Here is a 57,671-nt window from a genome sequence, read left to right on the forward strand (position 1 = left end):
AAATTTTCTTAAAATTTACTTGTATTAAATGTTAAAAATAGTTTTATTTGGCTTTATATTTTACAGAATCAAATTTGAATCAATGAAAAAAATTTTACTAGCTAATCTCTTTTTTCTTAGTATTTACAGCGTAAGCTTTTGTCAGAATATGGGAAATGAAATTCCTGAGATTTTAGATATGAGGCCTCCTTCTCCCAATGCTTATGAGTTGACAAAATACGGGGATATTCCTATAAATGAACATTTAGGAAAAGTTTCTACATCTGTAGAAGTTCATAATTATAAAGCTGGAATGCTCAACATTCCTATAACTTTAAATTATATTGGAAATGGTGTAAAGGTTGATCAAACCGGTAATGTAGTAAACAGGTTCTTTGCTAAAACATTTTGTATTAGTTCTTGAAAATCAACAAATTAATAAAATGTAACTTCTTATAAAACCCCTTACTTTTGGTGTTTTGAAACAATAAAAATTCCTTAGAAGTTATAAAATATGATTTCTATATCCCTACGTGTAGTAAACGGGTGCTTGAAAATATTTGCAGTTATGGATTGTAAAAATTGTAATAGCAGCAACTGTATAAAAAAGGAAAGCGAAATGGTAAATAACGCTATTTTTGTAAAAACTGTAATCTAAGTTTTCAGCTAGATTATAAGTATAATGCATATAAGTCAGAAACTAATATACTGGAATATTAGAAACACATAGAGATCTAGGGGTTAATTAAAATTTTAACAAAATATGAGTTTCCGTATTCATATTTTACTTACAAAACTATTAAGTTGAATAATAGAAAAACTTCAATAAGTAACATTTCCAGCAGATTGAAATAAAATTATTTCTTTAAATGTAAAAATTTTCTTAAAATTCACTTGTGATAAGTGTTAAAATTAGTTTTATTTGAAGAATATTATCTAACATAATCCAAATGAAAAATTTTTTATTTTCACTTCTTTTCTATAGTATCATTAATATATGTTTTAGTCAAACGAATTCTACTGATTATTTAGAAGAAAATACAGAACCTTCTCCACAAGCCGCACAATTTACTAAATACGGTAATATAGAAGCCAACGCCGCCTATGGAAGAGTAAATCATTCAATCCCACTCTACACTTATAAAATGGGGAAAATCCAAGTTCCTATTTCTATGGATTATGATGGAATTGGGGTAAAAGTAAACCAAACCAATACTTGGACAGGGGTTAATTGGAAGTTAAATGTGGGTGGAGCCATCACAAGAACCGTTTATGATAGACCAGATGAGGATGTTTCTCAGCGAATATTTAAAAATGATATTGATAATTTGGTAGATACTTATGAAAGTGACCCTACGATTAACCCTGGAGCTATCAATGCTAGCCAATTAGGGAATTATTTATTTTTGGATAATTATGATACGCAACCAGATATTTTTAATTTTTCATTTTTAGGTATTTCGGGTAGTTTTTATTTAGATCAAGGTTATAACCCAATTTTGATAAATGCCGAAAATGATCTGAAAATTGAAATTGAGGGTGCGGGTGACAATAAATCCAATTTAAACCAATTTAAAACATTTAAAATAACAGATGCCAACGGAGTAGAATATTTTTTTGGAGGCGCTGAAACAGAAACAAGTAAGAAAGAAGTGGGTTGGCATAACAATGTTTCTCCTTTAGCAACAACAGCCTATCATCTATATATGATAAAACATCCTATGGACGGATTGGTTTTATTTGAGTATGATAAAAGTTTAAATTACTTAGCCCATATCGACTTTTCATCTCAATATGCTCAAGCACTTAATAGCCAAGTAGGAGTAGGTACTTATGATATAGTTCTATCACCCACAGGGCATGTCGGAGGAAATAGACCAGATAGAATTATTTCAAATATTTCAGGAGGTAAATACTTAACTAAAATATTTTCCTCAAGCGGAGAAGAGGTTGTTTTCCATTCAGATAACCAAGGATATTCTAATAATAAAAATATATCCAATGTTTTAAACTCTATTGAAGTAATTAATACAGGGAACAATCAGAAACTGATGGATATAGATTTTGAATATATTTTCGATATCGCTGAGGGCGTTCAACAGCGTTTTTTCTTAGAACATATAAAAATAAACGAATGGCTTGATAACAATAGCCCAAATATGGGTAAGGATTATAAGCAGTATGAATTTGTCTACAATAATCCAGTGGGACTACCAAAGAGATTTTCTTACTCTCAAGATCTATTTGGCTATTATAATGGGGTTGATAATAGTGATAAAGGAATGTTACCTATTAATGACGATAATACGGTAGGTGTTTATGGTGAAGCCGATAGGAGTTCTGATTTCGGTAAAATGATTTTAGGAAGTTTAAAAAAAATCATTTATCCAACTGGTGGATATACTTTATTGGAATATGAACAGCCTCTTAATAAAAAAGTGGAAACTGAACATTATCAACGTACAATCCACAGGAATATGGCAGCATTTAATCCACCCAATAAACTAACAACAAACTGTAATTTGGGAGGATTTGAAGATGATGGAACTGGAAATTTAATTTTTAAAACTATACCTATCAGTCAAACTATTTCGGTAAATGTAAATGTTGAGTTTTCACAAATGCCCCCTGATAAAGATTGGGTTTATGTTGAGCTGTTTGAAATTTTTCCTAATCAAAGTCCTGTATCTTTAGAACTTCGAAATTTTAAAAATACTCCAAATGATTGGAATGGCTCTCCCTATGAAATCAACAAGCAATTTGATTTTCAATTACAAGCTGGTCATGCCTATAGTTTGAGGTTTTACAAAGGGTTTGAAAGTTTAAACACTCCAATGCAAGGCCAACTATTCTTTGATTATAAGGTTGGTGATATTTTAACCCCTGGTGAAGGCTTAAGGATCAAGCGAATTTCAGATTTTACTTCCAATGCTACCAATGCTCAAAACATCAAGAGGTATTATTATACAGGAAAAGAAAATGTACGAAAGGATCCTTTGGAGTATGTACCGTACTATCAAGATGCTAGTTTTATAGAAACTACGGATATTTCTGTAGAAAACAACTGTAAACCTCCTGAGATAATCGGAGCAGCTCTGTGCTGTTATGTGGATCAGAAACAAGGAACGCGTCTAAATATTCACCCTACGAATTACAACGAAAATATTTTAAACTCTTATGAGAAAGTCACCATAAGTTATGGAGGAGATGATTTTGAAAATGGCGGTATTGAAAAATGCTTTTATAAAGAAGGGGGAGATATTGTTAATATGTTTAAGGCTCAAACCGCAGGTGGAGCTGGTAGTCCTGAGAAAATAGAAAAGACTCATTCTAGTGCTACATGGTCAGCAGTTAGTGTACGAAATGGTAAATTACAACGAGAAAATTTTATAAGTAATGAAAATAATACACTGCGCTTGGAAAGTCAAAAAATTTATGGCTATCATGTAGTAAATTTAGAAAGTTTAACTGCAGTAGTAGGTTCATTTGGTCCTTATTGTGGTCCTGGTTATGCAGGTTACCGATATAGTAACTTTAGATTAGGAAGCTATGATATTTTTTCAAAAAAACTATTATTGGTTTCTAAAAAGATGCAAAAATTTTACCCTGCTATATTATTTAATGAAGATATTGAGGAAAGTAATAAATTAGTAACCAAAACGGAATACGATTACGATTCTCACGTAGGTCAACCCACAAAGATCACCACCACCACGAGCGATAGTGATGTTGAGAATATCGTGAAAAATCGTTATCCATACGGAGGTCCGACTCAATTAGATCCTTGTTTGAGTATCCCAGATCAGCAGCACTATCAAGCGCTTTATGATCAGCACCGGATATCGAGCCCCTACCAGACGGAGACCTATGTTAAGGAAGGTGGTGTTGAGCGTTTAACTTCTGTCAAACGGGTAATATATGATCTTTACAACTCCACTGGAGGTCCAACCACCTTACCTACCAATGGTATTTTAATGCCATCGAAAGTACAGACGAGCAAGGTTGGGGAATGTGATTTGGAGGATCGCTTTGAATACTTGGCATACAATGAAGATGGCTACCCAACGCTGTTGAAGAATACCAATGGTACACAGACAAAACTTGTCTACAACAACAGGAACCAGATCGAAACATTGGTGGAGAACTTTACATTCGACAATGGTGATCCCGTATATAATTTAGGGGATCCTGTTTTGGTACGCTGTGAAAAGCGCAACGCCCAATATCCAGGAGCTCTAATTACAAGCTATAGGTATGATTCCGTTACCCATCAGTTAACTTGGGAACAAGACCCCCGTTGCCAGGTAACGGAGTATGAATATGATGATTACCATAGGTTGGAGTATATCAAGGATATGGAAGGGAACATATTGCAGGAATATGACTATAATTATAAAAACTAACCAGAAAAAACCAAAGATGAAAAAACTATTTACACTAGCCATAATCTCTTTTCTGGGGTATAGTATTTACGGTCAGAGCACAGATGAAAATTACTTTAAAACTACCGCTTATAAAGCAGAGAGCACTCTAGGTCCTGTAAGTGATGATGATAAACTAGAGTCGGTGACCTATTACGACGGATTAGGGAGACCTAAACAGAGCGTAGTAAGAGGAGGGGAAAACGGAGATAAAGAGATCGTGACTCCATTTGTATATGATGATATGGGTAGGCATGCAAAAGAATACCTTCCCTATGCTAAAAATGTTACTCCAGGAGCAGAACTAGAATATACCTCTAATTCCAACGTTATCAATAATCTAACGACCTATTACACCAATACCTATCCAGCGGATATAGATCCAAATAACCGTAATCCTTATAGTGAAAAAGTTTTTGAACCTTCGCCTTTAAACCGAGTATTGGAACAAGGAGCACCAGGGGAGAGCTGGGCAGTAGACCCCTCGACAGATAATGATCACACCATTAAATTTGATCAGTTGACAAATGATGCTTTAGAGGTAAGGTATCACCGAGTTGTATTTCAAGACGCTTCCGATACTGAAAAACCCACTTTGGTAACCCAAGGATATTATGCAGAAGGGCAATTATACAAGCAAGTGACCAAAGATGAAAACTGGAAACCTGTCCAAGCTAACCCTAAAGCTCATACTACAGAAGAATTTACCAATAAACAAGGACAGGTAATTTTAAAAAGAACCTATGATAAAAGAACAAAACTTGATACTTACTATATATATGATCAATATGGTAACTTAACCTATGTTCTCCCTCCAGGAACGATAACAGAGTCATTTAGTGAGCCGATTGGTTTTGGGTTTACCCAAAATTATCCTTGGACACAATTGGTCATGGTGGATAATGAATTTGCAGATTCCTATAACGAAAGGCTTAGCGAATATGACAATGAGGCTATACTCAATGCAGACGTTGAAAACGAATATGGAGGACAAGGGGGGTTTAACATAAGTACTTCTGCCAACGGGGAAGAGTTAAGTCTTGGGATTAGTTTTACTGCCAATACTGCTTTTGAACTTAGAAATGGTAGTTTATATTCTTTAGAGGAGATAGGTTTTTTTGAAGATACAGAACTAGGAAGGGTTTCGGGCCAAGAGTATGAATATGTTTTTTTTATAGCTGACAATCAAATAATTATAGAAGGTTACGGAGAAGTGGCAAGTATTAATAAAACTTTGCAAAGCGATGAAATATTAACCTATAACAGAAACTACCCTTGGACGGATTACTTAGAAGTTTCTCTTGAAATAATAGACCAGTATGAATCAGGACTTGAGGGTTATTCCAATGCGGATATTTTAACTGCAAATATAGAGAATGATTATGATGGTTACGGCGGTTTGAATATATCTGTGGATGAGAACGACAATGTTACCGTTAACATCAATCATAGTTTGAATACTACGCTCAATTTGAAAGAAGGTGTGGTCATTTCTCTAGAAATGGAACGAAGACTAGCTGACAGACTTTTGGGGGTTTTATCAGGCAATGGCTATGAATATCAGATGTCTATTCAAAACAACAATTTATATATAGAAGGCGGAGGGGAGCTCTCTAATGCCAACGGCTTTTATACGGGTTTTGCCCCTGCACAAACCAATTTTAGTACCCCTGTTTTAGAAGGGCTTTGTTATATCTATCATTATGACGATAGAAACCGATTAGTTGAAAAAAAGATACCGGGCAAGGGCTGGGAGTATATTATTTATGACGATCAGAATATGCCGGTACTCACCCAAGATGCAAAATTGAGGGAAGACAATAATTGGCTGTTTACCAAATATGATAAACTGGGCAGGGTAGCCTATACAGGACTCCACCATTATGAGCCTAATTCTACGGCAAATGATAACGATGCCCGGGTAGAACTTCAGTCCATTATAGATAGCTATCCTTCGTCTAGTAGGGAAGAAAGGGTTGATGTGGTTAGTAATGACCCTGGCAAACATTATGGGGGAATGGGATACTGCTCTGATCCTCAGAATAGAGTAAAGACTTACTATACGAATCAGTACTATCCAAATTCGGGTCAAGATATAGTAGGGGAATCCAATATGACACTGTACAGGGTCAATTACTATGAGTATAACCCTGATGATTTAATACAGAAGTTCAGTTATCCTATTCCCTCTCAGGTATTTAATCAAAGTGTGACCGAAAGGACCCAAGGGCTTTTAATGGGTAACATTACCAGAGTGCTGAGTGAAGATTGTGCCCAAAAATTGATTTATACCATTTATGGATATGACGAAAAGGGAAGAATGATCTATCAGGCAATCAAAAATGAATATTTGAATACTGAAGATGTAACAAAGTATCAGCTTGATTTTATGGGGAATATAACCTTTACCACAAGTACTCATATGAAAACAGGCAAAGAACCTTTGGTTGTATCGGAAGAGTTTGAGTATGATTATGAAGGCAAGTTGATAAGGCAAAACGAGAATATACGAATAACACCGCCAGGCTCACAACTTCCCACCTATAACCATACCGAGGGCATTGTCAAGAATTTTTATAGCGACCTTGGGCAACTGGAAACCAAAATGTTGGATGTAGAGCCATATAATTCTGTAAGCTTATTATCCCCTGCATTACAGAAGGTAGGCTACGGTTATAACATTCGTGGATGGCTAAAAACAATTAACAACATAAGTGACCTGAACCATAACACTGCTCTGTTTGCATTTAACATTAACTATGACCAGCCAGAGCTTACTGGTGGTGTTCCATTGTATAACGGGAACATAAGCGAGACCCACTGGAAGACCAAGCAAGGGTTGCAGAACAAACGTTCCTATGTTTACACTTACGATGCGCTGAATAGGTTAAAGTCCGCAGGATATACCGGAGGCTCTTTCCAAAACAGTTTTTACAGTTGGGCAGAGAATTACAGTGTGGACAATATCACTTATGACCCCCGAGGAAATATCAAATCGCTAGATAGGTTCGGATATATAAGTTCACAAGCTGGTTATGCCAGTGTAGATTATATCGATAAACTTTCTTACTTTTATAAGCCTTTGAGTAATGAACTGGATAAAGTAATAGATACTGCTACCGATGAAGAAGGCTTTATGGATGGGGAAAATACTGATAAGGATTATCTCTACGATATCAACGGGAACATGGTAATGGATCAAAACAAGAAAATAGTGTCCATAGATTACAATCATCTCAACCTACCTACCCTTATCCAAATAGAAAGTGCAACTAGCACTAATATTAATTCTATACTCTATATTTATGATGCAACGGGTGTAAAATTGGAAAAGAGGGTGACCGACCATGATAATGAAATTAACGGGGAGCCAACCAATACAATTACCCAATATGCAGGGAACTATATTTATAAACAAGAGAACCAGTTGCAGGCTATGAATTTAAAGTTCTTCAGCCACCCAGAGGGTTATGTGGAACCAAAGGATCCTAGTAATTATGCGCAGGGGTTTGATTATGTTTATCAATATAAGGACCACTTAGGGAACGTACGACTGTCCTACTCGGACCTTGATCTGAACGGGGCCATCGACCCACAGACCGAGATCCTTGACGAGAAAAACTACTATCCTTTTGGACTTGAACACAAAGGTTACAACAATGTCGTGAACGGCACGAAAAACAACTACCATACATATTTAGGCAAAGAACATACTGAGAGCCTTGGTTTAGATATTTATGAAATGGATTGGAGGCAATATGACCCTGCGTTAGGGAGATTTAATGTTATAGATAAAATGGCATCTAGTTTTGCTAATCAAACACCATATCATTATGGGAATAATAATCCAATATTTTTTAAAGACCCAACTGGATTGTTTTCAACTGTGGTAAATGATGATGGTGAAGTTATAGACCACAAAGATGATGAAGATACTAATATTTACCTTAATAGTCGTAGCGGACCAATAGTTGGACAAGAAGAAGAGGGAAAAGAATATAACGTAGGAGACAAAATTTTTAATGTAGACAATAGTAATCCTGACTATTCTTTATTTTCTCTAATTGTTAATACAGCTTCAGCAACGACTTCTACAGCAGCAGTAGGTGTATATAAGATTCCTAAAGAAATTCTTGTATATGACGAATCTGGTAAAGTCATAGGAAAGTGGTTGACTGATATTAAAGTTCCCTTTAAAGCTCTTAAATTAGTAGATGGTGTCTTGCAAGTTGCTGGACCTGTTGCTGATGCAATAAGTGTTGGAGCTAACACAATAGATTTAGCTAATAGTAATATGTCAGTTGGTAGATATTCATTTAATACGATAGGTACAGGAGCAAGTCTTTATGCTACTTATGCTTATGGTGGACCTGCGGGAATAGCAGTAGGGTCATTAGTTTATGTAGGAGATTTAATAATAACTGCAGGTGAAGAAATATCAGAAGCTAAAAAAAATCATCCTAATCCAAAGATAAGGAATAGTAAATGGTACGATTTTGGAACAATGTTGAATGAAGTTAAAAATATTATGACGAATAGTATTTGGAAGTGGTAAGTTTTATTTATGGAAGAAAGATATAAGATTACTAAATTATCTGTATGGCGTTATTTTTATAAGATTGTAGTGATAACTTTTTTTGCTCATATCTTGACGGCTTTTGCTATAATATTCTTTAGAAAAATTATAGAATTAAATAGCATTATTTTAATATTACTAGCTGTTACATCAGCTTGGTTATTGTTTTTTATGTTGCCACTATGCATTCTATATTTTAATCACAGGAAGTTCAGTAAATCAGTTGTTTTTGAAATCAATGATAAAGATTACAGTTATAAAACAAAAACAGATGTAATTAACTTTAATGAAGAAGATATAATAAATATAAAGCTATGGTTGTCGCCGCCATCTTACGATAAGAGAATAGATTTTTTATATTTTGGTAAATATCATTTTGCTACGATAAATACAAAACAGAATAAATCATTTAATCTTTCTTGTCTTGTTTTTGATAAAATAGAGAGTGTTTTTGCAGAAAAACTAATTGAAAGAAAAAAGAAGCTATTCCCTATTATGAAATCACAATAATGCATTGAATTTTAGAAAACCACCTTTAACGAGGTGGTTTTTTTATGCGTAAGTATTAGGTAATGTAGTAAACTGGTTCTTTGTTAAAATATTTCGTGTTAGTTTCTGAAAGTCAATAAATTAATTAAATGTGAGTTCTTATAAAATCCCTTACTTTTGGTGTTTTGAAACAATATAAACTCCTTAGAAGTTATAAAATAAGACTTCTATATACCTACGTGTAGTAAATGTGTGCTTGATTATATTTGCAGTTATGGATTGTAAAAATTGTAATAGCAGCAACTGTATAAAAAAAGGGAAACGAAATGATAAACAACGCTATTTCTGTAAAGACTGTAATCTAAGTTTTCAGTTAGATTATGAGTATAATGCATATAAGCCACAAACAAATATGTTAATAAAAAGCTTGTTAAAAGAAGGCTGTGGGGTGAGGAGTATTTCTCGAATAATGAATATTTCCAGTAAAACCGTCCTCTCAAGAATACTGAAAATAAGCAAACAGGCTAAAGTTCCCAATTTTAATACATTGGGATGTAAGTTTGAAATTGATGAGATGTGGACATATGTAAAACAAAAAAAAGATTTCACTTGGATTACTTATGTAATAGAGAGAGAATCAAAAACAGTAATTGATTTTTTTATCGGTCGTAAATCCATAAATAATATAAAGCCATTGATTAATAAAGTGCTTTTGCTTCAGCCAAATAAGATTTATACCGATAGGCTAAATATTTATCCAAGCATGATCCCAAAAGAAATTCACAGACGATTTCAATATGCTACCAATAAAATCGAAAGAATGAATCTAACCCTCAGAACCCACATTAAGAGGTTAGGCAGAAAGACGATATGTTTTTCAAAAAAAACGCTTTACTTAGAAGCACATTTAAAGATATACTTTTGGGGGCATTAATTTTCCACTTCTTGAAACGACAATTATAGAATCACTTACGAATCTTGGCAAAGTAAATATTAAATCTTAAGAATTTTTGATTACTTAAAATTTAACTAACTTTACCGAAAGCTACAGGATGACCTCACGTTTTATTTTTTTATTCATTTTTTTTTCAGTTTTTTCAGCCTGCAAAACTGTTTCCATTGACCAGGACACCTATAGGATAACCAGTGATCCTGTGTTGTTAGGAAGTATAGGTACTGGTAAAGAATATATTCTAGAAGAAGATTATACTAACACCGCTTTCGTAGAATACCAACAGCCAATAAAGCTGAGCAGCTCTATTCTCCCTTTTACAAAAAGAACTTATAAGTTGTTTAATGAAGCCTCAAAAAAGCAACCTAGCGATCTAAAGATTAATTATACCGATTCTCTGGTCGAAAAACCTAAGTTTGTTCAATTGCATATTTCTGATAAAGTAACTGTCTTAGAACAGTTAAACAATAAAAATAACGAGGAATTGATAGACTATTTAAAAGTACAGCCCGAAGCTAAAATGGTGACATCGATTTCTTTGGCTTTAAACCAAGAAAAGTTAAATCAACTTCAAACGGCAGAAGGTGCTTTTTTAACTCAATCTGGTTATAAACATTATGTGATTAGCTTATATAAGGAAGGAGAACCAATAGATCAAATACAATTGAACGATGGGGCGGTTTTTGCTTACGAAACCAGTTCTTTCTGTTGGAAAGAAAACAAGAGACGCCAATTACAAATCGTGGATATTACCAATGGGGATCCCTGTCCTAAAAAAACATATTCCAACTCAAGAAAAGTAATTAAGGAAGAAAATTATTTTAAACTTTAAATTTCCTCAAATGAAAGCCCAGTTTCTTATAATTATTTTGATAGCCTCTACAATGCTAACTGGATGTGAAGATATTATTGAGGTAGATAATATTTCGGAAGAAAGGGTTAAATTATTGGCGCCAGCAGATGATGTGATTTCAAATAGCACTACCATATCTTTTAGTTGGGAAATGATAGAAGAAGCGGATGCTTATCAACTTCAGGTTGCTAAACCTTCTTTTGAAGAAGCCATTGAAATTGTTACCGATACCACATCCAGTTCCACCAGATATTCGGAAACCTATAGCGAGGGTAATTTTGAGTGGCGGGTAAAAGCTTTGAATAGTGCATATGAGACTGAATATACAACCCACAGCTTCTCGATCGTACAAGAAGAATAACCAAAGATGAAAAAGCGTACCAAAACATATGTTTTGCTAAGTATAGTGATTGTGGTATGGGCTATTATTGGCTACAAGGTTATTTCAGCTTTAAATCCAGATGAGCCCAATAACCAACATATCAAAAATTTTAAAACGGTTTTCAACCCGACAACTCAAGAGGAAAGGGACACTTTTTCAGTACAGCCCGTTAGAAAAGATCCATTCCTTGGTACATTATTGATAAAACCCGAGCCAAAGAAAATAACAAAATCTACCGTAAACGCAAAGAAAGTTCAGTGGCCAACGGTCAACTATCAAGGAATTGTCAGTAAAATGAGTTCCAAAAGGGATCAAGTATATATTGTAACGATCAATCAAGTTCAGTACTTGGCGAAGAAAGGTCAAATCATTGATAGTATCAAGGTAGTTAATGGAAATGAAAACCAAGTCGTTCTAAGGTATAAAAATGAACTAAAAACAATTTCTCTATAAAATTAAAATATGTTCTTTAAAGTAAAGGCAGGAGCATTGCAATTGACCATTTATATTGTTGTGGTTATAGCTATCCTTCTGTCCGTTTTTTTGATCTTGGTACATACCCAAAACTATTTTAAGCTTACACACGAGCAATTATTAAATGCCACTAAATTAAACGACAAAGCAATTTACCATTCTTTGCTCTATCATCCAATTCCTTTAGGAGACTCTATAAACCTTCAAATTTTCGAGAAGGAAAATATAGAAGTAAGCGTTAAAAGAACTTATTGGGGTATTTTTAGTAAAATCGAAGCGACAAGCACATTCAAAAGCAGTTCCATCAAAAAGATTTCCTTAACTGGTGCAAAGCAAGAACTGAATTCGAGACCCGCACTATATTTAGCAGATTTTAATAGACCATTGGTGGTGGTCGGCAATACGTATATTAAAGGAGCGGCTTATGTTCCCACACAGGGTGTTAGAGCAGGTAACATTAATGGTAAAAGCTTTTACAGTTCGCAATTAATAGAGGGACCAGTTTATAGTTATCCACGGAAATTACCCCAAGTCAGTAATGAGTTACAGCAGCAAATCAAATTCATTCCAGAAAAATTTAAAGAATTATCGGACTCTCATTTTTTGCCAAATACTATTGTTGATTCTATTAGTAATTCATTCCACTCTCCTGTCCAAATCTTATATGAAAAAAAAGCAATCAACCTTGAGCACTGTAGATTAACTGGAAACCTTATCATCCAATCGGATAACAAAATAACGGTTACCCTAACAGCTAAATTAACAGATGTCATTTTAATAGCACCGGAGATAGAAATAAAAGATAATGTAAAAGGAACGTTTCAAGCTTTCGCCACAGAAAAAATCAGTGTTGGAAAAAATGTAACTTTACAGTATCCATCCGCTTTGGTAATGAACAAAAAAGAAGAAAAAAAGGCATTGGATAGTACTAAAAACATAATTCACAATAATTCAAAAAGTCGTTTTAAAATCGATAAGGGTTCTGCAATTGAAGGAATTGTATTGGATCTGGGAGAATATAATCCGCAAAGCTATAATTCAGACATTTTAATCGAAGAGAACACAGAGATCCTTGGCGAACTTTATGCCACGGGAAATATTGAACTAAAGGGGAGGGTTAAAGGAACGGTGTATGCCAATAATTTCCTGACTAGGGAAAAAGGCTCTATTTACCAGAATCATTTGTTCAACGTAACCATAGATGTCAGTAAGCTACCAGAGGAGTATGTGGGTTTGGATATCGAGAATAAAGATAAAGGAATTGTGAAATGGTTGTACTAAAAAAAATAAAATCCTCGACACTAATGGAGACTTTGGTGGCTACCATAATCCTTATAATCATATTTGTGATATCAAGTTTAATTCTGAACAATATTTTTGGAGCCAGTATTCAGGGCGATAAAGAAAAGATAAATAATAGGCTAAAGGAACTGGAATATTTTTACAGATATGATAAAATAGAATTGCCATATGAAGAGGATTTCAATGGATGGGGAGTCTATATCATTTCTTATAAAGAAAGTAATCAACAGCTGGTGCGTTTCGAAATAACGAATAAAGACACTAATAAATCCTTGAGTTATAGCATATATGCAGAAGATTAAAAAAATACCTTCCTATACCTTAAGTGAGTTAATTGTAGTGATAATTATTACGAGTATTGTTGTGGGATTGGCATTCTCTATACTACGTTTGGTTCAGAATCAAATATTTTCTATAAGACAGAATTTTGAGAATACCACAGAAGTAAGAAAATTAGAGCAATCGCTAACTCTAGATTTTAATAGATATAAAACCATAAATTATGATCCTTTAAAAGACATCTTGTATTTTTCAACCCCGATCAATTCCACAAATTACCAATTTGAAGATGATTTTGTGGTAAAAGAGTTAGATACCTTTAGAGTTTCAATTAATAGGAAAATCTTTTATAAAATGGGAGAAACGGTTACCGATGGAAAAATAGATGGGACAAAGTTATTCTGCTCTAAAAGATATCAATCCAGAGAATTGTTTATATTCAAACAGAATGCTGCAATAGATTATATAGAAGAATGAGCTTTCGAATTAATGAGATAAAAGTAGAAGGTAAGGGAGGTGAAAATAAGACTCCAACTACCTCTATTTTAAAAAAGGAGATCGTACTCTTTGGAAATTCCTTCTCCAATAAAGTAAAAGAGGATTTTTATACAGAGTTGGGAGTACTCTTAAAAGCAGGTGTTTCTCTGAAAGAATCTTTAACACTATTAAAAAATACTCAAAAAAAGAAGATAAATAAAGAAACCCTTGAAAATGTAATTCACCAAATTATAGAAGGAAAAGGTTTTTCGGAGGCTATTCGTGAAGCAAAGTATTTTTCAGAATATGAATATTACTCCTTAAAAATTGGAGAAGAAACAGGAACTCTGGCAAAAGTGTCGGAGCAGTTAAGTGAATATTACTCTCGTAAAAATGAACAAAGAAGGAATATAATCAATGCGTTGACCTATCCGATAATTATTTTAAGCACTGCAATTTTGGTGGTGATTTTTATGCTTCAGTTTGTGGTTCCAATGTTTCAGGATATTTTTGAACAGCAAAACGTAGAATTACCATTTATTACGCAATTTATTGTTGATGTATCTGAAAAACTTCAAAAATTTGGGTGGTTATTTTTACTTGGTACTATCTTATTTTTTATCGGTTGCATTTTTTTGAACAAAAAAGTATGGTTTAGAAAAGCGAAAGATAAAGCACTTGTAAAAATTCCATTTCTCGGAGATTTTTATAAAACGGTTTACCTATCCCAATTTACTCAAGCCGTATCCTTGTTAATGTCATCAAAGGTTCCAATGGTTCACAGTATCCAATTGGTAAAGAAAATGATTAATTTTTATCCGTTACAAAAAGCTTTATCACAAGTTGAGAAAGATTTGCTACGAGGAGAGTCGTTAAGCAAAAGTTTAAAGGGACACCATATATTTGATGAGAAGATGATTGCTCTTGTAAAAGTAGCAGAGGAAACCAATCAAAATGAGTTTATTTTTGAAAGGCTGAATCATCAGTACAATACCCAGATGCAGCAAAAATCAAAGTTGCTTTCAACGGTTATGGAACCGTTCATAATTCTTTTTGTGGGAATCTTAGTTGGGGTAATCCTGATTGCGATGTACTTACCGATGTTTAAGTTGAGCAGTGTTTTAGGATAATTGCGAGCATATTCAAGAGCTAAAACTAAATCAGTAATTAAATTTTAAGTTATACCTGAGGTATGTGAAAATTTAATGTGGTACTATGAGAAGCTTATTTAGAGTTTAATATCTATAATATTATACTTTCTTAATAAAAATCTATTAATAGCAGATTTCCTAGTTAAGTTCATAAAATATGTTTTTTCCCCAATGGTAAAGTTAGGAATACTAAAATTTTTCACATAGTTTTTTGCTAATGCAAAATATCCACTTGAATATGGTTTGCTAGTGTTTTTGATATAGTACCAAAATATATCAGATTCTAACACTTTCTTTATAAACATAAGTTCCTCTTCATTTTCAGAAATCAAGGCGTAGCCATTATAGAATAATAAATCTTCATCGTTGGTAAATACGAAGTAGGGAGCATTGGAAATATATGGAAAAAGCAATTTAAGTCCTCGAATATTCAGTGCTTGGCTTCGACCATATGCAAACCAAGTTTCATATTTTTTATTTCCTTTATCTCTTTTTGATAATTCCTCTCGATAATGATTTAAGTAGTTATAAGCTTGGGGGAAATTTTCTCGGAAATTATCTTCTGAAATAACTTTTACTTTACGATTTTGATTATTGTAAAATAGATCATTATTATTTTCTTCAACAAAAATATAAGGAAAAATTATTTTTTCATTAAAGGTTTCTAAATCTACCTCATTTTTCAAGATATTAGGTTTTACAGCATTTCTACAAATCTCTTTCTCAATGCTATAATCTTTAGAATCTTTCTTAAAATAAAAATATTCATCATCTTCTCTAAGAGGAGTAAATAAATAAATATTATTACGAAGGGTAGCAAAACCATTTCTAATATTAAACAAATCTCCTAGTTTTTCTCCGGAATTCTCTAACCTTTTTAAATTTAATCTTGTTCTTGCATCATCAAGCTGCCACCCATGAAAATCATTCAAATCACCATAATCAAAATAAAGAAAATCATTCTCAGTTAAACTTCGTATATTTTTGGGTTTTGAGCTTGTGTAAATTAAATCTCCTGTTCTCTTGGATATTGAGCAAATGCAAGTATAGGTTAATCGAGATTTAAAAACTTGTTCACCGCCAAAATCTACTAATCTGAATTTTAAAGAATTTTCAGAAAAATACTTTCTTAAGGCTCGACCATTTAAACTTCTATAAAAATTGTTTACAGTTATATAACCTAATGTTCCGTTTTCAGCAAGCCATTTGAGACCAATTTCAAAAAAAGGAATATATAAATCTAGTTTCCCAGTAGAGGCAACTGACCAATTTTTCATAAGAGCTCTGGTGCGCTCTTCTAAGTTTGAAGAACCTACATAAGGCGGGTTGCTCAAAATAAAATTGAATCCTCCGTTTTCACTAATTGCTTTCGAATTTTCGAACCAATCAAATTCAAGAGAATCTCCATTGAATAAATTGAAATTTATGTTTTCTTTATCCTCTCCATTAGATATAGCTAATAAAGTCAATAAAATCTTGGTACGTTCAATACTATACTCAGTTATATCAATTCCGTAAAGATTATCTTCAATAATTTGAAGATAACTTTTACCTGTTTCTTTATTAATCTTCAGAGCATATTCAAATAAAAAACCTCCGCAACCACAAGCAATATCACAGGCAGTTAAATTTTCTAGGTTATTATAATTTTCAATAGCTTCAGACACTATATAATCTCTAATATATTTTGGAGTATAAACAGCACCATTAACAATTTTATCACTTGGAGAAATTACAAACTCAAAAAACTCTATCAACTCTTCTAGAGTAAAACTTCTATCTTTAAAAAAGTCTAAAAACTTATTCAACACATTTATTTCTTCATCTTCTGTAATTATATAACTATTAATTAGTTTGTTATCAATATTTTGAAAATTATTGACTTTCAAATAAGCAGAAACTAGAAGCCTGTTTATTTCTCTAATATTACTAGAATAGTGACTTAGATATTTTAAAATATATTGATTCATTCTAACTTAAATACAGAGGAAAAACTTTTTCTAATGTAAAATCTTCGTGCACATAGGTTGAGTCAAATGCTTTAAAATAAGGTGTCCATAATCTTTCTTGTGCTCTTTTTATGATGCTCTGATAATCAAAATCTTTTAATAATGATTTTACGAAAGGGTATTGCTTATTATTAAAATAGTTTGCTATGATAAAATGGAAACCTAAAAAAATATCCATAGGAGGATGAGGTATTCTTGGACAAGACAGAACTGACATTTCTTCATCAATTAGTTCCATTTTTTTTCCGCCAAATTGAAAATGATATACAGGATGAGTAAATTTTACATTAGCAATATTGGAATGCCTGTCGTGATGCCAACTACTAGTATATGATTTAGCTGTATCTTTTGTACTCTTATATACAGAAATATTAATATCAAAATAATAGCCGTGGAGGGGATCACAGTCGCCATTTACTTCATCTTTTACCATTAACATATGATCAAGAAATACTTGACAGTAATTTAGATCATCAGGTCTTGTTCCTGGTATTCTACCTGTAATATAAAATGCTAAATTCTCAATTTTATACTCAATTTGTTCCTTTCCATCTATTTTATCAAGCAAAGTATCTAATTCTGAAAAATCACCAGTAACTTTTTCTCTCTTTAATAATTTTATAAATACTGATAAGTCATTCCTGAAAATTCTTAAATCCCAATTACTCATCTGCATTCAATTTTTTAGCTAACTCACGAATCATTTTTTTATCAATTTTACTCATTTGATTTTTAAATTTTTCATTACTTATTAGAGCTGAATCAATAGATAAATATTCTTTTTCTTGCCAAGAAAGGTAATCTTTTATTAATTCCACACCATCAAATGGATCTATTGGTTTTTTAGAATGCTTGCATATAGTCCAAAAATTAGAACTATTGGAAAACTTAGTTTTACGGGATGCTTTTAGCTCAGTTATATTTAATTTCTCAATTATTAATTGAACCCTTTCTTCCGCGTTTAATCTTCTTATAGGAGTATCTGAAGAAATATTTTTTTCCCACCAAACATTTATCTTTTCCATCCACCAGCGATCTTTTATATCAGAAAATACACCAGTATATTTACTCTCTTTAAGACTGTATAACACTTTATGCCAATCTGGTGAATTCAAGGAAATACCTAACCTTGCAGCCAAAACATCTTCGCCAATGGTTAAACCAATTGAAGAAATAATATCTTCATAAATTAATGAGCTGACTTTGTATATATTTTTTTGGATCCTCCCTAAATTCAAAGTTATTCTAGAATTTATTTTATCTTCTTTATCTAAACCTAGGGAAATTAATAAGCTTTTGTCGGATTTAATTTTAGAGTAAGCTTTTATGAAGGATTTTAGTTTACTACCAAATTCCTTCTTATGAGAAGTAAACTCTTGCTTTGTTATTGTAAAATCAAACAAATCTTGACTTGTAAAGTCTTTTTTATAGTTGTTTATATAAATTGTCTGATTGGACATTAAAATTATAGGGATATCTAGAGTGTCTTTTACGTGAATAGTTCGTACGAATTGGGCTATGGTTGGAGCATCAAAACAGGCAGAATCACCATCCCCGGCTGTAAGTTTATAATCTAGTATCAAAGCATTTATACCGTCCTTAACCTTTATTTCAATCTCCTTAAAATCATTAGTAGGTTTGTGGGTGATTACCTCAAAACCGATACTTTCAAAATCTTTTTTTCTACTTTCTGGATTTTGATCGTCGATATACAATATTTTATAAGCCATAACTATCTAGTTCTTTTTCAGTTGCCGCTGGGACTTCAACTCTAATTGTCGTACTGAATCCTTGTTTAGGTGAAGCAACCTTTATATTTCCTCTGTAATTTGAAATAATATCTTTCACAATTTTTAATCCTAAACCTGTACCTGTTATTTCATTACTTTCGTCAATCTCATCAAGATTAATTTGTGAGGTAGTTGTGAAAAACTCTTCAAAAATCTTTTCTTCATTCTCTTCAGAAATTCCATCTCCAGTATCAGAAAATTCCAAGTATACAAATTTTCCTTCAAGTCCACACTCTATTTTTATTTCACCTGTTTTTTTTGTTCTTTTTATTGCTTTTTTTGAATTGGTATAAAAATTAAATAAAATGGAAGACCATTCTGATGGATGCATTGGTAAAGTATATAAATAGTAACCGTTTCGGATAGGCTTATCAAATTTTATGTTACTTTTTGAGGAATCGTTACAAATAGATTTCCAAAATTTCTCTGCGCTGTTCTGAATTTCAATAGGTTTCAACTCTCTTACAACATTCTGAGAAATAACATTATCAAAATATGATGTATAACTTCTAAAAGTTGCTACATTTTGTTCTAATATTAAAACTCTTTCTAATATCACAGAATCAGAGCGGAGCTTCTCTAAAAGGAAATTAATATCAGACTCCATATTAATTAAATAATCTCTAACTTCATGAATAAATTGCCCTATAGTAATTCCAACACTACTTAAAACTCGAAGCATAGACTTTTCTTTCAGCATTTTGCTAGTTTCTACTTTCTGTAACTCAGCTACCTCTCTAATATCCTCTTTAAGTTTTTTTAATCTTTTCTTTCTTCTGCTCTTAACTTGAATATTTCCCTCTTCTTTTTCTAATTCGATATCTAAAGATTCTAAAGTATGTGCTATATCCTTGATACGAACCTCAATTTTTTCATACAGCTTCCCTTCTTTTTTCTGACCAGAGACGATTTTAATATTTCTTACTTCAGCAACTTTTAAAATACAGGTCATTAAAGTTCTATAAACAAAATTTTGTAATTGAATTAACGCCTCATTTTCTAAAAGTCCTTCCCTACTTGAAGTTTCATTAAAAATTTTTTCCGTATCAGTCAATTCAACAAATCCAAAAAAATTCAAATTACCATGAACTGGTAGAATAGATCTTTTTTTAACAGACTCATCTAGATATAGCCAATCATTGCCTGGCTCACCATAAGGTAAAACTCTAAATCCATTTCTGTACAATCTAATTCCACCTGAAGTCCTTGCAGCTTTTTTTATACTAGATTCTTGCATTTTAGGAATTAAACCTGCGTTGTATACAAAATAATAAGCCTTAAAACGGACTTTTTTGAGTTGAGAAAAAGGTGTAGTCATGTTATCTGGATCACTACCTATCTCACCATATTCTTCAATATTCAGTTTTTTACTAATAACCGAATAAATACCCAATCCCTTTTTGTCTATCCACCCTTCGATTTCTGCCAATGCATGATCATAAATCATTTTATTTTCATCGGCAATTATTATTGCTTTATCTCCTTCAATTTTTTTAAAAACTGTTTTAAATCCAGGGTCTACAATCTCATTTTGGGTTTCGTCAATCCCCTTTTCATCAGATAGGGGGAAAGGTTGTATTATAGCACTTACATATCTATAAATACGCTTTATTGCTGCCTGTGTCCATCTGTCTTTTAAGCCTTCTATTTTTAAAGTAGTACCCTCTTCTTTTCTTTTAGGAACTGAAATTATTTTATTAGTGATGCTAGCTAAATCTATATCTCCTTTATAATCTGACCAATTGATTGTTAATACTAGAGCATTGTTATTACTTACAGTCTGAGTAGTGATGGTAAGTTTTTCTCCTAATCTTTGAACGGCAAATCTTCCAATACCCTTTTGACCAGCTCTTTTCCTATTATACCTTTCAGATAACGGATAGCGTAACTTATCAGTAGAAGAAATCCTCATAAAACCATTAATAAGCTGACTTTTGGTCATTCCTAACCCATCATCTTCAATAAACAATATTCCTCCGATTGAATCAGAGTTTTTAAATTTCAATGTTACTTTTTTTGCATCAGCATCATAAGAGTTTTTTACTAATTCCGATACAGCAGTCTCTTGCCTGGCGACCAATTCAGTTCCTAATCTATCTATTACACCTGCATCTACAGAAAAACGAATGTTATCTTCATCAAAACTAGCTAATTTTGAAGAAAGCTCTAAAATTTTAGAATAATTAGAAGGCTCTTCAGCTAATGTTTTAGCTAAATCACTTCGTACTTTTTTTTCATCCATACGTGGAATTTTATCAAAATTAAAAAAGGTATCGTTTTTACATTAGTGCAATTAACGAAATCTTTTTTTAAAATTATCCCATTCTTCGTAGCTTAAACTATTGGGGTGTTTATTTTCTGTAAAGAAATACAGGATATTTAAACTCAATCTAAAAACTTCAAATTTGGAAAACCAGAAGTTCTCACTACTTTTTGATTACGATAATACCCCCTATTATGGTAATAACAGTCCAAACAACCTTCCTGATACAGCTGTTTTGTCCAATTGGTTATGCTCTCTACACTCACATTTAACTTATCTGCGCTATATTGTCTTGAAGCAAAGTAATTTCTTTGCGACCTACTGATCGAATTGTATTCACCATAAAGAAGCTTTGCTCCCGTAGACAGTTGCTCATTTTGGTAAACCCAGGGGTAAATATATGCCATCATATCGTTTTGATCAAGATAGTTCTGTGCTAAATCAGATAAATAATATTTTCTTCCTTCTCTGTGTAGAAATCCTTTATTTACGAGCTGTTTTCGTGCCTTAGAGACGAGATTAGGATGAAGCTGGAGCGTTTGCCCAATTGCTTTGTTGGTATAGCAATTATAACCTTCTTTTTCGAGCAAGTTAAAATCGATGCCCAATAGGTATTTTTCATTGAGACTGAGTTCTGCTTCCGCTAAAATTTCTACAGGAATTCTTAAGGTAAGTTGCTTCTTACCTTCTTTCTTGGGATGGTTGGCTTTCATTAGTTTATCATTTTAAAGGGAGGCTTATTTACGTGCAGGTAAAGCTTCCCTTTTCCTTTTATAACCTAACCATACCCCCTAAATTTTATACAACACCTATTTTGCACCTCTATTTATTTAATGTAATAAATTTGAATACTAGAATATCTAAAGAACACCGATTTTGCACTTCCATAAACACCAATCTTGCATCTCCATAACACCTATTAGCCACTTATAAGAAAAGATTGAAGGAAGAATAAGAAGAAAAGAAGTAATATGTATTTGAACAAGTCAAATACATATTAAGTATATAGTATTACAGAAAAGCAGGTAATCCATTTTCTTCGAAAATGTACCACCCGTTTTCCGTAGTTTCAAATTTAGTATTCACTTGACAAGATCAAAGTAGAATAATTATCACTGGCTTTATAGTTACCGCTTTTGATCATTTCATCGTTCAAATTATCTATAAAGAATAACCTGCAATTTTGATCGATCGAATAGAAACTTTGCAAGTAGTCCAGTCCATCGTGTTGTTTTACCAAGTTCTGAACGAAAATAAACAGTTCTGCCACCTGTTTCTTATCAATGTGGTCTAAGACTCCTCTGCTGAGGTAGAAACTTCCGTTAAAGCGGTAATTTCCTTCTTCTTCCTGAATCTTATACTCCAAACCTGTTTTAAAGGTGTAATGGCTAATGATATTTCCCAACTGCTCTGTGGTGATTTGAAGTTGCTCTGCAATCTGGCGATTGGTAATTCGTTTTTGTTGCAGTTGCTGGTATTGTTTGAATTTCTCCAAGTCTTTGTCTACTAATTCCATCGGTTATAAATTTTATACAACCTTCAGGACTTTTTACCAAAGATACCCCTTGCATATCTTTTTTGTTCAGCGGAGCTTTATGCCGCCAAGCACCTAAGCACATCTAAGTATGCGTTTAGCAGAGGGGTTATGTCGAATTTCTTTAGTAAGAAGGAAGCGTTTTAAGCGCTCCCTCCCTAAGTTTCTTTGAGTGCCTTCCCCTTGATCAAAAAGACACTGAAAGCAAACTTTTTTTATTGTTTTTGGTACTCCTTAAAATCTTCTTTATCCGCGATCGGGAAAACCTTTCCCAGTATACCAAAACCAAGTTGTAGGTCTTTGTCCCTGGAGTTGGAATGGATGTGGGAAAACGAAAAAAGATAATAATCCTCGATTTTGAGGTTGGCTTTTATCATCTTTTCCGATAAGCTGGATAATAGGGCATCGGTAAAGCTCTTCTTTTCACCTTCTTCCGACAGCACGTGTTCCAAAAACAGTTCATTGGCATTGTCGGTGTGTTTGTCCCTTGTCGGATTGGTCAGAAAGGTTATAAGGATCAATGCAAATATTGAAATGGTTACAGTGAGTTGTGTTTTCATAAGTTTGGTTTATATTAAAGTTCATTTACGATGATAAAATTGGCATCCATACCGCTGATGGTACCAAATTGATAGCCTATTTTATAATTGCCTTTCTCATAGGAAGCCAATTGGGATTCAATGTATTTCTCTTGCTCTTCGGATAGCTGATGGTCCGAAGTAAATTTGATCTCTCCTTTTTTCTTTTTTAGTTCAATTTCACCTCGATCCAATTGTAGGTCAAACAGCAGGTTGACCTCAATACTCAGTGCCCGCTCCCTGCCGTGATATTCCGTGGTAACCTTGGGAAGCTGGAATTCAAATCTTAGGTCTGAAAAATGACGAAGTTGAAAATCTTCTGTGTTACTATGGATTTTTTTCGTGCTTCCAGTATATGCCCAAGAACCTTCCCTTTGGGATAGTTTTACTTTATACAGTGCCTTTAGATCGGAAAACAATCCATCCTTTTTAAAATACTCCTTTTGAACCTTTAGGTAGGCTTTTACAATTTCGGGGAATGCTTTTTGGGTATAACCCGCTTTAAACTCTTCGATATCGTGGTATTGGTTGATGTAATGGAAGTCAATGGCTGCCTTCTCTTGTTGTTTCTGGTTGCTTTCCATTTCATCCTTCCTTTTGTCAAGTTCTTTGGTTACCGCTGTGGGAAGTTGTTCCAAAGCGGTTTTACGGAAGTAGACCACAGCGTGATTGCCTTCTGATCGAATATGGTTGAAATATTGATAATTCTCCACAAAATAATAATCGCCTATTTTAGTATTTCCATAGAATTCATCGAATTTGCCCTTTACAAATTCAGCGGAAAGATGAGGGAACTCGGTGGTACGGTAACTGTAGGTTCCTTCTTCAAAGATAAAATGCAGTATGGCGTCCGTGCGGAGTTTCAGATCGTAATACATAGCATTGTACTTTTTGACCTCTATTTCGTTCAAACCGTATTTTCCGTATTTTTCATTGAATAACCATCTAGGGTTGTTCTGTTCCAAGACTTGTAGGAATATGACAGCCTTATTTTTGGACTGTCCCATTTCCAACTGACAGAACGATTTGAAGGTGGACAGCAGCAGAAAAGCAAATAAAAGACTTGTTTTCATTCTTAAAGTTATTTGTAGGTTAATCATAGCTTCTAAAATTTGGCACCTCCTTACTCTGTTGTGTATACACACCCTCTAAGGTCAAGCCTGATCCAAGCCCACAGTTATTTTGGTAATTATTTACGGTGATTTTTTGTGTTTCAATGGTCAATTTCACGATACAGCCTCCAAATTCATCATCTTCATATAGTGCGGTGTTCCCATTTAAGACAACAAGTCCTTCCAGTTCACTAAAACTTCTAGAATTGCCCACGTTAAATAGGAACATCAGTTTACCATCGGTAAGCTCAGCTATCCTAAGCTGATTGTCATACTCATCTGCGTAAGTACCATTTATGGGACTGTCCTTTTGAAGCCTTTGGAGTAAAATAGGTTTATTGAGTATTCGGTAATCCCTTTTCTGGACATAATCTCCCTGAGGGCGGATGCTTTCCATTGTCTTACGAACACTGTCAGGTAGCTCCGTAAATTCCGTTATGCTGGTAACGATCGAAGGAAGGTTACCAATCATTTTGAGCTGTGTCACCTTCTGATAATCTTCTCGGTGGTTATCTGTAAAGTAATACTCCCCGATCTTGTGTTCTTTATTATTTTGCTCAAAAGCTGACAACACATTTTTTGATTTTGGGAACTGTTGTATTCTTTTCGTACAAATACCCTTTTCAAATTTATAGATCTCGATGATCTCGGTATCGCTGGAAGTAAGGGAGGAGAACTCGTTTACTTTGCGAACCCTATACTCTTGGATTTCATTCTCTTCGTTGAAGGACTTGTTAAACTCCCAATCAGGATAGTTTTGTTGGTAATAGGCATAGGAGTTTTCAATACTTTCCAGACCTTCTCCCAAACCTGCATATTGAGCATGGGAGGGAATGAAAATAATTAAGAAAAGACAAAAAAATGTCTGCTTCATCTGATAGATTTTTAGGTATCCATCAGTTCCGAATGGAGGTTTTTAAAAACAAAAAAGCGTGGAACTGTAGCTTACCGTTATCGAGGTACCGCCAAGCACCTACGCACAAATAAACACAGCCCACGCCGAAGCGTGAGCGTTGGTCTATTAAACTTGTGCGTATCTTAAAATTGGCGGTTTTCGATAACAAGTGAAATAGCTAACGCTATTGATTCAATATTTTTGTCAGGGTAAAAATACTAAACAATTACCGATAAAGGAAAACAAAAAAGCCTGAACATAATTATTCAGGCTTTTAAACGGTGGTAAAGTTTTATCAAGCTGTTAGATCATTTTTCAATTTAAACTGCTTTAAAAACGTTCTACCGTGGTCATACTTGGAGAATTTTTGCACACAATTGTCCAATATATCCTCTCCCTTTATCAAATCAACAGCTTCAGGGTGATGTATGATGATGGCTTCCAATGTTTTCTCACAAAGGTTCTTTCCCACCAAACGTTCAAAGCCTGTAGAGACCTTTTTACTGTTGATTATCTTCTCAAAATAAGCAAGCTTGTCTTTATCATTGGTCAAAGAATCCCACTTGGGTAAGATCCTTCTGGGATAGTATACCCCTTTGACAGCCATATTTCGGATACATTTATCGATCAATTTAATTAATTGTTTGAGTGTCATACTATTTGATTTATAAGGTTATGCGGATTGCTTGGATTGTTCCAGAAAACGCTTGGCATTTTCCTCATTGGAGATTTTTATATAATCCATAAAGACTTTTTCACTGCTATGCCCTGTGATTTTCATGATCATGGTTTTGTCAAAACCTCTCTTGTACATATTGGTAGCGAACGATCTTCTAGCGGTGTGGGTAGATATTAACTCCCATCTTTTAAATTTTGTTGTAATGGTCTTTCCTCCCCTACGGTTATAGGTCTTAACGTCAGAGTCCATTTCCGCTAATTGACCAAGCTTTTTCAAATGGCGGTTCATCGTCTGATTTTGGAGGGGTTTGGGTAAATTATAATTGTATTTCTCCAAAACCAACTTAACTTCATTTAATATAGGGATGATAATATCGGTACCGGTTTTCTGTGTACGGATGCTAATAAGATCCGCATTAATATTCTCTTTGGTGATTTTACCAAGATCACTAAAGCGCAGCCCGGTATAACAAGCGACATAGAATAAGTCTCTGACCTTTTCTAATTTTCTATCTTCATTTAAATCTAACTCTATCCATTTGCTTAGTTCTTGCTCATCAAGGTAGATATTGCTGACTTCTTCTTTGGTGACCTTAAAACTTTTTGATTTATAAGCGGTGTTGTCGTTATACCCCTCTTGGGTAGCCTCATTAAGTACGGTTTTGAGAAGTTTAATGATCTTGCCGAAGCCATTTATCTTCAGTCCTAAAGTATTGACGTAATATTCGTAATAGTTGTTATAAAAATCCATATTGATATTATGCCAATCGATAATCGATCCCCAGTTGCGCTCAAATTTCTTTAAATTCTTGAAACTTGTTTTGTAGGAGCGTAAAGTGTTGGGGGATAATCTGTTTTCGGATTTATGGATAAATTTCTCTACATATTGCCAAAAGGATAGTTTTTCGATTTTCTTATCATCCTTCTGTCTCCCTAACCATACATCCTTTACATACGAAACTGTAGGCTCAATTTCGTCGAAAAGGCAATCATTAATAATATCTTCTACCCTTTGTTTAAGTTTGGTCAAATAACGATTCATTTTTAAATATCCCGGATAGGTGCGTTTCACTCTCTGATTGCGTTTATCCCAGTCTTTAATATGGATTATTTTTTTGGTATAGAAGAGTGTGCATTTACTTTGATGGCAATAGCGAATAAAAAGCTGTGCTTTTTTCGATCGCTTTTTTCTTTGGGTTTGCGTTTGCCGCAATTCATAATTTACAGTCATTTTTCAACAATTTTGATTAAACTTGAATGGGAAGGTCCCTATTAAAATAGTAGCCCGAAATTGAGGTCGGTTAAAAAATCAGAAAAACAATGTTTTCCGCTTTGTCTGACCGCATCAAATTTCTTTCTAAGGGCTTTTCTCCTTCTAGATTTCTGTACTGGTGAAAGAGAGGACCTATCAATGATATCCAGAGCCATTTCCTGAACTGGTTTATAGGTATACTTACCCGCCCATAATAGTGTTTGGAAAAGTATATCGTCAAATTTTTCACCTTTAGAAGTATTGAAGCATACGTGAATCTGATATTGAATAAAAATCTTTAAATTATGAAGAGAATATTCATACTCTTCTTTTATAAATTTTTCGAGGTTCATTTTTTCAGGTTTAGAAACCTTCATCTCTGTTTTGACACAGTCAAAAGTATCTTCAAAATCGAAATTTTTTCTCACCGTAGGGTGCATTTTCTTTTCCAGGTTGTGTCTTACTTCATATAGTTTGAACTGCTGTTTCTTGTTACCATACATAATGAACCTCTTATCTTTTTTTAAAAGATCCATATCATCCACCCCAACAATAAATGATTGTAATTCCTTGACCGAGAAATCAGAGTCATGAAGTATCGCTACTTCATAATCACAAACCCTTGCATCGAATAGGTTTACCCTAAGAAACTCTGAAAGCTTATTAAACGCATCCTCAATATCGCTTTTGCTTGTTTCCACAAAGTTGTGACCATTAAGGAAAAAGGGAACGCTAAGAGAAACTGTTAATACACCGTTGCAAAGATAGATATCGATATATTCCCCGAATAAGCCATACTGTTTTAGTAAGGTATGATTGGTATCCAACTTATAGCGATTTTTGATTCTAGGGTGAGGAACCAAACAGTAATCACTTATAGCTTTTACGCCGTGTTTTCTAATCTTGATAAAATCCAGTTGAACAAATCTTCTTTTTTCCATAATTATTGTTTTTATATTAAAATTTATACTTATTTAGTGCACTTCTTGCCACGTCTTACCAACTTGGAGATCGACTTCCAGTTTTACAGGTAACGAGATGACGTTTTCCATTTCAAACCGTATGAGCTCACGCATATGCTCGACTTCATCATCAGGTACTTCAAATACCAGTTCATCGTGAACTTGAAGGATCATTTTGCTGTGTAACCCTTCCTGTTTTATGCGCCGATGAATATTGACCATTGCCACACGGATAATATCGGCGGCGCTTCCTTGAATTGGTGTATTCATTGCGGCACGTTTGGCTTTCTCTCTTTTGTAAGAATTTTCGGAATGGATGTGGGGCAGAGGTCTCTTGCGTCCGAAAATCGTTTCCGCATACCCGTTACAATCCGCTCTGAACACTAATTCATCGCGATATTGTTTTACACCTTGGTACAACTCAAAATACGCATCGATAAACACCTGACATTCCTCTTGACTGTACTTCCTTTCGGAATCTTTATTGATCGATTTTGCTAAACCGTGCGCGGTCATCCCATAAATCAAACCGAAATTCACCTTCTTACCTATTGTCCCTCTTTGATAATCTGTAACATCACTGTACTCTATATGTAAAGCTTTGGAAGTAGTTAACCTGTGTAGGTCAATTCCTTCATTGTAGGCTTTGATCATTGTAGGGTCTTTTGATAGTGAAGCCATTATTCTTAATTCGACATTGCTGTAATCTGCTCCAATCAACTGGTATCCATCCGGGGCAGCAACGCATCCTCTGAGTTTATTCCCAATGGTTCTGCTAGGGATATTTTGAAGGTTCGGGTTACTCGAGCTTAACCTCCCAGTTGCAGTAACCGTTTGATTGAATGAGGTGTGCAACCGTCCAGTGGTAGGGTGGGTCCTTTTGAGTGCCTTGATGAAGGTGCCTGACACTTTATCCAATGCCCGATACTCTATAATTTGCCCTACGAGGGGATGTGAGTGTATTAACTGCTCTAGAATTTCCGATGATACCGAAAAGTGACCGTTCTTTCCTTTGTTTCCTATTGGTTCCAAACCTAATTGATCAAACAGAACATTGGCAAGCTGTATAGGGGAATTGATATTGATATCTCCTTCAATGAATTCTTGCATTGCTGAAAGAACTTCCTCTTTCTTCTTCTCAATTTTCAATGCAATTTTCTGTAGTAACTTCTTATCAATGAAAACCCCGTTGTATTCCATTTCAGCAATGACGGGCACCAATTGGTTATCTATCACACTAATTTTCTCAAGGTTGTTGGATTCGATTTCTTTAATTAGATATAGATATAGTTGAAGTGTCTGGTCTGCATCTTCACAAGCATAATCTCTTACAGTTTCATTACAGACCCCTTCCAGTGTTTTGCTGTCTTTATCACCAATGGCAATGTCATCATACTTGATTTGCTGGTAGTTAAGATGAATTTTAGAGATATGTTTAAGGTTATGTTTCTTGCGATCGGGAAAAAGCAAATAATCCAATACCATTGTATCAATGATTGTCCCCTTTACTATAATTCCGTGGGAACGTAAAACATTTAGATCGAATCTCAAATTATGACCAATCCATACGATATCAGGGTTACTAAATAGCACTTCTAGTTTTTTAAGCGCTAGCTTTCGGTACTTTCTATTGGGAAGAGGAATGTACACCGCTTTATTGACACTGGTACTAATAGCCATACCAATGATCTTAGCTTGATGAACGTCCAAGCTATCGGTCTCCAGGTCAAAACAGATCACTCTCTTACTCCTTTTCATCTTCTTTATTTATGTTGTTAATAAAACGGGTAAGTTTATTGGGTGTATCTACTATTTTGTACTGGGTATCTACATCCGCAATCGTTTGGATAGGTTGTGATTGTTTTGAGTCTCCACTACTTAACTCAATATATTTTTTTGTGTTTGCCGGGGTCTCTGTAAAAGCAATGTTTTTGGAGTCTAGGTATTTCTTGACCTTGTGGGTAAAATTATTCCTCCTTGGAACGTATTTGGGCTGGGTGTAGCCCCCTTTTCTGAATTCCTCATACAGGTCAGCTTTATGAAACCTTTGGACTCCTTGTTCTATCTTCTCATCGAGAAACTCGACCAGTTCCAGACCAACCTCAGCATAGAGCTTTCGCTCTTCCAAATTGATATTTACAGGTTCTACTAATCCTTGAGATAAGTAGGTATGTACACAGTGTACGATGAAGTTGTCGAATAGCAGCCATTGTTCATCATTCCAATCGGTAAAAAAGTTATGACCAAATTCCGCCTGTGGGGTAAGGTGTTTACCATAGTAGGGTGACACCTCAATTTCGTGCAATCTTCTTTCGGTGGAATTACCCTCACTTCTATTTAAGTAATGATTGGTGGTAGTTGCGATTTTTGGGGAATATTCAAAGGGAAGAGAAACTGTAGGTTTATATTTTTCCTCAATTTCAAAACTGTCGGTCGATAGGTTAAAATAGTTATCCAAATTTTCTTTTTTGGAGGCATCATTGATCAATACCAATTGGGTGAAAATTTTCACCTTTTGAAACGCAAACCGATGAGAGGATTGAAGACGTTTCCCTCCTAATTCAACTACATTTATAACATGGGAAAGTGCTTTTAATAGTAAACTTTTCCCTGTTCCTCCATTGCTTGTTTGGTTGTCCCCTGTGACTTGATCAATAAGTACAACGATTTTTGGGTTGACAGGATCCTTATAGTCGTGCACCAAATATCCCAGAGTAGTAATTAATACAAGAAATCTTTCCTCATTTTGTCCCGCAAGATTCCAGGCAAACTGATAAAAATCTCCTTTTTCTATATCAGATAGTTTTTGAAAATCTCTTTTGATCAATCGGTTATGAAGAAGGGGAGAGCCAAAATCAGTTTTTTTGATCTGACTAATTCCTAAACGTGTGATTTCAACGAGTGTATTCTCAAATTGGAGGTGACAACACTCTTCCGAATCGATTTTAAGCTCTATCGTTTCAATTTTGAAAAACGATTCAATGTTTTTGGTATAAAACTTATAGGAGTTTTCAACTACAGCTCCAAGTACGTCATTCACATCGACAACACCATTTGCCTTATCGAAATTCCGCTCAAAATATTCAACGATCAATTTCGAAATATCGGCAATTTCGATAAGCCTAATGCAATTGTCTTCAATGACGGCAAAGCTATACCCATCAACTCCTTTGAAACTGATTTTTCGGATATTTAAGATAAGTTGTAGAAAAATAATGAGCTGGTAATAATTCACTACTACTTTTCCTCTAAACTTCCTCCAAAAGATTAGATCTTTTTCACGCAAAGAGTTACACAACTTTTGCTCCTTTTTGAGACTTTTAAATTCCTTCACGACCTACTTATTGGAATAGTTAGCCTCAAAGAACTTCTCAAGTTGTTTTCTTTTGTAGCGAACACAATTCCCTATCTTAATTACAGGGAAATCTTTGTGTTTTTTACGAAGGTTAATGATCTGTGATCTGGAAATTTTAAAAAGTAAGCAGACCTCTTTTATGGTTAGGTAGTCTTCGTCCGCTTTTGTTTGAGAAGCTTTATTTCGTTGAGCTAATGTTTTCTGTAATGAAGTGGTTATCCTATCAGCAACTTTAATTTCAAATTGCTCTACTAGTTTTTGTAAATGGAAAGATGTTTCTCCTGACATAATCTATAGTTTTCCGTAAAGAAAAATATAATCAGGAGGCGTTCAGAGTTTTTCGCTAAATACCCTTAGAAATAACTAAAATCGTTAGAAAATCGTCAAAAATTTAAATTTGAGTTTTAGTTTTTTCTAAATCTTTTAGAGAGAAGCAATAAGTGATAATCTTCATTGAAATCTTTATTTCTCACTTCAGTACGAAATGTTTCAAAATTTAAAAAGAGAGTTCCAGCAAATTCTTTCTTCTTTATGCCATACTTGTCTTTGATCGAATTTCTAAAGTTGTTAATTAGTTCTAATCTTTTCTTAGTTCCATAACGTTCTTTATTAAACTTTAATTTAAGGAGTTGAGGAGAAATAATTGCTGAACTTTTAAACTTAAATGAATTTCTTAGAAATGCCTCTGTCGAGGCCTTACCAAAATATTTTTCGAATTTTTTTATTTCATCTTTTAAATCATTTTTGAAATCATCAAATTCATCTGGTATTTCAATTTGGTAAGAAGCTATACTGATTTTTTTAAAGATGTTGGGATTACTATTGTCAATTAATTCTTCAGGAAAAAAATAATCACCATTTGTCGACATTATAGTTGGATTTAACTCCCTGTGGTTTTCTAATTTTTTTAATAATATACCAAAATCATCTCTGAAAAAATTATTTACTTCATTTTGCTTATGTTCTATCCAGTCATCTGTTGCAGGATAATTATTAAATTTATAATAGTCCAAGGGATTTTCAAGTTCTAAGGTAAAATGGTCAATAGATTCAGCAAACGTCAACTCCTTTATGCTTAAATCGCACTCAAACTCAGATTTATTTCTTTTGTCAATAAGCTCTTCTTTATAATACCTTCCTGCCCCATTCAGCTCAAAGAATTTTTTAAACTCGAGTAAAAAATCGACTCTCGAAGATTCTTTCAATTCAGACAATTCTTTATAAATGATATCTACTGTTTCTTCAGTTGAATCAAAAATATTTTGGAGATGCTGATGGTATTTTTTTGGGAACATAGTAATACTTATTTGTAGAAATAATTTTGAAATTGAGTGATGATCAAAAAGCGAAACATTTTAATGCTTTTAAGCGTTAAATAAATTAGGGGTTACAATATAAAAGTATTTATGAAAAAATCCTTTCACTTTTTCACAAAAATAAGTCTCTGAAAAAAGTAGGTGTTTTGGGAAGTATTGCTATCATTGACTTGCGAGAGAATCAAGAGCATATTCAAGAGCAGTTGCTCAAAACCTATTAAAACAAGCAGAAAATATTCTTTGTAACATTATTTGTAAACGCCTGTACTTAAAGGGAAAGAAGTGGATGTAAACAAAAAACCCCGATCGTGAGATCGAGGTTTTGCGGTGGTGCCTCCAGGAATCGAACCAGGGACACAAGGATTTTCAGTCCTTTGCTCTACCAACTGAGCTAAGGCACCAGTGCTTGTAAGCGGTGGCAAATATATATTCATTTTTCATATCTGCCAAATAATTTAATAAAAAAAGTAAATTTGTATTCATTAAATTTAAATAAAAGTGAGAAATCTTACAATAGATATTGGGAATACTTTAGCGAAACTAGCTGTTTTTGAGTATGGTGAGGAGATTTATTTTAAAACATTTAAGCTTGAAAATTTTTCTGAAAAATTAAAAAATATTTTAAAAGAGTACTCTAAAATCACTAATTTAATAATTTCTTCGGTCTCTAAAGATGTTAAGACCCTTTTGGAAGAGGTGCCTAAACATATTCAAGTTTTAGAATTATCTGCAACAACCCCTGTTCCATTTCGTAATTTATATAAAACACCTCAAAGTTTAGGGATAGATAGGATAGCACTTGTAGTTGGAGCTGTAAAAGAATATATTGATAAGGATGTATTGATTATAGATGCAGGAACTTGTATTACATATGATATAGTGACGAAAAAGAAAGAATATTTAGGTGGAGTTATTTCGCCAGGTGTAAACATGCGTTTACATGCAATGCATAATTTTACCTCAAAATTACCGTTAGTTTCTATAACTGATGAAATCAATGATAATATAATAGGGACTACAACACAAGAAAACTTAAAAATTGGAGCCGTAATGGGGACTGTTATGGAAATAGACGGTTTTATAGATCGGTATAAACTTCAATATCAAGATTTAACAGTTATTTTAACAGGAGGTGATAGTCAACTGTTGTCTAAGAAAGTAAAAAATAGCATATTTGCGCCCTACAATTTTCTGTTGAAGGGATTAAACCATATTTTGGAATTTAATACAACTAAATGATTAAGAAAACAATTTTTTTTACATTACTGTTATTTTCAGTATTAGTAAATGCTCAAGAGAATACTTCATCTCCATATTCTTTTTTTGGAGTAGGACTCAATAAATTTAACGGTACAGCAGAAAATAGAGCTATGGGGGGCATGAGTATTGCTTCAGATAGTATTCATATTAATCTTCAAAACCCAGCGGGTTATGGTAAATTGGGATTGACAACTTATGCATTGGGAGGTTCTCATTCTACAGTTAACTTAGAAAGTTCAAATTCATCAGATAGAGCTTCATCTACAACCTTTGATTATTTAGCCATGGCGTTTCCAGCAGGTAAACTAGGCTTTGGTTTAGGTGTAATTCCTTATACATCTGTAGGTTATGAGTTAGAGGATATTACAGGCGAAAGCTCAAGTAGATTTACTGGTAGTGGAGGTCTTAATAAGCTTTTTCTAGCAGCGGGTTATGAAGTTACTAAGGAGCTACGCGTTGGGGTAGAAGGAAGTTATAATTTTGGTAATATTCAAAATAAAAACCTTCTTTTTCAAGATGGACTCCAATTTGGGACTAGAGAAACAAATAGATCTGACCTTAGCGGATTTAAAGTCAATTTTGGAGCTCAATACGAAAAACTTTTAGAGTCGGGATTACAATTGACAGGTTCAGTTAGTTTTTCTCCAGAAACTAAAATCGATTCCGAAAACGAAAGGCAATTAGCAACGCTTATAGTTAACACCGAAAATACTGAGATACTTGCAGATCTTAGAGAAATTGATGTAAAAGATAGTGAGTTAACCCTTCCTTCAGAATTGAAAGTAGGGGGAGGAATAGGGCAGCCTAGAAAATGGTTTGCAGGAATAGAATATGGTAAAAAATCCTCTAGTGATTTTACTAATAGATCTTTTGAGTTAAACAATGTGGTTTATACAGATGCAAATAGTTATAAATTGGGGGGGTATTTTATACCAAATTATAATGATATTACAAGCTATTTTAAAAGAATTGTTTACAGAGCTGGAGTTAGGTATGAAGAAACTGGTTTAAATATTAATAACGAAGACGTAAATGAGTTTGGCATATCTTTTGGAGTAGGTTTACCAGCGGGAAGCTTTTTAACCAATGTGAATTTGGGAGTAGAGTATGGGCAGAGAGGTACCACTTCAAATAATTTAGTGCAAGAGCAATTTGTAAACGTATTTTTAAGCCTTTCCTTAAATGACAAATGGTTTGTCAGAAGAAGATTTGATTAAATAACTATAACTATATTCAACTATGAAAACTAAATTCTTAATCTTATTATCAGGAATTTTTTTAAGTGCAGGAGTAGCAAGTGCACAAGAGGTAGATTGTAATACCGAATTAGCATTGTTCTCTCAAAGCGCAAAAATAAAAGATTATAAAGCGGCAAAACCGCATTATGAAAAATTAATTAAAAATTGTCAAGATGGAAATCTTGCCCTGTATCAATATGGAGAGCGTATGCTTAAGCATTTCGCAAAAAATGCGCCAGAGGGTGAAAAGAAAGCTTCCGCGGAAGCGTTGATCGAAAACTATAAGCTAAGACTTAAAAACTTCCCAAGTAAAACTGAGGTTGGTGCAACTTATGCCAACATTGGTGAAGCTATGTACGATAATAATATGGGTACTAAGGAAGAGCAGTTGGCGATGTTCGATAAAGCTTGGAAAGAAGATAAAGAGTCTTTTAAAGATCCTAGAGCTTTGTATGTTTACTTTAATATCATGGTAGAGTTACAAGATACTGGAAAGAAAGAGTTACAAGATGTATTTAATCTTTATGATGAATTAATTAAAAAGATTGAAGAGCAAGAAGTATATCGTGCAAAACAAGCAGAGCCTTTATTGAAAAAGCAGGAAGAGGGAGAGAAGTTAAATTCTAGTGATGCCAGAACGCTTAAAAACTCTGAAATTTACTTGTCTAACTTTAGTAAAATTAAGGCGGGTATTAATGGATTGTTAGGTGAAAGAGCAGATTGTGATAACTTAATCCCTTTATACAACAAAGATTTTGATGCTAAGAAAACCAATGTAGAATGGTTGCAAAGAGCTGCCAAAAGACTTTCAGCTAAAGACTGTACAGATGATCCTATTTTCTTTAAGTTAGTAGAGGCATTGCACACAGCAGAGCCTTCTGCAAAATCGGCTCTTTATTTAGGTCAGTTAGCTGCTAAAGATGGTAAATCTGCGAAAGCATTAGAATACTATAACCAAAGTGCTGAGTTGGAAGATAACAACTTAGATAAAGCTAGGGTTTATATGAAGATTGCTGGTAACTATAAAGCCAAAGGTAGTTTCTCTACAGCGAGAAACTATTATAAGAAAGCATTAAACTTTCAGCCTTCTTTAGGAGTAGCTTACTTACAAATTGCAAGTATGTATGCTTCTAGTGTAAACACTTGTGGTGATTCAGCTTTTAATAAAAGAGCGGTATATTGGTTAGCAGCAGATTATGCGGACAGGGCAGGTAGAGTAGATCCTTCTATTCAGTCTAATGCAAGTCAAACTGCAAGCAGCTATAGAGGAAGAGCTCCGCAAAAATCTGATATATTCCAAGAAGGCGTTGAGGAAGGTTCAACCATTAAAATTGGATGTTGGATTGGAGAAAGTGTAAGAGTACCATCTATATAATTAAGATGTTACAAACATATCGAAATCATATTTTAAGCATTGTCGCGATACTTTTCGTGACAATGCTTTTTTCTTGTCAAGACCGACTTAATGAGGTGAGAAAATGGGATTTAGATGAGGGAAAGCCTCAAACTGCAGGGAAAGGAATTAATCTTTTTTATACCGATAGCGGAAAGGTTAAAGCTAATTTGAGAACGCCGTTAATGAAAGACTTTACGCATTTAGACTTTTCTTACAGAGAGTTTCCTGATGGGTTGGAATTAGATTTTTTTGATGAAGAAAATAAAAAAAATACCATTATAGCTGACTACGGAATTATGTATGAGCAAACAGATTTGGTAGATTTGCAAGGTAATGTAGTAATTACCACTGCAGATAGTACTGTGCTTAAAGCGAAACAGTTATATTGGGATCAACAACGAGGTTGGGTGTTTTCAGATATTAACTATAATGTAAAGTTAAACAACGGAGCTTTAAATGAAGGGGAAGGCTTTGATGCTAATGAAAAATTTGATAAATTCATATCTAGATCCAATAAAGGAGTACAAATAGTAGAAGAGACAGAATAATATGATGAGATTTTTTAAATATTTTGAGTATGCGTATTTGGTAATTGCCGCGTTTTTTGCATTTGAATCTTATAGAATTTGGAGTGTAGATAGGGATAGAGCCTATGTGTTTATTTTCTTTGTAGCCTTAGCTATTTTTATGTATTTCTTTAAAAGGAAATTCAGGAAAAAAATAGAACAACGTAATCAACCATAAATGGAAGTAGATATACTTATAATTGTTCTTTCCTTAATCCTTTCGGCGTTTTTCTCTGGTATGGAAATCGCTTATGTTTCGGCCAATAAAATTCATATTGAAATAGAAAAAAAACAAGGTAGTTTTCTTTCTAATGTATTGGCGAGGCTTACCAAAAAACCTTCAAAATTTATAGCAACCATGTTGGTGGGCAATAATATTGCTCTAGTTGTGTACGGTTTTTTTATGGGAGATCTATTGGTAGAATTGTTAACAGCGCAAGTCCCGTTAGAAAACGCCTTTCTTAATTATTGGTTTACCGATGGATTAATAATAAGTCAGACTATTATTTCAACATTGGTGATTTTATTTACTGCAGAATTTCTTCCAAAAGTATTTTTTCAGATTTACGCCAACAACCTACTTAAGTTTTTTGCCTTCCCAGCATACCTATTTTACTTGCTTTTTACATTTGTTTCATCATTTATTATCTGGATTTCCGATTTGGTCCTCAAATTTTTATTTAAAACCGATGGGGATGAAGTCCAGCTTGCCTTCAGTAAAGTAGAACTAGGAAATTATATTAATGAACAAATGGATTCGGTTGAAGAAGACGATGATATCGATTCAGAAATACAGATTTTTAAAAATGCATTAGAATTTTCTGAAGTAAAATCACGTGAAGTGATGATACCACGTACCGAAATTATAGCGGTAGATGTTTCAGAATCCCCAAAAAATTTAATCAACATCTTTACGGAAACAGGACTTAGTAAAATCTTAGTCTATAAGGAAACTAATGATGATATCGTAGGGTATATCCATTCTTTTGATTTATTCAAGAAACCAAAAGACATTAAGACCATTATGATGCCGGTTCTATATGTGCCAGAAACCATGTTGGTTAAAGACGTGCTTAATATTCTTATCAAAAAAAGAAAAAGCATAGCGGTAGTGATAGATGAATATGGCGGGACGAGTGGAATTATGACTGTTGAAGATATTGTGGAAGAGCTTTTTGGTGAAATTGAAGATGAACACGATCCTGTAGTTTTGATAGAAGAAGATTTCGGAAACGGTACGTATAGGTTTTCAGCAAGAATGGAAGTAGATTATATTAATGAAACTTATAAGCTAAATCTTCCTGAAGGAGAAAACTATGAAACTTTAGGAGGTTTTATCGTGCATCATACCGAGGAGATTCCTGAGAAAAATGGGCAAGTAACCATCGATGGTTTTAAGATTTTAATCTTAGAAGTTTCTAACACAAAAATAGAATTAGTACAAATTCAACCGATTGAAGAAGACTAATTTTACTATTCTTTAACTTTTTAAGGAATTTCTGTTTTATAGTTTCGGTAATTATCTTATTTTCGCCCACTATATTTAGACAAATTCATATTCAAAAATGGCAGTATTAAATAAAATAAGGCAACGTTCGGTTTTTTTGATCGTAATTATTGCACTAGCATTGTTTTCATTTGTGTTAGCAGATGTAATTAGAAACAGTGGTTTCTCAAAAAATCAAAGCAATGTTGGCGTAGTAAACGGTAACGAAATTTCTAGAGAGGATTTTGCAAGACAAGTAGAAGCTGTACAACGTAATGGTCAAGGAAACGTAACTACTGCGCAAGCTGTAAATAGAGTTTGGGAGAATAAATTACAAGAAACTCTATTAGATGAGCAGTTAGATGAATTAGATATCGAGGTTGGTCAAGGGCAAATTAATAATATTTTAAAGCGTCAGTTTACAGGAAATCAAAACTTCATGAATGAAGCAGGTTTGTTTGATTTAGCTGTAATGCGTGAATATGTAGCAAATCTTAAAGCTACTTCACCAGAAGCTTACCAGCAATGGTTAGCTGTAGAAGAAAGTGCTGCAAAGCAAGCAAAAGCTTCTATTTACTATAACATGGTGAGAGCGGGAGTAGGAGCAACTTTATTAGAAGGAGAGCAGGCTTACAAAATGGAGAATGATAACATCGATTTAAAATTCGTGAAAATTCCTTACGAAACTGTTGGTGAGATTGAGGTTTCTAAAGACGAAATTAAAAGTTATTTAAAAGATCATAAAGATAAATATGAAGTAGAAGCTTCTAGAGATATTCAATATGTATTTTTTGAAGAAAAAGCTTCTGCTAAAGATGACGCTGATACGAAAGTAGCATTAGAGAAATTAATGAAAGACCGTGAGGAGTACAATGAGGTTTCTCAAGCTAACGAAATGTTAGACGGTTTTGCAAAAACATCTAATAACGAAGAATTTGTAAATGAGTTTTCAGATCTTCCTTATGAAGGACGTTTTACTTTTAAAGACGAATTAAATAAAGATAATGCTGAGCAAATTTTCAGTCTTTCTGAAGGGCAAACATTTGGTCCTTATAAAGAAGGAGGTTTCTGGAAAGTAACTAAAGTAACTGGAGTAAAGCAATTAACAGACTCTGTGAAAGCAGCTCACATTTTAGTAGCTCATAAAGATAGTCCTGTTGGAAGTGATTTAGAAAGAACAAAAGAAGAAGCTAAGAAATTAGCCGATAGTATTGTTACTCAGGTAAAATCAAATGATTCTTTATTTGCTAGCTTAGCAAAAGAGTATTCGTCAGATACTACTTCTAAAGAGAATGGTGGAGATTTAGGATGGGTAAATTATAGAAATACGACTTCTTCAAAATTTATTGATTATATTTTTGATTCAAGTTCAGAGAAATACGGAGTTGTAGATACAGAATACGGTTATCACGTTGTGTTAATTGATGAAGCAAAAGCGACACAAAAAGCGGTAAAAGTGGTTACTTTAAGTAAAGAAATTGAGCCTTCAGAAAAAACTACTAATGACTTGTTTGCTACAACTACAAAATTTGAAATCGCTGCAGCGGATAAAGGTTTTGATGAGGTAGCTGAAGAGAATAGTTACGAAGTAAGACCTGTAAAAGGAATTAAAGCGATGGAAGAAGCTTTAAGAGGTATAGGAAATCAAAGAAGAATTGTACAGTGGTCTTTTAACGAAGAAACAGCTACAGGTGATATTAGAAGATTTGACTTGCCAAATGGTTATGTAGTAGCGCAGGTAACTGCTAAAAATGAGAAAGGATTGATGAGCGTAGAAGAAGCTTCTGCAACGGTAACTCCAATTATTAGAAAAGAAAAGCAAGCTAAAATGATTAAAGATAAAATTTCTGGAAGTACTTTATCAGAAATAGCTTCTAATCAAAAGTCCTCTGTAGAAACTGCTTCTGCTGTAAACCTAAGCAGTCCAGTTTTACCAGGAGCAACGTCTGAGCCTAAAGTTGTAGGAGCTGCATTTTTCTTGGAAAAAGGAAAAGTAAGCAAGCCAATTGCAGGAGAAAAAGGAGTTTATGTGGTAGAGGTTACTAATAGAACTGAAGCTGCACCACTTAACTCTTACAGAATGATCGCTGCAAGAAAAACAAAAGAACGTGCTGCTCAAGCTACAAGTAGATTAGTTGAGGCTTTAAAAAGCAGTGCTGAAATTGAAGATAATAGAGCTAACTTCTATTAATCTTTAAATTCTATAAAAATAAAAAGTCCGCTATTTTAGCGGACTTTTTGTTTTTAGTAAATGTCCCATCCTGAAATAGCGATACACTAAATCTTAGTGTAATGAAAACATCAGCAAACAAAGGCTACGTGAAGCGTACCCAAAGAGATTACTCTATTTCTTTTAAACTCCAAGTGGTCCAAGAGATTGAATCGGGTCAATTAGATAGGTCAGGTGCCTGTCATAAATATGGTATTCAAGCCAGGTCCACTATCACCCAATGGTTAAGAAAATATGGTAACTTTGATTGGAACAATTTATCTAAATCAACCGTGGCTAAAACACCCGAACAGAAAATACTTGAACTAGAGGCAAAGGTGAAACTCTTGGAAAAGCAGAAAGCAAGAGCTGAGCACCTTGCGCAGCGCGCAGACAAAAAGGTTATCATTTTTGATATGCTGGTCGATATGGCCGAGAAGGAATGATATCCAAATAAGAAAAAATTACAAACCCGAGTTATCAAATGCTTCAAAGAAGAGCAAAAAGAGACCATAATCTCTGCCTGTGAATTATTCGGGGTAAATAGACAGGTATATTACAGATCTATAAAATCCAAAAAACACAAACAGCTCATAGCTCAACAAGCTATTACGCTGGTACGTTCCATAAGAAGCTTAATGCCCAGGCTGGGCACAAGAAAATTATATCATATACTCAGAATTGAACTGAGCAAACTCAACGTTGGCAGAGATAAGCTGTTTGCAATATTGAGAGCAAACCATATGTTGATAACACCTAAAAGAAGCTATCAAATCACAACCGATTCGCACCACAGGTTCAGAAAACATAAGAACACAGTTAACGAAGTTGAATTTGAGCGTCCGGAACAAGTATGGGTAAGTGATATAACATATACGGGAAACAGAAAAAACCCATCATATCTTGCGCTTATCACAGATGCGTACTCAAAGAAAATAATGGGCCACGATGTGTCGGCAAGTTTAGAAGTGGGTGGTTCTATAAGAGCACTCGAAATGGCTCTTAAGAAAAGAAGCCATAAAGGACAACCTTTGGTACATCACTCAGATAGAGGGCTACAGTATTGTTCAAATGAATACCAAAAGATACTGAAAGACAATGGTATAGGTACCAGTATGACCGAAAAATACGACCCTTATGAAAATGCTATTGCTGAGCGTGTGAACGGAATTTTAAAACAAGAGTTTTTGATAGCTGCCCACGATACCGATTTATCAACGAAAAAAAGGTTGATTAAAGATGCTGTCAACATCTACAATTCAATGAGACCTCACTTATCCAATCATATGTTAACACCCTCTATGATGCACAAACAACAAAAACTAAAAAGAAAACAGTACAAATCAAAAAAGCTGAACAATGAAGCCATTGTTCAGCTTTAATTAATAAATTTAATCCTTTAATAATCTGTATCGGTTATTTAGGACTAGACAAAAATAGGTATTTACACTTTGATTAATTATGGTGTATACTTAACTAGTTTTTGGGTTACATATTATTATTAAAAACCATTTCACTAAATGGAATAATGGTAGTGTAGCCTAAGTCTTTAAAATAAGACATCATCTTGAAATTTCCTGTAGCCAAAATAAAATCACCACCCCATCCTCCAAGGCTTTTAATGCTTCCTTTATAGTTTTTAAATAACTGTTCTTTAATAGTAGGTGTTTTTAATACTTTAGATAAAATTTCTTCGTGCCTATTGAGGAGTTGTTCAAATTTAGATAGACCTATAGTTGGATCAAGAATGGTATCTGTAATGTTGTTAATTTTTATTGTAGCCTCTTTTTTAGCAACCTTATCTAATGATCTATAATGCTGAATGGCTTCCCTGCTGTTCTTTTTCTGATTTAAATAAACAAAGAAAATTTGATCGGTAAAATGTGGTTGGAATGAGACTGATTTCACAAACGGCTTTTCTTCATTTCTCTGGTAAATTATGGGAGTGTTTCTATCCGCGCAACCGATATCATAACCACTACCTCCAAAAGTCTTTTTAAGCAGCTGGTAAGGGTTAATTTGCGCCCATTGAGATAGGTTATGAATTAATGTAGAAGAGGAGCCTAATCCCCAATCCCTTGGAAATTCCAAAAAAGAATTAATTTCGTATCCGCTTTTAAAATCTAAGTTTGAAGAAAACTTAAAAACCTCTTGTAAAATAAAGTTCAAGTTTTTAATGACATCTTTATTATTAAGGTTTTCTTCTTTTATTTTACAATTGATTTGTTGGTTGTCAAAATTAAATTCCTGAGAAAACCATAAGCTACCATCTGCTAAAAAACTATTCCATTTAATACCAGATTTGTCGGTGGTTTTTACGCTTAATTTTTGTCCCAACTTGGTAGGCAATGCCAAAGCCTTTGCATCATCGAGAACAAGGTACTCTCCTGTAATTAGTAGCTTTCCGTGAGCATAATAAGTTTTAAGCATTTCTTAATTGTTCTAAGACTTCTACTACGGCACTATGAGAAACGGTGTTGTTTTTAAAATGAGCCTTAACTTCTTGCTTTTCGGAAGGGCTAGCATTAAATTGGTTAAGTATATTCATAAGGTGCATTTTCATATGCCCTTCTTGAATACCCGTAGTTACCAATGATTTTATGGCTGCAAAATTTTGAGCTAAACCAGCTACCGCAACAATCTTCATAAGTTCTTTAGCAGAAGGGTTTCCTAACATTTCTAATGCCAATTTAACCAAAGGGTGTAAATTGGTAAGTCCTCCTACTGTACCCAAAGCTAAAGGAATTTCTATAGAAAAAGTAAACTTTTCGTTTTCTACTTTAGCAGAAGTTAAGCTGCTGTACTGTCCGTTTCTTGATGCATAGGCATGTATGCCAGCTTCAACGGCTCGAAAATCGTTCCCTGTGGCAAGAACAACCGCATCAATACCATTCATAATTCCTTTATTATGAGTAACAGCTCTGTAAGGTTCCGCTTTAGCGATATTAACAGCTTCAATAAATTTATGAGCAAAATGTTGAGCATCTTCCTTTTTTGGAAGTAAATCTTCAACAGGGCAAGAAACCTCGGCTGTGGCGATACAATTAGGAACATAATTAGAAAGTATGCTCATGATAATCTCTAAGGGCTGTTGGTCTTCGCTAGCGTTAAAATATTTAGCAGCTTCTTCTTTTAATGTGGCAGCAATTTCTTCTAAACAGGAATTAATAAAATTGGCTCCCATAGCGTCTAAAGTTTCAAACTCAGCATGAATTTGATAGTAATTCGCTAATGCGGAAGTTTTATCTCGAAGTTCTAAGCTTAAAACTCCACCTCCTCTTTTTTCCATATTTTTGGTGAGAGGCTGTAGGCGATCAAATATTAAACTTTTTGTCTTATTAAAAAACTGCTCTAACAAAGAGAAGTTTTGAGTAAATAAAAAATGAACTTGCCCTACCTTTCTAGTATCTACAACGTTCGCTTTAAAGCCTCCTTTATTACTCCAAAATTTTGCAGCATTACTTGCAGCAGCAATAACAGAGCTTTCTTCTATTGCCATAGGAAGAGCATAAATTTCTCCGTTGATATTAAAATTTGGAGCTACTCCAAAAGGGAAGTAGTAATTAGAAATGGTGTTTTCGGTAAATTCATCGTGTAGCTTTTGTAGCTTTTTATCGTCGTTCCAATATTGCTTCAATAAATAAGTAGCATTTTCACTATCCTTAAAGTAGTTTTGAGTTAGCCACTCTACTTTTTCGTCTTTACTTAATTTAGAGAATCCTAAAATTTGCTTCATGAGTTGTTCTGTATAAAACGCAAATATACGATTATGATAATTTTAGGATGTTAGTTTTAAAAGAAGAATAAGACAAATGCGACAGCTCCCTTATTCTTAGTAAGTAGGTATTTAACACTAAATGCCCTCCGTTTTTAAGGATTTTTTAGTAAACTTGGGATTCAAAAATTCGATTTCCTCAACTTATGAAAATTTTAAAATTCGCATTGGTAGTATTTCTAACTACCACGAGCATATTAAGTGCTCAAAATAAACAAGTTACATTAGAAGAGATTTGGGGCGGAACATTCCGTCAAGAATATTTACAAGCATTACGTTCTTTAAATAATGGTGAAGAATATGTGGTTCAAAGTTATGACCGTAGCGCTAAAGCGATGAATGTAGATGTGTTTAGCTATGAAACAGGAAAAAAAACAAGAACACTAATTTCTTCTGCAGATATTGACGAGTTAGATTTTTTTCAAAGTTATTCATTGAGTGAAAATGAAGAAAAAGCCATTTTAGGAGTAGATGTAGAGTCTATTTTTAGAAGATCTTCTAAAGGAATTTTTTATGTATACGACTTAAAATCTAAGGAATTAATCAAAATTTCTGAAGATAAAATACAAGAGCCAACACTTTCTCCTAGCGGTAAAAAAGTGACTTATGTTTTTGAAAATAACATTTACATAAAAGACCTTGCTTCTGCTAAAGTAACTCAGGTGACTACAGATGGTGTAGATAATAAAATTATAAACGGGGTTACCGATTGGGTTTACGAAGAAGAATTTGCTTTTGTACAAGCTTACCAATGGAATAAGGATGGTAGCAAAATAGCTTTCTTAAGATTTGATGAAACTCAAGTTCCAGAATTTTCTATGGATATGTATGGTACTTACGGTAAGCAACTTTACCCTAGACAAGAAGTTTTTAAATACCCAAAAGCTGGAGAGGACAACTCTAAAGTAAGTTTACATATGTATGATGTGTCTAAGGGACAAACCGCTAAAGTCAACTTAGAAAAAGAATATGAGTACTTGCCAAGAATAAAGTGGAGTAACGATGCTAATATTCTTACCGTACAGGCTATGAATAGGCATCAAAATAACTTAGACCTTATTGCTGTGAATGCTTCAAGCAAGGAAGCTAAAGTTATTTTAACTGAAAAGGATGAAGCTTATATCGATGTAACCGATAATCTTACTTTCTTAAATGATAATAGCTTTATTTGGACAAGTGAAAAAAATGGTTGGAACCATATTTATCATTATGATAGAAACGGAAAGTTAATTGATCAGGTAACCGATGGCCAGTGGGAAGTAACCGATTATTATGGTTTCGATGCAAAAACGGGAAGAATTTACTTTCAAAGTACAGAAAACGGAAGCATTAATAGAGACGTATTTTCTATAAGAGCCAACGGTAAAAATAAAGCACAGCTAACTCAAAAAAGAGGAACAAATAGTGCAGATTTTAGCGCAGACTTCACTTACTTCATCAATTCTTATACAAGTGCAACTACTCCTTATGAGTTTACGTTACACCAAGCAAAAAACGGTAAGAAAGTACGAGATATTAAGGATAATAAAAAGCTATTAAAGCAATTAGAGCCTTATAACTTCTCTAAGAAAGAATTTTCAACTATTTCCGTTAACGGAAATGATTTGAATATGTGGATGATTAAACCTTCTAACTTTGATCCTAATAAAGAGTATCCATTATTTATGTTTCAATATTCTGGACCTGGTTCACAATCGGTTTCAAACTCATTTTTTGGAGCCAACGATTACTGGTATCAACTATTAGCAAATGAAGGTTATATCATTGCATGTGTAGATGGTAGAGGAACTGGTTTTAAAGGAGCAGAATTTAAAAAAGTAACTCAAAATGAATTAGGAAAATATGAGTTAGAAGACCAAATTGATGCTGCAAATCAATTAGGAGATAGAACTTACGTAGATACGAATAGAATCGGAATTTGGGGATGGAGTTATGGTGGTTTCATGTCGTCTAATGCTATTTTAAAAGGAAATGATACTTTTAAAATGGCTATTGCAGTTGCTCCTGTAACAAGCTGGCGTTTTTATGATAGTATCTATACAGAACGTTACATGACAACTCCACAGGAAAATGCTTCTGGTTATGATGAAAATTCACCAATCAATCACGTAGAAAAATTAAAGGGATCTTATCTTTTAGTACATGGAGGTGGAGATGATAATGTTCATGTTCAAAACTCTATGCAAATGATAGAAGCATTAATACAAGCTAATAAACAGTTTGATTGGGCCATTTATCCAGATAAAAATCATGGTATATATGGAGGAAATACAAGACTTCATTTATACACTAAAATGACCAACTTCATTAAAGAAAATTTATAAATAACTAACAATTACTATATGTCGTCAGTAGCTCAAGCTAATAGAAAAGAACTTTTTGGCCACCCAGTAGGTCTGTTTATACTGTTTTTTACAGAAATGTGGGAGCGTTTCTCTTATTACGGTATGCGTGGGATACTTACCTTATATATTGCAGCTTCGGCTACAGCTATAGATCCTGGGTTAGGTTGGAGTAATAAAGATGCAATTTGGTTATACGGTTGGTATACAATGTTAGTGTATGTGGCATCTATTCCTGGAGGTTGGATTGCCGATAAATTTTTAGGACAAAAGAAAACGGTTTTAATTGGTGGTATCCTTTTGTGTTTAGGACATGGGGTGTTGGCCATTCCGCAGGATTGGGCATTTTTTACAGGACTTATTTTAATCATATTAGGAGTTGGAGGTTTAAAACCGAATATTTCTACAATGGTAGGTGGTCTTTATAAAGAAGGAGATATTAGAAGAGATAGTGGATTTACTATATTTTATATCGGTATCAATGTTGGAGCCTTTTTAGCAAGTATTTCTGTAGGATTAGTAGCTTATTATTACGGATGGCATTACGGTTTTGGTCTTGCTGGAGTAGGAATGGTGCTTGGGCAAATAGTCTTTATGTGGGGACAAAGGTATTTAAAAGGAGTAGGTGAATTTACTGGTGGAGAAAATGTTTCAGAGGCAGAAAAAGCAGCAGCGAAACGACCATTAAACAAAATAGAGAAAGATAGAGTAATTGTACTTTTAATCTCTTTCTTAATTGTAGTTGTTTTCTGGGGAGCTTTTGAGCAAGCTGGAGGGTTAATGAACCTTTATACAGATGCTAAAGTAGATAGAACTATTGGATTGAGCTGGTTACAGGAAATTCCTGCGGCAGTTTTCCAATCTTTAAATGCTGGATATATTATTATTTTTGGAACTCTAGTAGGTGGTTTTTGGATTACCGTAAAGAAAAAGGGGAAAGAAGCTTCTTCATTATTTAAGATGGCTGTAGGAACCATTATTATGGGACTTGGTTATGTATTTATGATGTTTGCTTCTCAAGAAGCAAGTGCAGAAGTATTTGGGAAAGCAGCAATGATTTGGATTTTCTTAGCTTATCTTTTTCATACTATCGGGGAGTTATGTACATCTCCTGTAGCACTTTCATTTATTACTAAATTGGCGCCTCTTAAATATGCATCGATAATGATGGGCGTTTATTTTGCAGCAACAGGATTTGGTAATAAACTTGCCGGAAGTATTGGAGAATCTGCTCAACTAGAACCTTTTGAAGGAACTATGATCGTGCAAAAGCAAGAGGTTATTCCATTTATGGAAAAAGACAGTATTGAAGTTAAAAATAAACAGAATAAAGTAGTAGATGTTTATGATTACCCAATTAACTTAGATAAAAACTTCAGTATACGAAGTGATGTTTATTTGCAAGATGGAGAGGTGGTATTCAATCAAATAGATTCAGATGAGAATTTGAATAGATTGTTTCAACTTTCTAATGGAGAAGATAGCAACACTCCAGAACTCAAAGAAACACTTAAGGAAAATAACGCTACTGCAGAAAACCCTTATCATGCGAGTATTATCTTTGAAAAAGATCCAGATGCTGCCAAGGTTACCGAAAATATAGGTGATGGTAAGAATTACGGAGTTTCATTCGTATTAGAAGAAGAACAGAGTGAGCAAGAATACAAAACCTTTATGTACCTAACGATATTCACTGTAGCTTTTGGTTTCTTAGTAATTTTATTCTTAAAGAAATTAAAGAAACTTACCCACGGCGCAGAGGATAACGAAAGAAGTATAGACGGCGATGAAAAAGATAACGAACCATTTGAAATAGCAGATCCAGAAATAAAGAATTAATATATGTCAACACTATCATCAACTCAGCACGATGAGTTTTTTAAGAGTAAAGTTTTAGGTCATCCAGCAGGATTATTTGTACTTTTTTTTACCGAAATGTGGGAACGTTTTTCCTTTTATGGAATGCGTGTACTTTTAGTTAACTTCCTTACGATGGCAATCGTGGGTGTTGATTTCCCAGGGTGGGGATGGTCTGCAGAAAATGCTGGAGCTTTATTCGGTACGTATGCAGGTCTTCTTTATTTAACACCTATTGTTGGAGGTCTTATTGCCGATAAGTTAATTGGTTATCGCTGGGCAGTAGTTGTAGGAGCGATCTTAATGACCGTAGGTCATGCGGCTATGGCAGTCGAAACCGAAATTATGCTTTATGTGGGTCTTGGCTTTCTTATTTTAGGAACAGGATTTTTTAAACCCAATATTACATCAATTATTTCTGAAATGTATAAATACCTTCCAGAGAAAAAAGATGGTGCATATACTATTTTTTATATGGGGGTAAATGCAGGAGCTTTCTTTGGGATGTTACTTTGTGGTTACCTTGCTGAAAAATTAGGTTGGAGTTGGGGATTCGGTTTAGCCGGAATTTTCATGCTATTAGGAACCTTACAATTTTGGTTATCTAAGCCTCTTTTTGGTACTGTAGGAGGTGTGCCAGAAAAAGGAAAAGAAATAGAAGTTTCAGAGGAAGAAAAGAAAGATTATAAAGCGAATCCATTTACAATGATCGATAAAGTGTTGATCGTTGCAAGTACAATCATTGGGTTTTTATATCTTATCAATGATCCAGTTTCAAAGATTGGAAATGTAGATTTATTACCCCAAAAGTTCTTTGTAGATCTTAGTTTTGGAGGAGAACCTATATCAGGATCCATTGGTTACGCTTTAGTAGGATTACTATTATTTTTAGTATTAGTAATAGGTAGAATATCTAGGTACAGTAAAGTAGTTCGAGATCGAATGATTGCCGTAGTAGTTTTTGCATTCTTTACCGTCATTTTCTTTTTATGTTTTGAGCAGGCAGCCTCTTCATTAGTTTTATTTGCGCGAGATTCTGTAGATAGGGAACTCACAGGTGTAGCAGCTTTATCATTTAATATTATAAATGCTTTACTTACCATTATCCCACTGGCGATTATTACTTGGGTTCTTATTTTATTATGGAAACAAACACATAAAAAAATATTAGGAGCTAATATTGTGTTGATGCTTTGCTTTTTAGGAGTTTGGGCATTGGTAATATGGATGCTTTATAGAGAATTTTCTGGTGGAGATGTAGAAATTACAGTTTCTTGGTTTAGTATTCTTAACTCCTTCTTTATAATTGCATTTGCATCATTTTTCTCTAAATGGTGGGAAAGTAAATACAATCCATCTGCAGCTTTAAAATATGGGATAGGATTGGTACTTGTAGGATTAGGGTTTGGATTATTAGCCTTTGGATCTTACGACTTGGCTGAAGGTGTTAAGGTAAGTATGGTCTGGCTTATTCTAGCTTATTTATTCCATACCTTAGGAGAACTTTGTTTATCACCTGTAGGACTTTCTTATGTGAGTAAATTAGTTCCTGCAAGAATGATTGCTCTTATGTTTGGAATGTGGTACTTAGCGATTGCTATCGGAAATAAAATTGCAGCTTCTTTAGGAGGAATGGTAGATCAAATTAAGGAAGATTATAGCTTATCTACTTTCTTCCTTATATTCACTATTATACCAATTGCAGCCGGAGTATTAGTAGCGGTCTTAAACCCGCTTCTCAAAAAATTAATGCACGGAGTTAAATAGGATTAACATTTATACCATTCTTAATCTAAGGATTGGAATGGTATTTGATTTATTTTAGAAATGAAAAAAATATTAATTATAGCAACGGTTTTAATTTCGGCAGTAACTACTGCGCAAGAAATTAAATGGATGAGTATGAATGAAGCTTTAGAAGCTCAAAAAGAAAATCCGAAGAAAATTTTTATGGATGTTTATACAGATTGGTGCGGACCTTGTAAGCTGCTAGATAAGAAAACATTCGCCAATAAAGACGTCGCTAATTATGTAAATAAACATTTCTATGCTGTAAAATTCAATGCTGAAGGAACAGAGAAGGTAGATTATCAAGATTTTACTTATACTAATCCTAATTATAAAGAGGGTCGTAAAGGTAGAAACAGTCAACACCTGTTTGCTCACGCTTTAAAAATTAATGCATATCCTAGTATGGTATTTTTTGATGAAGAAGGTAACTCTCTTCCAACAGTAACAGGATATAAAACTCCGCAACAGTTAGAGCTTTATTTAAAGATGATTGCTAAAGATGATTATAAAGATATTACAACTACAGAAGCTTGGCAAGAATATCAGTCTAACTTCAAAGGAACATTTAAAAATTAAAAGTTGATGAGAGAAATGTGCTAAGATGTTCAATTATCAATGACGAAAGTCCCTTTTTTACCGGTATGGTGAAAAGGGATTTTCTTTTTTATAGCTGTTTCTTCCCAACGTTTTAGGTAAGAATAGTAATTGCTTCCATCAGCAATAATATATTTAGGTTGTAGTTTATCAACAACTCTATCTAAATTTACTTTCGGTGAATTCATTAGCACTAAATAGTCAACTGAAATCAATTCTTCTATATTGTAAACAGCTGTACTATCCATTATAAATATACTTTTATGAAAAGCATTGTAGTAATTTTTTATAGTAGTTTTCAAATTAACCTGTTTCAAATTATCCTGAATCAATAAACCTTCAAAGGGTTTTAGTAGTAATGAGTCGGAGGTAATGAAGGTAAGTTGTTTGTTGGTTTGTAAACCTAAAATATTCTTTTTGTTTTGATGAAAAATGTAAAACCGTTCTTGTTTCCGTAAAGAATAAATTTCAGAAATATATAATCCCTCTACTATAAGCAAGCTAAGGCTTAGCAACCATAGGTAACGCCATTTTCTTTGATATACAAAAAAAACCAACAGGAGTAACGCTATTAATGAAAAGTAGAGCATGCTTTGAGAAAAGTAAACTCTTTCTATAATAAATTGGTTTTGGGACGCAATAAAATGTACAAAGTTTAATACAGCTTCAATAATATATCCGAAAACAACTCTGGCAAACTCTGGAATAGGTGCAATAAAACTCCATGAAATACACAATATACAGGCTGTTAATACCAAAAATATAAACGGAATAAGAAGTAAATTACTAAGGAGAAATAAACCTGGTATTTGGTGAAAATAAAATAATGAAAGTGGAAAAACACCTAATTGTGCGGTGAGCGTTACGCAACATATTCCCCAAATTTTTCTTGGTAACCAGTATTTAAAATATAATTGACGGTTGAGTATAGGATATAAAGTAATAATAGAAAATACAGCAGCATAACTTAATTGAAAACCTATATGATAGATATAACAAGGGTCATAAATCAATAACGCTACAGCGGAAAGAAAAAGCATATTTAGACTACTACTTTCTCGTTTAAATGTATGTGCAAAGGCAATGAAACTAAACATGGTTACTGCTCGAGTAATAGATGGAGTAAATCCTACTATAAATGCATATCCCCATAAAATGACCACAATACAAACACTACTCACTATACGACCTGTTTTATGATAAGATAAAGGCTTAAAAAGAAACTGTAAAATGAGAAGAATAAAACCTACATGTAATCCTGATACTGCTAAAATATGTAGAACACCAGCTTTAGAGAAATCATTATATATACTTTTAGTAAGCAAATCTTTTTTACCTAAGACCAAGGATTCTATAAATGCAACATGGTTTAACTGAAAGTCCGATGCGTATAAATTAGCTCGTATTTTTTCTTTAAGATCTCTAGAAATTTGCTGCCATGAAAATTCTTGAGAATGGATAATGACCATCTCATCACGATTAAATATGATCTTCCCATACACATGTTGATGCTTCAAATAATTTCGGTAATTAAATTGATGCGGAATTTTAGGTTCATTAACCAAAGAAATTCTCTTTTTAATAAATACACGATCTCCAGTATGTAAATGTGGAGTAAGTGAATCTCCATGAAATTCGGTTAAAAGAATTTCAAAAGGTTTGCTCTTTCGGTTTCCCGGAATTACTTCAGCGGTATAATTATGGGTGTAAGCATTGGGTTTAAGGGATTTTATGATTCTTAATTGGAGAGTACTTTGCTCGTGGAATAAACTAGAGTCAGTCGAATGATTTTGAAAAATATGAGCCCTAGAAATCATCATACCAAGTGCTAGAAAGCAAATAAAAGCAATGCTGATAAAAGTGTATGGCTGTGTGAATAGTCGCTTAGTGTAGAAATAAGCAACACCTAAAATTACCGTAGCAACAAAGCTTACAAATAATAAACTTTCTTGAGGTAAAGGAAAATAAAGTCCTAGTAAAACTCCTAAAATGAGAGATGTACAGACAAGTATTAAAGGAGGATTAAGCAACTTCATTCCTAAAGTTACTCAAAAAATATGAATGTTAGAAAACCCGTCGAGCCATAACGTAAGCAGAATTCCAATATTTTTCATTGAGAGAGGATACAATAACACCTCTCGAAGTAGTGGAGTGTATGAAGCTTACATTCCCTGGAACAATCTCCACAACCAAGCCTACATGATTAATAACCTTTCGGCTTTTATTAGTTTGGAAAAACAGCAAATCACCAACATTAACTTGGTTGGTGTGAATTTTATAACCTTGTTTTGCCATATCTCTAGAAACTCTAGGCAATTGGATTCCTTCTTTTTGAAAAGAAGTATAGATTAAACCAGAACAATCCATTCCTTTTTTTGTAGTTCCGCCGTACTTGTAACGTGTTCCTTGAAAACCTAAAGCATAATTGGTAATGCGTGTGGCTTCGGGTACAGGGTCGTATTTATAAGAACTGCTTTTTTTTATTTTTTGATTGGCAACTTTTCGACTAGAACCGCAAGAAGCTAAACTTGCAATGATCAATAACAGTAGGATTTTTTTAATCATGGTTGTAATTTTTCATAAATTAAAGAAGCAGTTTTTTCACTGGCGCCAATTCCGCCAAGCTTATTTTTAAGCTCTTTATAATCTTTTAATATATTTTCTCGTTTCGGATTCTTTAGAATCAGATCGAGTTCATTTTTCAAGTTTCTAGAATTAAATTCTCTTTGGATTAATTCTTTTACAACTTCTTTATCCATTATTAAGTTGACTAAAGAGATGTAATCTAAGTTAATAATACGTTTAGCAATTTGATAAGAAATAGAGCTTCCTTTGTAACAAACCACTTCGGGGATATTAAAAAGCGCAGTTTCTAAAGTGGCAGTTCCAGAGGTGACTAATGCAGCGCTAGCAACACTTAGTAAATTATAGGTTTTGTTGCTGATAAGAAAAACCTGATTCTTTTTTAAAAACTGTTGGTAATATGCTTCGTCTTGACTTGGTGCTCCCGCAATAATAAATTGATAATCAGGATAATGCGGAGTTATACTCAGCATAGTTTCTAGCATTTTAGAGATTTCTTGTTTTCTACTTCCTGGTAATAAAGCAATAATAGGTTTGTTGGGAAGTTGATTTACTTCTATAAATTGCTCGAAAGAAATTTCTTCACGTTGATCAATGGCATCTAACAAAGGATGACCCACAAAATGAACAGAATATTGGTGTTTCTTTTCGTAAAAATCTTTTTCAAATGGAAGAATGACATACATTTCATCTACATCACGCTTTATGGCTTTAATTCGATTTTCTTTCCAAGCCCAAATTTGCGGAGAAATATAGTAGTGCGTTGGTATGCCTTGTTGTTTTGCCCACTTGGCAATTCTAAAATTAAAACCTGGGTAATCTATAAAGATAATGACATCGGGTTCATAAGCAAGTATATCTTTTTTACACAAAGCAATATTTTTGAAGATAGTCCTTAGGTTGGCAATTACTTCTGCAAAGCCCATAAAAGCTAGCTCTCGATAATGTTTCACTAAAGTACCGCCTACGGCTTGCATAAGATCACCACCCCAAAATCTAAAATCCGCAGCAGCGTCTTTTTCCTTTAAAGATTTCATAAGGTTTGCAGCGTGTAAGTCTCCAGAGGCTTCACCAGCAATAAGGTAGTACTTCATAATTTATAAAATTGGTCCGATGACATTAAAATTAATAAGGGCAATTAAAATTCCAATAAGAATGGTGAAAATAATAACTCCTCTAGCTCTGTAAATTTTGTTTTTCTTTAAAAAAACAAAAAAAGGAAGAAAATTAAGAATTGCTCCGAGTGCAATTACACTTCCTAAACGATTATTAGATTGAGCTATTTTTAAAGATTCCATCAAATCTGGATTTAAAAATAAGGTAGAATATAAAAATACTCCGGCGCAAGTGGCTAATAAGCCTATCAAAAAACCGATAAAAATTTCTTTCTTAATCATTGAGTTGCCAACTGTTTAATTCTTGTATAGAATGATGTGCTGTTAAATCAAATTGAACCGGAACTACAGAGACATATCCGTTTTCTAAAGCCCATTCATCGGTATCCTCTCCTTTATCTTCATTTACAAACTTACCTGTAAGCCAGTAATAATCTCTCCCTTGTGGATTGGTTCTTTTATCAAACTCTTCTACCCAATGAGCTTTTGCTTGTCTACACACTTTAATTCCTTTGATCTCTTTTGCAGAAAGTTTGGGAATATTAACATTGAGAACCACTCCTTTTGGAAGTCCGTTTTCTAAAACATTACTTACTATGGTTTCAATAAATTTTGTGGTAGGTTCAAAATTAGCAGAAAGAGAATAATCTAATAGAGAAAACCCTATGGCAGGAATCCCTTCGGTACCCGCTTCTACTGCAGCGCTCATCGTTCCTGAGTAAATTACATTAATAGAAGAGTTAGAACCGTGGTTAATACCGCTTACGCATAAATCTGGTTTGCGTTTTAAGATTTCTTGTTTTGCGATTTTCACGCAATCTGCAGGAGTTCCAGAACAGCTATACTCCTTGTGATCCTCTGTTTCTTCTAATTTTACAGGGTCGCAATATAAATTATCATTAAGGGTAATAGCATGTCCCATTCCACTTTGAGGGCTATCGGGAGCTATTACAACTACGTCTCCAATCTTTTTCATAATAGAAATAAGATGTCTTATTCCTGGAGCTGTAATACCATCATCATTGGTGACTAAAATAAGTGGCTTTTTCTTTGACATGGAAGAATTTTTACGCTAAAATACAGAATTAAAAACAATCTAGATCCATCAAAAAAATAAGCTTCCAACAACTTAACAGGATTTTAGCTGTGCACCTACGAAAAAAATATTAATTTAGGTCGATCTTTCGAGAACATACAAAAAATCAAAACGATTAATGATAAATGGCATAATTTTTAATGCTATATTGATAGAATGCTAATGAAAATAAAAAGATTTATGAAAAGGAACTATAAAATTTTCTTGTTAGGGTTGTTGCTAGCTGTTGCTTCTTGCAGTTTTACAACTAACAAAATAGAAACTGACGGAGATTCAGATAAAGATGAGGTGCTTATCGAACTTATATCTTTTGTATTAACGCAAGGTCATTACAGTCCAAAGGATATTAATGATGAATTCTCACAAGAAGTTTATAAAGATTACCTTAACGGAATTGATCCGCGTAAGCGATATTTTTTAAAGAGTGATTTGAAAGATTTTGAATCTTCTAAAAACAAAATCGATGACGAAATTTTAGCCCATAAAATTGACTTTTTCAACCTTACTTACAATAGATTACAAGAGCGTTTGGAAGATACAAAAGGTTTTTATGCAGAATTGCTAGAGAAACCATTTGATTTTTCTAAAAAGGAGAGCATCAATACTAATTATGATGATTTAGACTATGCTTCTAATAAAAAAGAATTAAAAGAAAGATGGAGAACTCAATTAAAGTTTTCTGCTTTATCAACCTTTTATGATCTAAAAGAACAAGAAGAAAAAAAGGTAGAAGATGATGAATCTTACCAGCCTAAGAGCGATAAAGATTTAGAGAAAGAAGCTAGAGAAACTACAAAAAAATCTTTAGATGAATTTTACAGCCTTAATGATGATTTAGAAAGAAAAGATTGGTTTTCTCTTTATATTAATGCCATTGTAGAAGAGTTTGATCCTCATACTTTCTACTTTGCTCCAGAAGATAAAGAACGTTTTGATATTCAAATGTCTGGTAGTTTAGAAGGAATAGGAGCACGTCTTCAAAAGAGAATGGACGAGATTAAAATTGTAGATGTTATTTCTGGCGGTCCAGCTTGGAGAGGTGAAGAACTAGAAGTAGGAGATGTTATTCAAAAAGTAAAACAAGAAGACGAAGAAGAATCTGTAAGTCTTATAGGGATGCCTTTAGACGATGCGGTTAGCTTAATCAAAGGGCCAAAAGGTACAAAAGTTGTTCTCACGGTAAAAAAAGTAAGTGGTTCTATTGAAGATATTGAAATCATTAGAGACGTAGTAGAGATTGAAGAAACCTACGCTAAAAGCTCTATGGTAGAAAAGGAAGGAAAG

The 57,671-nt window shown here is 33.8% G+C and carries 48 protein-coding genes and 1 tRNA gene (1 of these 49 running past the window's edge); 25 read left to right on the plus strand and 24 right to left on the minus strand.

Annotated features, from left to right (window positions below; genetic code table 11):
* The first annotated feature begins 82 nt into the window (after window positions 1-82).
* The 12 genes from FT986_RS03600 (at window position 83) to FT986_RS03655 (ending at window position 15,314) form a co-directional block, all read left to right on the plus strand.
* Entirely contained in the window at window positions 83-403 is a 321-nt protein-coding gene (locus FT986_RS03600) for a hypothetical protein (RefSeq protein WP_147863872.1), read from the plus strand.
* A 526-nt stretch (window positions 404-929) separates the two neighbouring features.
* On the plus strand, window positions 930-4,382 hold the full coding sequence (locus FT986_RS03605; protein ID WP_147863873.1) for a hypothetical protein: 3,453 nt from the start codon (window positions 930-932) through the stop codon (window positions 4,380-4,382).
* A gap of 16 nt (window positions 4,383-4,398) precedes the next feature.
* Window positions 4,399-8,955 carry a DUF6443 domain-containing protein gene (locus tag FT986_RS03610; protein WP_187248563.1) on the plus strand — a complete coding sequence of 1,519 codons (4,557 nt, stop codon included), beginning with the start codon at window positions 4,399-4,401 and terminating at the stop codon, window positions 8,953-8,955.
* A 9-nt stretch (window positions 8,956-8,964) separates the two neighbouring features.
* Window positions 8,965-9,486 (plus strand): hypothetical protein, encoded by a 522-nt coding sequence (locus FT986_RS03615; RefSeq protein ID WP_147863875.1) that lies wholly within the window; start codon window positions 8,965-8,967, stop codon window positions 9,484-9,486.
* Window positions 9,487-9,739: 253 nt separating this feature from the next.
* A complete protein-coding gene (locus FT986_RS03620; RefSeq protein ID WP_147863876.1) occupies window positions 9,740-10,399 on the plus strand; it encodes an IS1 family transposase in 660 nt (219 codons plus the stop codon).
* A 220-nt stretch (window positions 10,400-10,619) separates the two neighbouring features.
* A complete protein-coding gene (locus FT986_RS03625) occupies window positions 10,620-11,249 on the plus strand; it encodes a hypothetical protein (RefSeq protein WP_147863877.1) in 630 nt (209 codons plus the stop codon).
* A gap of 10 nt (window positions 11,250-11,259) precedes the next feature.
* On the plus strand, window positions 11,260-11,631 hold the full coding sequence (locus FT986_RS03630) for a hypothetical protein (protein WP_147863878.1): 372 nt from the start codon (window positions 11,260-11,262) through the stop codon (window positions 11,629-11,631).
* A 6-nt stretch (window positions 11,632-11,637) separates the two neighbouring features.
* Window positions 11,638-12,105, plus strand: a complete 468-nt coding sequence (locus FT986_RS03635) for a hypothetical protein (protein ID WP_147863879.1) — start codon at window positions 11,638-11,640, stop codon at window positions 12,103-12,105.
* A gap of 9 nt (window positions 12,106-12,114) precedes the next feature.
* On the plus strand, window positions 12,115-13,407 hold the full coding sequence (locus FT986_RS03640; protein ID WP_147863880.1) for a hypothetical protein: 1,293 nt from the start codon (window positions 12,115-12,117) through the stop codon (window positions 13,405-13,407).
* 23 nt (window positions 13,408-13,430) lie between these two features.
* Window positions 13,431-13,730, plus strand: coding sequence for a hypothetical protein (locus FT986_RS03645; RefSeq protein ID WP_147863881.1), 300 nt, complete (start codon window positions 13,431-13,433; stop codon window positions 13,728-13,730).
* Window positions 13,717-14,184 (plus strand): hypothetical protein, encoded by a 468-nt coding sequence (locus FT986_RS03650; protein WP_147863882.1) that lies wholly within the window; start codon window positions 13,717-13,719, stop codon window positions 14,182-14,184. Before FT986_RS03645 ends, FT986_RS03650 begins: the two co-directional genes overlap by 14 nt.
* Before the next feature lie 137 nt (window positions 14,185-14,321).
* On the plus strand, window positions 14,322-15,314 hold the full coding sequence (locus FT986_RS03655) for a type II secretion system F family protein (RefSeq protein WP_255505894.1): 993 nt from the start codon (window positions 14,322-14,324) through the stop codon (window positions 15,312-15,314).
* A gap of 98 nt (window positions 15,315-15,412) precedes the next feature.
* Here the strand turns inward: FT986_RS03655 and FT986_RS03660 are convergent, their stop codons facing one another.
* The 17 genes from FT986_RS03660 to FT986_RS03740 all read right to left on the minus strand — a co-directional run bounded on the left by FT986_RS03660 (window position 15,413) and on the right by FT986_RS03740 (window position 33,480).
* The gene (locus FT986_RS03660; RefSeq protein ID WP_147863884.1) at window positions 15,413-17,305 is read right to left on the minus strand and encodes a class I SAM-dependent DNA methyltransferase; all 1,893 of its coding nucleotides are present in this window, start codon (window positions 17,303-17,305) and stop codon (window positions 15,413-15,415) included.
* Window position 17,306: 1 nt separating this feature from the next.
* Window positions 17,307-18,014, minus strand: coding sequence for a hypothetical protein (locus FT986_RS03665; protein WP_147863885.1), 708 nt, complete (start codon window positions 18,012-18,014; stop codon window positions 17,307-17,309).
* Complete coding sequence (locus tag FT986_RS03670) at window positions 18,007-19,074, minus strand: hypothetical protein (protein WP_147863886.1); 1,068 nt, start codon at window positions 19,072-19,074, stop codon at window positions 18,007-18,009. Before FT986_RS03670 ends, FT986_RS03665 begins: the two co-directional genes overlap by 8 nt.
* The gene (locus tag FT986_RS03675) at window positions 19,064-21,376 is read right to left on the minus strand and encodes an ATP-binding protein (RefSeq protein ID WP_147863887.1); all 2,313 of its coding nucleotides are present in this window, start codon (window positions 21,374-21,376) and stop codon (window positions 19,064-19,066) included. The genes FT986_RS03670 and FT986_RS03675 overlap by 11 nt, the downstream gene beginning before the upstream one ends.
* Before the next feature lie 143 nt (window positions 21,377-21,519).
* Entirely contained in the window at window positions 21,520-22,110 is a 591-nt protein-coding gene (locus FT986_RS03680) for a hypothetical protein (RefSeq protein WP_147863888.1), read from the minus strand.
* Between the two features lie 362 nt (window positions 22,111-22,472).
* Entirely contained in the window at window positions 22,473-22,913 is a 441-nt protein-coding gene (locus FT986_RS03685) for a hypothetical protein (protein ID WP_147863889.1), read from the minus strand.
* Between the two features lie 233 nt (window positions 22,914-23,146).
* Window positions 23,147-23,491 (minus strand): hypothetical protein, encoded by a 345-nt coding sequence (locus FT986_RS03690; RefSeq protein WP_147863890.1) that lies wholly within the window; start codon window positions 23,489-23,491, stop codon window positions 23,147-23,149.
* A gap of 14 nt (window positions 23,492-23,505) precedes the next feature.
* Window positions 23,506-24,582: a hypothetical protein gene (locus FT986_RS15855; protein WP_255505895.1), complete on the minus strand. Its 1,077-nt coding sequence runs from the start codon at window positions 24,580-24,582 to the stop codon at window positions 23,506-23,508.
* Between the two features lie 19 nt (window positions 24,583-24,601).
* The gene (locus FT986_RS03700) at window positions 24,602-25,495 is read right to left on the minus strand and encodes a hypothetical protein (RefSeq protein ID WP_147863891.1); all 894 of its coding nucleotides are present in this window, start codon (window positions 25,493-25,495) and stop codon (window positions 24,602-24,604) included.
* A gap of 316 nt (window positions 25,496-25,811) precedes the next feature.
* Window positions 25,812-26,123 carry a hypothetical protein gene (locus FT986_RS03705; protein WP_147863892.1) on the minus strand — a complete coding sequence of 104 codons (312 nt, stop codon included), beginning with the start codon at window positions 26,121-26,123 and terminating at the stop codon, window positions 25,812-25,814.
* Window positions 26,124-26,189: 66 nt separating this feature from the next.
* Window positions 26,190-27,425, minus strand: a complete 1,236-nt coding sequence (locus FT986_RS03710; protein ID WP_147863893.1) for a site-specific integrase — start codon at window positions 27,423-27,425, stop codon at window positions 26,190-26,192.
* 41 nt (window positions 27,426-27,466) lie between these two features.
* Window positions 27,467-28,387 (minus strand): hypothetical protein, encoded by a 921-nt coding sequence (locus FT986_RS03715; protein ID WP_147863894.1) that lies wholly within the window; start codon window positions 28,385-28,387, stop codon window positions 27,467-27,469.
* Window positions 28,388-28,420: 33 nt separating this feature from the next.
* Entirely contained in the window at window positions 28,421-30,166 is a 1,746-nt protein-coding gene (locus FT986_RS03720) for a DNA polymerase (protein ID WP_147863895.1), read from the minus strand.
* On the minus strand, window positions 30,153-31,742 hold the full coding sequence (locus FT986_RS03725) for a primase-helicase family protein (RefSeq protein WP_147863896.1): 1,590 nt from the start codon (window positions 31,740-31,742) through the stop codon (window positions 30,153-30,155). The genes FT986_RS03720 and FT986_RS03725 overlap by 14 nt, the downstream gene beginning before the upstream one ends.
* 3 nt (window positions 31,743-31,745) lie before the next feature.
* A complete protein-coding gene (locus tag FT986_RS03730; RefSeq protein ID WP_147863897.1) occupies window positions 31,746-32,051 on the minus strand; it encodes a helix-turn-helix domain-containing protein in 306 nt (101 codons plus the stop codon).
* 116 nt (window positions 32,052-32,167) lie between these two features.
* On the minus strand, window positions 32,168-33,058 hold the full coding sequence (locus FT986_RS03735) for a hypothetical protein (protein WP_147863898.1): 891 nt from the start codon (window positions 33,056-33,058) through the stop codon (window positions 32,168-32,170).
* A 349-nt stretch (window positions 33,059-33,407) separates the two neighbouring features.
* Window positions 33,408-33,480 (minus strand) — tRNA-Phe (locus FT986_RS03740).
* 97 nt (window positions 33,481-33,577) lie between these two features.
* Here FT986_RS03740 and FT986_RS03745 point away from each other — a divergent pair.
* From FT986_RS03745 to FT986_RS03780, 8 genes are all read left to right on the plus strand, one after another.
* The gene (locus FT986_RS03745) at window positions 33,578-34,318 is read left to right on the plus strand and encodes a type III pantothenate kinase (RefSeq protein WP_147863899.1); all 741 of its coding nucleotides are present in this window, start codon (window positions 33,578-33,580) and stop codon (window positions 34,316-34,318) included.
* A complete protein-coding gene (locus FT986_RS03750; protein ID WP_147863900.1) occupies window positions 34,315-35,556 on the plus strand; it encodes a hypothetical protein in 1,242 nt (413 codons plus the stop codon). The genes FT986_RS03745 and FT986_RS03750 overlap by 4 nt, the downstream gene beginning before the upstream one ends.
* 22 nt (window positions 35,557-35,578) lie before the next feature.
* Window positions 35,579-36,952: a tetratricopeptide repeat protein gene (locus FT986_RS03755; RefSeq protein ID WP_147863901.1), complete on the plus strand. Its 1,374-nt coding sequence runs from the start codon at window positions 35,579-35,581 to the stop codon at window positions 36,950-36,952.
* A 5-nt stretch (window positions 36,953-36,957) separates the two neighbouring features.
* On the plus strand, window positions 36,958-37,521 hold the full coding sequence (lptC, locus tag FT986_RS03760; protein WP_147863902.1) for an LPS export ABC transporter periplasmic protein LptC: 564 nt from the start codon (window positions 36,958-36,960) through the stop codon (window positions 37,519-37,521).
* Window positions 37,522-37,717: 196 nt separating this feature from the next.
* A complete protein-coding gene (locus tag FT986_RS03770) occupies window positions 37,718-39,007 on the plus strand; it encodes a hemolysin family protein (RefSeq protein WP_147863903.1) in 1,290 nt (429 codons plus the stop codon).
* Window positions 39,008-39,104: 97 nt separating this feature from the next.
* Window positions 39,105-41,216, plus strand: a complete 2,112-nt coding sequence (locus FT986_RS03775; RefSeq protein ID WP_147863904.1) for a peptidylprolyl isomerase — start codon at window positions 39,105-39,107, stop codon at window positions 41,214-41,216.
* A gap of 101 nt (window positions 41,217-41,317) precedes the next feature.
* Window positions 41,318-41,680 (plus strand): helix-turn-helix domain-containing protein, encoded by a 363-nt coding sequence (locus FT986_RS16050; protein ID WP_222706178.1) that lies wholly within the window; start codon window positions 41,318-41,320, stop codon window positions 41,678-41,680.
* A 33-nt stretch (window positions 41,681-41,713) separates the two neighbouring features.
* Window positions 41,714-42,616 carry an IS3 family transposase gene (locus FT986_RS03780; protein WP_222706180.1) on the plus strand — a complete coding sequence of 301 codons (903 nt, stop codon included), beginning with the start codon at window positions 41,714-41,716 and terminating at the stop codon, window positions 42,614-42,616.
* 106 nt (window positions 42,617-42,722) lie between these two features.
* Here the strand turns inward: FT986_RS03780 and FT986_RS03785 are convergent, their stop codons facing one another.
* Window positions 42,723-43,664, minus strand: coding sequence for a GYDIA family GHMP kinase (locus FT986_RS03785; protein WP_147863905.1), 942 nt, complete (start codon window positions 43,662-43,664; stop codon window positions 42,723-42,725).
* On the minus strand, window positions 43,657-44,970 hold the full coding sequence (locus FT986_RS03790) for a hydroxymethylglutaryl-CoA reductase, degradative (protein ID WP_147863906.1): 1,314 nt from the start codon (window positions 44,968-44,970) through the stop codon (window positions 43,657-43,659). The genes FT986_RS03785 and FT986_RS03790 overlap by 8 nt, the downstream gene beginning before the upstream one ends.
* Before the next feature lie 185 nt (window positions 44,971-45,155).
* Between FT986_RS03790 and FT986_RS03795 the strand changes: the two genes are divergently transcribed.
* From FT986_RS03795 to FT986_RS03810, 4 genes are read left to right on the plus strand one after another with little or no spacing between them, the layout of a single operon-like run.
* Window positions 45,156-47,333, plus strand: coding sequence for a S9 family peptidase (locus FT986_RS03795; protein WP_147863907.1), 2,178 nt, complete (start codon window positions 45,156-45,158; stop codon window positions 47,331-47,333).
* An 18-nt stretch (window positions 47,334-47,351) separates the two neighbouring features.
* Window positions 47,352-49,190, plus strand: a complete 1,839-nt coding sequence (locus FT986_RS03800) for a peptide MFS transporter (RefSeq protein WP_147863908.1) — start codon at window positions 47,352-47,354, stop codon at window positions 49,188-49,190.
* A 3-nt stretch (window positions 49,191-49,193) separates the two neighbouring features.
* Window positions 49,194-50,975 (plus strand): peptide MFS transporter, encoded by a 1,782-nt coding sequence (locus FT986_RS03805; protein ID WP_147863909.1) that lies wholly within the window; start codon window positions 49,194-49,196, stop codon window positions 50,973-50,975.
* Window positions 50,976-51,035: 60 nt separating this feature from the next.
* Window positions 51,036-51,575 (plus strand): thioredoxin fold domain-containing protein, encoded by a 540-nt coding sequence (locus FT986_RS03810; protein ID WP_147863910.1) that lies wholly within the window; start codon window positions 51,036-51,038, stop codon window positions 51,573-51,575.
* 29 nt (window positions 51,576-51,604) lie between these two features.
* Here the strand turns inward: FT986_RS03810 and FT986_RS03815 are convergent, their stop codons facing one another.
* Genes FT986_RS03815 through surE form a run of 5 tightly spaced genes read right to left on the minus strand, consistent with a single transcriptional unit; the run spans window position 51,605 to window position 56,348 of the window.
* Window positions 51,605-53,629, minus strand: coding sequence for a ComEC/Rec2 family competence protein (locus FT986_RS03815; protein ID WP_147863911.1), 2,025 nt, complete (start codon window positions 53,627-53,629; stop codon window positions 51,605-51,607).
* A 28-nt stretch (window positions 53,630-53,657) separates the two neighbouring features.
* Window positions 53,658-54,158 carry a C40 family peptidase gene (locus tag FT986_RS03820; RefSeq protein ID WP_147863912.1) on the minus strand — a complete coding sequence of 167 codons (501 nt, stop codon included), beginning with the start codon at window positions 54,156-54,158 and terminating at the stop codon, window positions 53,658-53,660.
* Window positions 54,155-55,270 (minus strand): lipid-A-disaccharide synthase, encoded by a 1,116-nt coding sequence (gene lpxB, locus FT986_RS03825; RefSeq protein WP_147863913.1) that lies wholly within the window; start codon window positions 55,268-55,270, stop codon window positions 54,155-54,157. Before lpxB ends, FT986_RS03820 begins: the two co-directional genes overlap by 4 nt.
* A 3-nt stretch (window positions 55,271-55,273) precedes the next feature.
* Complete coding sequence (locus tag FT986_RS03830; RefSeq protein WP_147863914.1) at window positions 55,274-55,573, minus strand: hypothetical protein; 300 nt, start codon at window positions 55,571-55,573, stop codon at window positions 55,274-55,276.
* Window positions 55,566-56,348 carry a 5'/3'-nucleotidase SurE gene (surE, locus tag FT986_RS03835; protein ID WP_147863915.1) on the minus strand — a complete coding sequence of 261 codons (783 nt, stop codon included), beginning with the start codon at window positions 56,346-56,348 and terminating at the stop codon, window positions 55,566-55,568. The genes FT986_RS03830 and surE overlap by 8 nt, the downstream gene beginning before the upstream one ends.
* Window positions 56,349-56,567: 219 nt before the next feature.
* Between surE and FT986_RS03840 the strand changes: the two genes are divergently transcribed.
* Window positions 56,568-57,671, plus strand: partial view of a carboxy terminal-processing peptidase gene (locus FT986_RS03840; RefSeq protein ID WP_147863916.1) — the 5' portion only. Its footprint extends 1,038 nt past the window's final position; 1,104 of the gene's 2,142 nt are visible here — the first part of the coding sequence; it begins with the start codon at window positions 56,568-56,570; its stop codon lies off the right edge, out of view.

This window comes from Mesonia sp. K4-1 (assembly GCF_008017825.1).
Lineage (GTDB): Bacteria > Bacteroidota > Bacteroidia > Flavobacteriales > Flavobacteriaceae > Mesonia.

What these genes read in the sequence shown, in the direction of transcription:
- FT986_RS03665 (WP_147863885.1), bottom strand. Translation starts at nt 18,014, where the DNA reads ATGAGTAATTGGGATTTAAGAATTTTCAGGAATGACTTATCAGTATTT.
- FT986_RS03785 (WP_147863905.1), bottom strand. Translation starts at nt 43,664, where the DNA reads ATGCTTAAAACTTATTATGCTCACGGAAAGCTACTAATTACAGGAGAG.
- FT986_RS03620 (WP_147863876.1), top strand. Translation starts at nt 9,740, where the DNA reads ATGGATTGTAAAAATTGTAATAGCAGCAACTGTATAAAAAAAGGGAAA.
- lptC (WP_147863902.1), top strand. Translation starts at nt 36,958, where the DNA reads ATGTTACAAACATATCGAAATCATATTTTAAGCATTGTCGCGATACTT.
- FT986_RS03680 (WP_147863888.1), bottom strand. Translation starts at nt 22,110, where the DNA reads ATGAAAGCCAACCATCCCAAGAAAGAAGGTAAGAAGCAACTTACCTTA.
- FT986_RS03630 (WP_147863878.1), top strand. Translation starts at nt 11,260, where the DNA reads ATGAAAGCCCAGTTTCTTATAATTATTTTGATAGCCTCTACAATGCTA.
- FT986_RS03615 (WP_147863875.1), top strand. Translation starts at nt 8,965, where the DNA reads ATGGAAGAAAGATATAAGATTACTAAATTATCTGTATGGCGTTATTTT.
- FT986_RS03755 (WP_147863901.1), top strand. Translation starts at nt 35,579, where the DNA reads ATGAAAACTAAATTCTTAATCTTATTATCAGGAATTTTTTTAAGTGCA.
- lpxB (WP_147863913.1), bottom strand. Translation starts at nt 55,270, where the DNA reads ATGAAGTACTACCTTATTGCTGGTGAAGCCTCTGGAGACTTACACGCT.
- FT986_RS03610 (WP_187248563.1), top strand. Translation starts at nt 4,399, where the DNA reads ATGAAAAAACTATTTACACTAGCCATAATCTCTTTTCTGGGGTATAGT.
- FT986_RS03700 (WP_147863891.1), bottom strand. Translation starts at nt 25,495, where the DNA reads ATGAAGCAGACATTTTTTTGTCTTTTCTTAATTATTTTCATTCCCTCC.
- FT986_RS03820 (WP_147863912.1), bottom strand. Translation starts at nt 54,158, where the DNA reads ATGATTAAAAAAATCCTACTGTTATTGATCATTGCAAGTTTAGCTTCT.
- FT986_RS03600 (WP_147863872.1), top strand. Translation starts at nt 83, where the DNA reads ATGAAAAAAATTTTACTAGCTAATCTCTTTTTTCTTAGTATTTACAGC.
- FT986_RS03775 (WP_147863904.1), top strand. Translation starts at nt 39,105, where the DNA reads ATGGCAGTATTAAATAAAATAAGGCAACGTTCGGTTTTTTTGATCGTA.
- FT986_RS03795 (WP_147863907.1), top strand. Translation starts at nt 45,156, where the DNA reads ATGAAAATTTTAAAATTCGCATTGGTAGTATTTCTAACTACCACGAGC.
- FT986_RS03810 (WP_147863910.1), top strand. Translation starts at nt 51,036, where the DNA reads ATGAAAAAAATATTAATTATAGCAACGGTTTTAATTTCGGCAGTAACT.
- FT986_RS03645 (WP_147863881.1), top strand. Translation starts at nt 13,431, where the DNA reads ATGGAGACTTTGGTGGCTACCATAATCCTTATAATCATATTTGTGATA.
- FT986_RS03650 (WP_147863882.1), top strand. Translation starts at nt 13,717, where the DNA reads ATGCAGAAGATTAAAAAAATACCTTCCTATACCTTAAGTGAGTTAATT.
- FT986_RS03670 (WP_147863886.1), bottom strand. Translation starts at nt 19,074, where the DNA reads ATGGCTTATAAAATATTGTATATCGACGATCAAAATCCAGAAAGTAGA.
- FT986_RS03790 (WP_147863906.1), bottom strand. Translation starts at nt 44,970, where the DNA reads ATGAAGCAAATTTTAGGATTCTCTAAATTAAGTAAAGACGAAAAAGTA.
- FT986_RS03685 (WP_147863889.1), bottom strand. Translation starts at nt 22,913, where the DNA reads ATGGAATTAGTAGACAAAGACTTGGAGAAATTCAAACAATACCAGCAA.
- FT986_RS16050 (WP_222706178.1), top strand. Translation starts at nt 41,318, where the DNA reads ATGAAAACATCAGCAAACAAAGGCTACGTGAAGCGTACCCAAAGAGAT.
- FT986_RS03730 (WP_147863897.1), bottom strand. Translation starts at nt 32,051, where the DNA reads ATGTCAGGAGAAACATCTTTCCATTTACAAAAACTAGTAGAGCAATTT.
- FT986_RS03640 (WP_147863880.1), top strand. Translation starts at nt 12,115, where the DNA reads ATGTTCTTTAAAGTAAAGGCAGGAGCATTGCAATTGACCATTTATATT.
- FT986_RS03660 (WP_147863884.1), bottom strand. Translation starts at nt 17,305, where the DNA reads ATGAATCAATATATTTTAAAATATCTAAGTCACTATTCTAGTAATATT.
- FT986_RS03815 (WP_147863911.1), bottom strand. Translation starts at nt 53,629, where the DNA reads ATGAAGTTGCTTAATCCTCCTTTAATACTTGTCTGTACATCTCTCATT.
- FT986_RS03720 (WP_147863895.1), bottom strand. Translation starts at nt 30,166, where the DNA reads ATGAAAAGGAGTAAGAGAGTGATCTGTTTTGACCTGGAGACCGATAGC.
- surE (WP_147863915.1), bottom strand. Translation starts at nt 56,348, where the DNA reads ATGTCAAAGAAAAAGCCACTTATTTTAGTCACCAATGATGATGGTATT.
- FT986_RS03830 (WP_147863914.1), bottom strand. Translation starts at nt 55,573, where the DNA reads ATGATTAAGAAAGAAATTTTTATCGGTTTTTTGATAGGCTTATTAGCC.
- FT986_RS03715 (WP_147863894.1), bottom strand. Translation starts at nt 28,387, where the DNA reads ATGGAAAAAAGAAGATTTGTTCAACTGGATTTTATCAAGATTAGAAAA.
- FT986_RS03690 (WP_147863890.1), bottom strand. Translation starts at nt 23,491, where the DNA reads ATGAAAACACAACTCACTGTAACCATTTCAATATTTGCATTGATCCTT.
- FT986_RS15855 (WP_255505895.1), bottom strand. Translation starts at nt 24,582, where the DNA reads ATGAAAACAAGTCTTTTATTTGCTTTTCTGCTGCTGTCCACCTTCAAA.
- FT986_RS03605 (WP_147863873.1), top strand. Translation starts at nt 930, where the DNA reads ATGAAAAATTTTTTATTTTCACTTCTTTTCTATAGTATCATTAATATA.
- FT986_RS03710 (WP_147863893.1), bottom strand. Translation starts at nt 27,425, where the DNA reads ATGACTGTAAATTATGAATTGCGGCAAACGCAAACCCAAAGAAAAAAG.
- FT986_RS03800 (WP_147863908.1), top strand. Translation starts at nt 47,352, where the DNA reads ATGTCGTCAGTAGCTCAAGCTAATAGAAAAGAACTTTTTGGCCACCCA.
- FT986_RS03805 (WP_147863909.1), top strand. Translation starts at nt 49,194, where the DNA reads ATGTCAACACTATCATCAACTCAGCACGATGAGTTTTTTAAGAGTAAA.
- FT986_RS03735 (WP_147863898.1), bottom strand. Translation starts at nt 33,058, where the DNA reads ATGTTCCCAAAAAAATACCATCAGCATCTCCAAAATATTTTTGATTCA.
- FT986_RS03705 (WP_147863892.1), bottom strand. Translation starts at nt 26,123, where the DNA reads ATGGCTGTCAAAGGGGTATACTATCCCAGAAGGATCTTACCCAAGTGG.
- FT986_RS03770 (WP_147863903.1), top strand. Translation starts at nt 37,718, where the DNA reads ATGGAAGTAGATATACTTATAATTGTTCTTTCCTTAATCCTTTCGGCG.
- FT986_RS03750 (WP_147863900.1), top strand. Translation starts at nt 34,315, where the DNA reads ATGATTAAGAAAACAATTTTTTTTACATTACTGTTATTTTCAGTATTA.
- FT986_RS03635 (WP_147863879.1), top strand. Translation starts at nt 11,638, where the DNA reads ATGAAAAAGCGTACCAAAACATATGTTTTGCTAAGTATAGTGATTGTG.
- FT986_RS03675 (WP_147863887.1), bottom strand. Translation starts at nt 21,376, where the DNA reads ATGGATGAAAAAAAAGTACGAAGTGATTTAGCTAAAACATTAGCTGAA.